65 protein-coding genes, 1 tRNA gene and 1 riboswitch are annotated in these 55,158 nt (G+C 37.8%); of the genes, 9 read left to right on the top strand and 57 right to left on the bottom strand.

Going from position 1 to position 55,158, the window contains the following annotated elements; all coding sequences use genetic code 11:
- From PQ479_RS12325 to PQ479_RS12295, 7 genes are all read right to left on the bottom strand, one after another.
- Positions 1-525, bottom strand: a 525-nt coding sequence (locus PQ479_RS12325) for a metal ABC transporter solute-binding protein, Zn/Mn family (RefSeq protein ID WP_273717013.1), incomplete at its 3' end; no start/stop codon positions are given.
- 247 nt (positions 526-772) lie between these two features.
- A complete protein-coding gene (locus PQ479_RS12320; protein WP_047987673.1) occupies positions 773-1,234 on the bottom strand; it encodes a hypothetical protein in 462 nt (153 codons plus the stop codon).
- A gap of 166 nt (positions 1,235-1,400) precedes the next feature.
- Positions 1,401-2,687, bottom strand: a complete 1,287-nt coding sequence (locus PQ479_RS12315) for a dihydrolipoamide acetyltransferase family protein (RefSeq protein WP_047987672.1) — start codon at positions 2,685-2,687, stop codon at positions 1,401-1,403.
- Positions 2,688-2,704: 17 nt separating this feature from the next.
- Complete coding sequence (locus PQ479_RS12310; protein ID WP_047987671.1) at positions 2,705-3,688, bottom strand: alpha-ketoacid dehydrogenase subunit beta; 984 nt, start codon at positions 3,686-3,688, stop codon at positions 2,705-2,707.
- Positions 3,689-3,703: 15 nt separating this feature from the next.
- Entirely contained in the window at positions 3,704-4,699 is a 996-nt protein-coding gene (locus tag PQ479_RS12305; protein WP_047987670.1) for a thiamine pyrophosphate-dependent dehydrogenase E1 component subunit alpha, read from the bottom strand.
- A 22-nt stretch (positions 4,700-4,721) separates the two neighbouring features.
- The gene (gene lpdA, locus PQ479_RS12300) at positions 4,722-6,146 is read right to left on the bottom strand and encodes a dihydrolipoyl dehydrogenase (protein ID WP_047987669.1); all 1,425 of its coding nucleotides are present in this window, start codon (positions 6,144-6,146) and stop codon (positions 4,722-4,724) included.
- A gap of 24 nt (positions 6,147-6,170) precedes the next feature.
- Positions 6,171-7,268, bottom strand: coding sequence for a Glu/Leu/Phe/Val family dehydrogenase (locus PQ479_RS12295; RefSeq protein WP_047987668.1), 1,098 nt, complete (start codon positions 7,266-7,268; stop codon positions 6,171-6,173).
- A gap of 356 nt (positions 7,269-7,624) precedes the next feature.
- On the opposite strand from PQ479_RS12295, the gene PQ479_RS12290 reads away from it, so the two are divergent.
- Complete coding sequence (locus PQ479_RS12290) at positions 7,625-7,873, top strand: DUF2627 domain-containing protein (protein WP_047987667.1); 249 nt, start codon at positions 7,625-7,627, stop codon at positions 7,871-7,873.
- Here the strand turns inward: PQ479_RS12290 and PQ479_RS12285 are convergent, their stop codons facing one another.
- The 7 genes from PQ479_RS12285 to ahrC all read right to left on the bottom strand — a co-directional run bounded on the left by PQ479_RS12285 (position 7,874) and on the right by ahrC (position 15,273).
- Entirely contained in the window at positions 7,874-8,677 is an 804-nt protein-coding gene (locus PQ479_RS12285) for a hypothetical protein (RefSeq protein WP_047987666.1), read from the bottom strand. It lies immediately after the preceding gene.
- A 4-nt stretch (positions 8,678-8,681) separates the two neighbouring features.
- The gene (locus tag PQ479_RS12280; RefSeq protein WP_047987665.1) at positions 8,682-9,338 is read right to left on the bottom strand and encodes a glycosyltransferase family 2 protein; all 657 of its coding nucleotides are present in this window, start codon (positions 9,336-9,338) and stop codon (positions 8,682-8,684) included.
- A 2-nt stretch (positions 9,339-9,340) separates the two neighbouring features.
- On the bottom strand, positions 9,341-10,495 hold the full coding sequence (gene steA, locus PQ479_RS12275; protein ID WP_053070319.1) for a putative cytokinetic ring protein SteA: 1,155 nt from the start codon (positions 10,493-10,495) through the stop codon (positions 9,341-9,343).
- A gap of 132 nt (positions 10,496-10,627) precedes the next feature.
- Positions 10,628-11,440, bottom strand: a complete 813-nt coding sequence (gene spo0A, locus PQ479_RS12270; protein WP_047987664.1) for a sporulation transcription factor Spo0A — start codon at positions 11,438-11,440, stop codon at positions 10,628-10,630.
- 252 nt (positions 11,441-11,692) lie between these two features.
- On the bottom strand, positions 11,693-12,997 hold the full coding sequence (spoIVB, locus tag PQ479_RS12265) for a SpoIVB peptidase (RefSeq protein WP_047987663.1): 1,305 nt from the start codon (positions 12,995-12,997) through the stop codon (positions 11,693-11,695).
- Positions 12,998-13,111: 114 nt separating this feature from the next.
- On the bottom strand, positions 13,112-14,812 hold the full coding sequence (recN, locus tag PQ479_RS12260) for a DNA repair protein RecN (protein ID WP_047987662.1): 1,701 nt from the start codon (positions 14,810-14,812) through the stop codon (positions 13,112-13,114).
- An 11-nt stretch (positions 14,813-14,823) separates the two neighbouring features.
- Positions 14,824-15,273 carry a transcriptional regulator AhrC/ArgR gene (gene ahrC / locus PQ479_RS12255; protein WP_047987661.1) on the bottom strand — a complete coding sequence of 150 codons (450 nt, stop codon included), beginning with the start codon at positions 15,271-15,273 and terminating at the stop codon, positions 14,824-14,826.
- A 550-nt stretch (positions 15,274-15,823) separates the two neighbouring features.
- Between ahrC and PQ479_RS12250 the strand changes: the two genes are divergently transcribed.
- Entirely contained in the window at positions 15,824-16,078 is a 255-nt protein-coding gene (locus tag PQ479_RS12250) for a hypothetical protein (RefSeq protein WP_273717012.1), read from the top strand.
- Between the two features lie 383 nt (positions 16,079-16,461).
- On the opposite strand, the gene PQ479_RS12245 is transcribed toward PQ479_RS12250, so the two are convergent.
- From PQ479_RS12245 to PQ479_RS12130, 24 genes are all read right to left on the bottom strand, one after another.
- Entirely contained in the window at positions 16,462-17,277 is an 816-nt protein-coding gene (locus tag PQ479_RS12245; RefSeq protein ID WP_047987660.1) for a TlyA family RNA methyltransferase, read from the bottom strand.
- 4 nt (positions 17,278-17,281) lie between these two features.
- A complete protein-coding gene (dxs, locus tag PQ479_RS12240) occupies positions 17,282-19,171 on the bottom strand; it encodes a 1-deoxy-D-xylulose-5-phosphate synthase (RefSeq protein ID WP_047987659.1) in 1,890 nt (629 codons plus the stop codon).
- Positions 19,172-19,513: 342 nt separating this feature from the next.
- On the bottom strand, positions 19,514-20,395 hold the full coding sequence (locus PQ479_RS12235) for a polyprenyl synthetase family protein (protein ID WP_047987658.1): 882 nt from the start codon (positions 20,393-20,395) through the stop codon (positions 19,514-19,516).
- A gap of 4 nt (positions 20,396-20,399) precedes the next feature.
- Entirely contained in the window at positions 20,400-20,636 is a 237-nt protein-coding gene (gene xseB / locus PQ479_RS12230; protein ID WP_047987657.1) for an exodeoxyribonuclease VII small subunit, read from the bottom strand.
- Positions 20,637-21,995 (bottom strand): exodeoxyribonuclease VII large subunit, encoded by a 1,359-nt coding sequence (gene xseA, locus PQ479_RS12225; RefSeq protein WP_047987656.1) that lies wholly within the window; start codon positions 21,993-21,995, stop codon positions 20,637-20,639. It lies immediately after the preceding gene.
- Entirely contained in the window at positions 21,989-22,846 is an 858-nt protein-coding gene (gene folD / locus PQ479_RS12220) for a bifunctional methylenetetrahydrofolate dehydrogenase/methenyltetrahydrofolate cyclohydrolase FolD (protein WP_047987655.1), read from the bottom strand. Before folD ends, xseA begins: the two co-directional genes overlap by 7 nt.
- A gap of 32 nt (positions 22,847-22,878) precedes the next feature.
- Positions 22,879-23,268: a transcription antitermination factor NusB gene (gene nusB, locus PQ479_RS12215; protein ID WP_047987654.1), complete on the bottom strand. Its 390-nt coding sequence runs from the start codon at positions 23,266-23,268 to the stop codon at positions 22,879-22,881.
- Positions 23,269-23,542: 274 nt separating this feature from the next.
- Positions 23,543-23,947, bottom strand: a complete 405-nt coding sequence (locus PQ479_RS12210; RefSeq protein ID WP_047987653.1) for an Asp23/Gls24 family envelope stress response protein — start codon at positions 23,945-23,947, stop codon at positions 23,543-23,545.
- A 17-nt stretch (positions 23,948-23,964) separates the two neighbouring features.
- Positions 23,965-25,332, bottom strand: a complete 1,368-nt coding sequence (gene accC / locus PQ479_RS12205) for an acetyl-CoA carboxylase biotin carboxylase subunit (protein WP_047987652.1) — start codon at positions 25,330-25,332, stop codon at positions 23,965-23,967.
- Between the two features lie 17 nt (positions 25,333-25,349).
- Positions 25,350-25,841: an acetyl-CoA carboxylase biotin carboxyl carrier protein gene (gene accB / locus PQ479_RS12200; RefSeq protein WP_047987651.1), complete on the bottom strand. Its 492-nt coding sequence runs from the start codon at positions 25,839-25,841 to the stop codon at positions 25,350-25,352.
- 221 nt (positions 25,842-26,062) lie between these two features.
- Entirely contained in the window at positions 26,063-26,440 is a 378-nt protein-coding gene (locus PQ479_RS12195; protein ID WP_047987650.1) for a hypothetical protein, read from the bottom strand.
- Positions 26,441-26,646: 206 nt separating this feature from the next.
- On the bottom strand, positions 26,647-27,348 hold the full coding sequence (locus PQ479_RS12190; protein ID WP_053070318.1) for a SpoIIIAH-like family protein: 702 nt from the start codon (positions 27,346-27,348) through the stop codon (positions 26,647-26,649).
- Positions 27,348-28,043 carry a stage III sporulation protein AG gene (gene spoIIIAG / locus PQ479_RS12185; protein ID WP_273717011.1) on the bottom strand — a complete coding sequence of 232 codons (696 nt, stop codon included), beginning with the start codon at positions 28,041-28,043 and terminating at the stop codon, positions 27,348-27,350. Before spoIIIAG ends, PQ479_RS12190 begins: the two co-directional genes overlap by 1 nt.
- Entirely contained in the window at positions 28,027-28,695 is a 669-nt protein-coding gene (gene spoIIIAF, locus PQ479_RS12180; protein WP_047987648.1) for a stage III sporulation protein AF, read from the bottom strand. Before spoIIIAF ends, spoIIIAG begins: the two co-directional genes overlap by 17 nt.
- 13 nt (positions 28,696-28,708) lie before the next feature.
- The gene (gene spoIIIAE, locus PQ479_RS12175) at positions 28,709-29,908 is read right to left on the bottom strand and encodes a stage III sporulation protein AE (RefSeq protein ID WP_273717010.1); all 1,200 of its coding nucleotides are present in this window, start codon (positions 29,906-29,908) and stop codon (positions 28,709-28,711) included.
- Between the two features lie 27 nt (positions 29,909-29,935).
- Positions 29,936-30,328 carry a stage III sporulation protein AD gene (gene spoIIIAD / locus PQ479_RS12170; RefSeq protein ID WP_047987647.1) on the bottom strand — a complete coding sequence of 131 codons (393 nt, stop codon included), beginning with the start codon at positions 30,326-30,328 and terminating at the stop codon, positions 29,936-29,938.
- Between the two features lie 11 nt (positions 30,329-30,339).
- Positions 30,340-30,543, bottom strand: a complete 204-nt coding sequence (gene spoIIIAC, locus PQ479_RS12165) for a stage III sporulation protein AC (RefSeq protein WP_083991179.1) — start codon at positions 30,541-30,543, stop codon at positions 30,340-30,342.
- A 39-nt stretch (positions 30,544-30,582) separates the two neighbouring features.
- Complete coding sequence (spoIIIAB, locus tag PQ479_RS12160; protein ID WP_047987646.1) at positions 30,583-31,098, bottom strand: stage III sporulation protein SpoIIIAB; 516 nt, start codon at positions 31,096-31,098, stop codon at positions 30,583-30,585.
- Complete coding sequence (gene spoIIIAA / locus PQ479_RS12155) at positions 31,092-32,024, bottom strand: stage III sporulation protein AA (RefSeq protein ID WP_047987645.1); 933 nt, start codon at positions 32,022-32,024, stop codon at positions 31,092-31,094. The genes spoIIIAB and spoIIIAA overlap by 7 nt, the downstream gene beginning before the upstream one ends.
- A gap of 11 nt (positions 32,025-32,035) precedes the next feature.
- On the bottom strand, positions 32,036-32,317 hold the full coding sequence (locus PQ479_RS12150) for a YqhV family protein (protein WP_047987644.1): 282 nt from the start codon (positions 32,315-32,317) through the stop codon (positions 32,036-32,038).
- Between the two features lie 200 nt (positions 32,318-32,517).
- On the bottom strand, positions 32,518-33,075 hold the full coding sequence (efp, locus tag PQ479_RS12145; RefSeq protein WP_047987643.1) for an elongation factor P: 558 nt from the start codon (positions 33,073-33,075) through the stop codon (positions 32,518-32,520).
- Between the two features lie 361 nt (positions 33,076-33,436).
- Positions 33,437-34,504: a M24 family metallopeptidase gene (locus tag PQ479_RS12140; protein WP_047987642.1), complete on the bottom strand. Its 1,068-nt coding sequence runs from the start codon at positions 34,502-34,504 to the stop codon at positions 33,437-33,439.
- Complete coding sequence (gene aroQ / locus PQ479_RS12135; protein ID WP_047987641.1) at positions 34,504-34,944, bottom strand: type II 3-dehydroquinate dehydratase; 441 nt, start codon at positions 34,942-34,944, stop codon at positions 34,504-34,506. Before aroQ ends, PQ479_RS12140 begins: the two co-directional genes overlap by 1 nt.
- A 207-nt stretch (positions 34,945-35,151) precedes the next feature.
- Positions 35,152-35,634 carry a YqhR family membrane protein gene (locus PQ479_RS12130; protein WP_047987640.1) on the bottom strand — a complete coding sequence of 161 codons (483 nt, stop codon included), beginning with the start codon at positions 35,632-35,634 and terminating at the stop codon, positions 35,152-35,154.
- Between the two features lie 244 nt (positions 35,635-35,878).
- On the opposite strand from PQ479_RS12130, the gene PQ479_RS12125 reads away from it, so the two are divergent.
- Entirely contained in the window at positions 35,879-36,292 is a 414-nt protein-coding gene (locus PQ479_RS12125) for an SA1362 family protein (RefSeq protein ID WP_047987639.1), read from the top strand.
- 46 nt (positions 36,293-36,338) lie between these two features.
- Here the strand turns inward: PQ479_RS12125 and PQ479_RS12120 are convergent, their stop codons facing one another.
- From PQ479_RS12120 to splB, 3 genes are all read right to left on the bottom strand, one after another.
- Positions 36,339-37,235, bottom strand: coding sequence for a patatin-like phospholipase family protein (locus PQ479_RS12120; RefSeq protein WP_047987638.1), 897 nt, complete (start codon positions 37,233-37,235; stop codon positions 36,339-36,341).
- Between the two features lie 255 nt (positions 37,236-37,490).
- The gene (gene mntR, locus PQ479_RS12115; protein ID WP_047987637.1) at positions 37,491-37,910 is read right to left on the bottom strand and encodes a transcriptional regulator MntR; all 420 of its coding nucleotides are present in this window, start codon (positions 37,908-37,910) and stop codon (positions 37,491-37,493) included.
- Positions 37,911-38,054: 144 nt separating this feature from the next.
- Positions 38,055-39,080 (bottom strand): spore photoproduct lyase, encoded by a 1,026-nt coding sequence (gene splB / locus PQ479_RS12110; RefSeq protein ID WP_047987636.1) that lies wholly within the window; start codon positions 39,078-39,080, stop codon positions 38,055-38,057.
- A gap of 190 nt (positions 39,081-39,270) precedes the next feature.
- Between splB and dat the strand changes: the two genes are divergently transcribed.
- On the top strand, positions 39,271-40,101 hold the full coding sequence (gene dat / locus PQ479_RS12105) for a D-amino-acid transaminase (protein ID WP_047987635.1): 831 nt from the start codon (positions 39,271-39,273) through the stop codon (positions 40,099-40,101).
- Positions 40,102-40,549: 448 nt separating this feature from the next.
- Here dat and PQ479_RS12100 read toward each other — a convergent pair whose 3' ends face one another.
- Complete coding sequence (locus tag PQ479_RS12100; RefSeq protein WP_047987996.1) at positions 40,550-41,329, bottom strand: lipoate--protein ligase family protein; 780 nt, start codon at positions 41,327-41,329, stop codon at positions 40,550-40,552.
- A gap of 197 nt (positions 41,330-41,526) precedes the next feature.
- Between PQ479_RS12100 and PQ479_RS12095 the strand changes: the two genes are divergently transcribed.
- Positions 41,527-41,919, top strand: coding sequence for a rhodanese-like domain-containing protein (locus tag PQ479_RS12095; RefSeq protein ID WP_047987995.1), 393 nt, complete (start codon positions 41,527-41,529; stop codon positions 41,917-41,919).
- Positions 41,920-41,982: 63 nt separating this feature from the next.
- Here the strand turns inward: PQ479_RS12095 and PQ479_RS12090 are convergent, their stop codons facing one another.
- The 4 genes from PQ479_RS12090 to gcvT form a co-directional block, all read right to left on the bottom strand.
- The gene (locus PQ479_RS12090) at positions 41,983-42,789 is read right to left on the bottom strand and encodes a nucleotidyltransferase domain-containing protein (protein WP_047987634.1); all 807 of its coding nucleotides are present in this window, start codon (positions 42,787-42,789) and stop codon (positions 41,983-41,985) included.
- A gap of 109 nt (positions 42,790-42,898) precedes the next feature.
- Positions 42,899-44,362 carry an aminomethyl-transferring glycine dehydrogenase subunit GcvPB gene (gene gcvPB / locus PQ479_RS12085; RefSeq protein WP_047987633.1) on the bottom strand — a complete coding sequence of 488 codons (1,464 nt, stop codon included), beginning with the start codon at positions 44,360-44,362 and terminating at the stop codon, positions 42,899-42,901.
- Complete coding sequence (gcvPA, locus tag PQ479_RS12080) at positions 44,359-45,702, bottom strand: aminomethyl-transferring glycine dehydrogenase subunit GcvPA (RefSeq protein ID WP_047987632.1); 1,344 nt, start codon at positions 45,700-45,702, stop codon at positions 44,359-44,361. The genes gcvPB and gcvPA overlap by 4 nt, the downstream gene beginning before the upstream one ends.
- A gap of 14 nt (positions 45,703-45,716) precedes the next feature.
- A complete protein-coding gene (gene gcvT / locus PQ479_RS12075) occupies positions 45,717-46,817 on the bottom strand; it encodes a glycine cleavage system aminomethyltransferase GcvT (RefSeq protein WP_047987631.1) in 1,101 nt (366 codons plus the stop codon).
- Positions 46,818-47,086: 269 nt separating this feature from the next.
- A riboswitch (glycine riboswitch) is annotated at positions 47,087-47,180 on the bottom strand.
- Between the two features lie 255 nt (positions 47,181-47,435).
- Between gcvT and PQ479_RS12070 the strand changes: the two genes are divergently transcribed.
- The gene (locus PQ479_RS12070) at positions 47,436-49,115 is read left to right on the top strand and encodes a DEAD/DEAH box helicase (RefSeq protein WP_047987630.1); all 1,680 of its coding nucleotides are present in this window, start codon (positions 47,436-47,438) and stop codon (positions 49,113-49,115) included.
- Complete coding sequence (locus PQ479_RS12065) at positions 49,093-49,893, top strand: YqhG family protein (protein ID WP_047987629.1); 801 nt, start codon at positions 49,093-49,095, stop codon at positions 49,891-49,893. The genes PQ479_RS12070 and PQ479_RS12065 overlap by 23 nt, the downstream gene beginning before the upstream one ends.
- A gap of 49 nt (positions 49,894-49,942) precedes the next feature.
- On the opposite strand, the gene PQ479_RS12060 is transcribed toward PQ479_RS12065, so the two are convergent.
- Together PQ479_RS12060 and PQ479_RS12055 are read right to left on the bottom strand one after the other, a co-directional pair.
- On the bottom strand, positions 49,943-50,113 hold the full coding sequence (locus PQ479_RS12060) for a DUF2759 domain-containing protein (RefSeq protein ID WP_069187708.1): 171 nt from the start codon (positions 50,111-50,113) through the stop codon (positions 49,943-49,945).
- 350 nt (positions 50,114-50,463) lie between these two features.
- Positions 50,464-50,604, bottom strand: coding sequence for a hypothetical protein (locus tag PQ479_RS12055; protein WP_273717008.1), 141 nt, complete (start codon positions 50,602-50,604; stop codon positions 50,464-50,466).
- 139 nt (positions 50,605-50,743) lie between these two features.
- On the opposite strand from PQ479_RS12055, the gene PQ479_RS12050 reads away from it, so the two are divergent.
- Positions 50,744-51,373 (top strand): MBL fold metallo-hydrolase, encoded by a 630-nt coding sequence (locus tag PQ479_RS12050; protein WP_047987628.1) that lies wholly within the window; start codon positions 50,744-50,746, stop codon positions 51,371-51,373.
- A gap of 53 nt (positions 51,374-51,426) precedes the next feature.
- Here the strand turns inward: PQ479_RS12050 and PQ479_RS12045 are convergent, their stop codons facing one another.
- From PQ479_RS12045 to comGC, 8 genes are all read right to left on the bottom strand, one after another.
- Positions 51,427-51,672, bottom strand: coding sequence for a DUF2626 domain-containing protein (locus PQ479_RS12045; RefSeq protein ID WP_047987627.1), 246 nt, complete (start codon positions 51,670-51,672; stop codon positions 51,427-51,429).
- 135 nt (positions 51,673-51,807) lie between these two features.
- Positions 51,808-51,990, bottom strand: coding sequence for a YqzE family protein (locus PQ479_RS12040; protein WP_047987626.1), 183 nt, complete (start codon positions 51,988-51,990; stop codon positions 51,808-51,810).
- 39 nt (positions 51,991-52,029) lie between these two features.
- Positions 52,030-52,539, bottom strand: a complete 510-nt coding sequence (locus PQ479_RS12035; protein ID WP_053070316.1) for a shikimate kinase — start codon at positions 52,537-52,539, stop codon at positions 52,030-52,032.
- A 1-nt stretch (position 52,540) separates the two neighbouring features.
- Complete coding sequence (gene comGG, locus PQ479_RS12030; RefSeq protein ID WP_047987624.1) at positions 52,541-52,912, bottom strand: competence type IV pilus minor pilin ComGG; 372 nt, start codon at positions 52,910-52,912, stop codon at positions 52,541-52,543.
- Positions 52,905-53,336 carry a competence type IV pilus minor pilin ComGF gene (locus PQ479_RS12025; protein ID WP_047987623.1) on the bottom strand — a complete coding sequence of 144 codons (432 nt, stop codon included), beginning with the start codon at positions 53,334-53,336 and terminating at the stop codon, positions 52,905-52,907. The genes comGG and PQ479_RS12025 overlap by 8 nt, the downstream gene beginning before the upstream one ends.
- On the bottom strand, positions 53,326-53,646 hold the full coding sequence (locus tag PQ479_RS12020) for a type II secretion system protein (protein ID WP_047987622.1): 321 nt from the start codon (positions 53,644-53,646) through the stop codon (positions 53,326-53,328). The genes PQ479_RS12025 and PQ479_RS12020 overlap by 11 nt, the downstream gene beginning before the upstream one ends.
- The gene (gene comGD / locus PQ479_RS12015) at positions 53,627-54,082 is read right to left on the bottom strand and encodes a competence type IV pilus minor pilin ComGD (protein WP_047987621.1); all 456 of its coding nucleotides are present in this window, start codon (positions 54,080-54,082) and stop codon (positions 53,627-53,629) included. Before comGD ends, PQ479_RS12020 begins: the two co-directional genes overlap by 20 nt.
- The gene (gene comGC, locus PQ479_RS12010) at positions 54,079-54,399 is read right to left on the bottom strand and encodes a competence type IV pilus major pilin ComGC (protein WP_047987620.1); all 321 of its coding nucleotides are present in this window, start codon (positions 54,397-54,399) and stop codon (positions 54,079-54,081) included. The genes comGD and comGC overlap by 4 nt, the downstream gene beginning before the upstream one ends.
- A 204-nt stretch (positions 54,400-54,603) precedes the next feature.
- On the opposite strand from comGC, the gene yidD reads away from it, so the two are divergent.
- Positions 54,604-54,843, top strand: a complete 240-nt coding sequence (gene yidD / locus PQ479_RS12005) for a membrane protein insertion efficiency factor YidD (RefSeq protein ID WP_083991178.1) — start codon at positions 54,604-54,606, stop codon at positions 54,841-54,843.
- A 59-nt stretch (positions 54,844-54,902) separates the two neighbouring features.
- On the opposite strand, the gene PQ479_RS12000 is transcribed toward yidD, so the two are convergent.
- Positions 54,903-54,973 (bottom strand) — tRNA-Gly (locus PQ479_RS12000).
- Between the last annotated feature and the right edge of the window lie 185 nt (positions 54,974-55,158).

Genomic DNA, 55,158 nt, shown 5'->3' with positions numbered 1-55,158 from the left:
CTCATGCTCGTGATGCTCATGTTCGTCTTCTTCATGGCCCCCATGATCATGATGCTCATGTTCGTCTTCTTCATGGCCCCCATGCTCGTGATGCTCATGTTCGTCTTCTTCATGGCCTTCATGCTCATGATGTTGATGTGAATGTGAACCTTCCATTAGTTCTATGTTTGCTGAAGCTTCCACAATGGCTACTTCTTCATTTTTTAATGTCTCAATTAATGAGTCTACAAAACCTTCTAAGCCTGAACCATTATAAAGAAATACATCACCTTCTGCTACATCAATCATATCTTTTGCAGAAGGATCATATGTATGAGCATCTGCACCTGCTGGAATCATATTATGAACCTCTACGAACTCACCACCAATTTTTTGGGCAAAATCTTGTAGTGGAAAAATAGTCGTATAGACAGTTAAAATATCATCCTCTTCAGCAATACTTTGCTGTCCTTCTTCTGCTGTTTGACAAGCATTTAATAATATTAAAATAAGTCCTATGAAAATAAATCCTTTTATATGTTTCATAACCATACACTCCATTATTCGTAATCATTACGTTTTATCACTTTTGAATTATATAGGAATCTTTACGATTTGTAAATATGTTTTTATCTTTTTGTTTCTGTAAACTAAATCCAAGTAATGATATTCCTATTTTATTCCATTATTCCTGTTCTCAAAATGTGCCCCAAGAATACATTCTCATCCCTTTTGACACAAATGATGCCAAAATCCACTGACTTCGCCAGTGGATTTTGTCTTCGTATTCTTTTTATTCGTTATCTGTTAGTTTTTCTTCCATTCGTTTATTCATGTTTTGATAATGCTCAAACAGTTTCGGTAGTAACTCTTTGATTTTTGCTTCATCTCGTATTTCTACAGCTTTTTCAAATTCTTCTTGTAAATCATTATGTTCCTTTTTCCAAGTTGAATCTTTCTTTAGTTGTTCATACTTTTTATCTTTCTTTTTCTCGTGCCACTGCTTCATTAGTACTTTTCTTTGCTTTCTTATTTCATTCCAAGTATCCACCTGTTCTGGTGCATACTTTTCTGCCAGTAATTCAAAATAATAATCCATATGAATGATAAAACTTTGATGTGAGTGATGCTTTTCTACTTGCTGTTCTTTCACATCTTCCGTTGCTTGAACAATTGAACTTGTGACTAGTAACATGATAATACTAGTAGTCATTATTGATAAGTACCACGAAAATTTTCTTTGACTCTTATCCATACTCTTACACTCCCTTTCTAAGCTTTATATATAGATTGACCCAAAAAAACCTTTTCATACAAAACTAACATGGCATAAAGCTAATCAAACATTTTGGTGATGGAGTTTAATAGCCACCACGAGCAAAAAAGCATGTGACCATCTAATGGTCACATGCTTTTCTTTATTAGTATACGGACAGGTTTGATTCATCCATGTTTTCTAGTTTTGATTTTATTGCAGCTAAGAATTTTCCACATACAAGCCCGTCTAAGACACGGTGATCAAGTGATAGACAAAGGTTTACCATATGACGAATAGCAATCATATCACCTTGTTTTGTCTCCATAACAACAGGTCGTTTAACGATCGATTCAACCGATAAAATCGCAGCTTGAGGATGATTAATAATAGGAGCTGACATAATCGAGCCAAATGCACCTGTATTATTAATCGTGAACGTACCACCTTGACTATCCTGTGAGGTTAACGTTCCACTTCTAACTTTGGAAGATAACTCAACAACCTCCTTTGCTAGACCTTTAATCGTTTTATCATCAGCATTTTTTATGACTGGTACGAATAAAGAATCCTCCGTTGCTACAGCCATGGATAAGTTAATATCTTTCTTTCTAATAATCTTATCCCCAGCCCACATGGAATTAAGCTGTGGAAATTCTTTTAGCGCTTCAACAGTCGCTTTCATAAAGAAAGGTAAATACGTAATGGAAAAACCTTCTTTTTCCTTAAAGTGATTTTTGATGCGATTGCGATATTCCACTAGATTTGTCACATCTACTTCTATGGTTAACCAGGCGTGAGGTGCCTCATGTTTGCTTTTCACCATATTGTTAGCAATTGCTTTACGCACAGGACTAACCGCAAGTACCTCTTCCCTATCTCCTGCTTGATACGAATTAACTTTAGACGTCGTTTTTTCAATAGTAGCAGGCTGCGATGTAGCTTCTCTCTTGACTGCTGGTTGCGGAGCCTTCGTTTGATGCTTCCCTGATTCTATGACAGCTTCAATATCTTTACGTGTTATACGGCCGCCTCTACCAGTACCATCAACTAAGGCAAGATCAATTTGATGTTCACCTGCTAGTCTAATAACCGCTGGCGAATAACGCTTTTTCTGGCTTTGGTCGCTCCCCTGAGCTGAAGTATTCGTTGATTCGTCTTGAGTATTCCGTTCTGTGCTACTTTCCTCTTGTTGGTCAGATGAAGCAGACTCTTCATCTGGAATAATCGAACAAATTACTGTTCCGACAGCTACAGTTTCATCTACTTGAACCATGATATCTTTAATCGTTCCAGTAAAAGTAGATGGGATTTCTGCATTGACCTTATCTGTGACGACTTCTGCCAAGGGTTCATACTTATTTACTCGGTCCCCAGGCGATACTAGCCAATTACTAATTGTCCCCTCTGTCACACTCTCGCCTAATTGAGGCATCTTAATCTCTGTGGCCATTTTTTTCTCCTTTCAGATTAAAACTCCGCAAGTTCTCTCATTGCCTTTTCAACCTTGTCCGGATTAATCATATAATATTTTTCCATAGTCGGAGCATAAGGCATCGCCGGAACATCCGGAGCTGCTAATCGTGCGATAGGAGCATCTAAATCAAATAAACAATGCTCAGCAACAATTGCCGCGACCTCACTCATAATACTGCCTTCTTTATTATCTTCCGTGACTAATAAGACTTTTCCTGTCTTACTTGCCGATTCAATGATCGTCTCTTGATCAAGAGGATAGACGGTACGTAAATCAACAACTTCCACATCAATGCCATCATGGGCCAATTTCTCAGCAGCCTGCAAAGCAAAGTGAACAGCTAAACCATATGTAATAACGGTTAGGTCACTACCTTTTCTTTTTACATCTGCCTTACCGAGTGGCAATGTATAATCATCATCAGGTACCTCACCTTTTATTAAACGATAAGCACGTTTATGTTCAAAGAATAAAACAGGATCATCATCACGAATCGCTGATTTTAATAATCCTTTCACATCATAAGGCGTAGAAGGCATCACAATCTTCAGCCCTGGTACATTGGCAAACATCGCTTCTACAGATTGTGAATGATATAAAGCTCCGTGAATTCCGCCGCCATACGGTGCTCTGATCGTAATAGGACAAGACCAATCATTATTAGAACGATAACGAATTTTGGCAGCCTCAGAAACAATTTGATTAACAGCTGGCATAATAAAATCTGCAAATTGAATTTCTGCTACTGGTCTCATCCCATACATAGCAGCACCAATTCCTACACCAACGATTGCTGATTCGGCTAATGGTGTATCCATAACTCTTGCCTCTCCGAATTGCTCATGCAATCCCATCGTCGCTCGGAATACGCCACCTCTTGCTCCTACATCCTCACCTAATACAAATACTTGGTCATTACGTTCCATCTCTTCTTTTAACGCTAATGTTACAGCTTCAATATATGAACGAATAGCCATTCGATTCCCTCCTCTCTATTTTTGAGCGTAGACATAATCTAATCCTGAAGCAGGGTCAGCATACGGTGCTTTCTCGGCATATTCGGTTGCTTCATTGACTAATTGGTCCAACTCTTGATGGATTTTTTGTAGGTTCTCTTCATCTAATACATTCACTTCTTTTAAATAAGCAGCAAATGTATGAATAGAATCCTTTTCTTTGGCTCCTTCTACTTCTTCCCCTGAGCGATAGGTACGATCATCATCATCACTAGAATGCGGCATTAAACGATAACCAATCGTTTCAATTAATGTTGGTCCCTCACCTTTTTCAGCACGCTCTCTTGCCTGCTTGACCACTTCATAGACAGCTAATGGGTCATTTCCATCTACAGTAAAACCAGGCATTCCATAACCACTAGCCCGATCCGATACATTTTCACACGCTAATTGTTTCTCCACAGGGATCGAAATCGCATATTTATTATTTTCGCAAATAAAGATTACGGGTAATTTGTGTACACCTGCAAAATTTAAGCCCTCATGAAAATCACCTTGATTGGAAGACCCTTCTCCAAAACTCGTTAAGCATACGAATGGATCGTTATTTAATTTACCTGCCAAGGCAACGCCAACAGCGTGGGGAACTTGAGTGGTAACAGGTGATGAACCCGTGACAATTCTTCTTTTCTTAGAACCAAAGTGACCAGGCATTTGTCTACCACCTGAACTTGGATCCTCCGCTTTAGCAAATGCAGATAATAATAAATCTCTTGTTGTTACACCAAATGTTAATACCATTCCCACATCTCGATAATAAGGAAGTAAGTAATCCTTATCACGATCTAAGGCAAATGCAGAACCTACCTGTGCTGCTTCATGACCTTGACAAGAAACAACGAACGGAATTTTACCTGCTCGATTTAATAACCACATTCTCTCATCAATTTTTCTTGCAAGGAGCATCGTTTTATACATCTCAATCACTTGCTCATCCGCTAAACCCAAGCGTTGATGACGATTTTCACTCATTATTTTTCCTCCTTTATCCGTTTTAAATATGAATGGCTTTTCCCTCAGTTGCTAAGGCCGCCTCTCCAAACACTTCAGACAATGTTGGATGTGGATGAATCATTTCTTGAATTTCAATATCAGCTGCATCTAAATATTTTGCTAGAGCAGCCTCTGATATTAAATCTGTCACATGAGGACCAATCATATGAACCCCTAATAAATCTCGATTATCTTTATTCGTAATAACCTTGATAAAACCTGAAGCCTCTCCGTGCACCAATGCTTTACCATTAGCCTGGAAAGGGAATTTACCGACATTAATTGAATAGCCTAATTCAATGGCTTTTTCCTCTGTTAATCCAACACTAGCAATTTCAGGACGACTATAGATACACGTCGCAACGGTTAATTCATTAAGCTGTTCAATCTCTTTCCCAACAATATGGTTCACAGCTAACATCCCTTCATGTGAAGCTACATGGGCAAGCTGTAAGCCACCAATTACATCTCCAATTGCATAAATATGACTTTCTTTCGTTTGGTAACGATCGTTAACTTGAATAAATCCATCAGCAACTTCAATCTCCGTGTTCACGAGTCCAATATCATCAACATTAGCACGACGACCGACAGACATGAGCATTTTTTCTGCGACCAATTCTGTTGATTGACCATTTAAAGAGCCTCTAGCATGTACTTGATTATCCTGAATGGTTACATCATTTGACTGCAATTGAAAATTGGTCATAATGCTAATTCCTTTTTTCTTCAAAAGCTTCGTAGCTTCTTTTCGGATGTCTTGATCTAATTGTGGCAAAATCGAATCACCATATTCAACAATGGTAACCTCCACACCAAAATCTGCGAGCAAGGATGCCCACTCAACACCAATGACTCCACCACCAACAATGATGATCGTCTTAGGTAACTCCTCTAACTCTAAGGCATGGTCGGAATTAATAATATAATCACCATCTACTTCTATACCAGCTAACGTTCGTGGAGATGATCCCGTTGCAATAATAATATTTTCCGGAAGTAGCATTTGATTTTCAGATTGGTCGTTCATTTCAACTGATATAGTTCCAGGTCGGGGTGAAAAAATAGAAGGACCTAATATTCTTCCTTTTCCTTCATAAACATCGATTTTACCTTTTTTTATTAGCGCTGTAATCCCTTGATGCAGCTGCTCAATAATTCGGTTCTTTCGTTCCTGAACCTTGTTAAAATCAAAGCCTATACCTTCAAGTTGTATACCAAACTCATTCGCTTCTTTTGCCTGTGCATAGACCTCAGCACTTCTTAGTAACGCTTTGCTCGGTATACAGCCTTTATGTAAACAAGTACCGCCAAGCTTCCCTTGCTCGACGATCGCCACTTTTTGTCCATACTGGGCAGCTTTAATGGCGGCAACATATCCACCCGTCCCTCCACCAAGTATTACTAAATCATATTCGTTAGCCATAAAAAGTCCTCCTGCCTTCCCACTTTAGCATCTCCTTGACAAAGTATGGTGCCCATCTTGTAAAAATTGACGTCTTGATTGTTTCATGCGTTCAATTCTTTGTTCAGCCATACGGTTTGCTGCTTTAAAAGTCGGGATATTTTCACGATTCGAGATGTCAAACACGGTTTCTAAGCTTTGATAAATCGTTTCTACCTTTTTTAAGGCACGCTCTCGATTATACCCTAAAAGTTCATCGGCGACATTAATGACACCACCAGCATTAATAACATAATCAGGTGCGTATACAATACCACGCTCATGTAAAATTGCCCCATGAATTTCATCTTTAAGCTGATTATTGGCAGACCCTGCAATGACCTTGGCTTTTAATTGTTTGATCGTCTCGTCATTAATAATCGCACCTAATGCACAAGGTGCAAAAATATCACAATCAACTTGATAAATATCATGAACATCGACAGCCACAGCACCAAAATCAGTCACTGCTCTTTTTACAGCATCGGCATTAATATCGGTTACAATTAACTCGGCACCTGCATCATGTAAATAACGGCATAAGTGATAAGAAACATTCCCAACCCCTTGTACAGCTACTTTCTTTCCTGTCAAATCATCTGAGCCAAATGCCGCCTTAGCACTCGCCTTCATTCCCACAAAAACACCATACGCTGTCACAGGTGATGGATTTCCTGATGATCCATAAGCTTGCGAAATACCTGTAACATAATTGGTTTCTTGATAAATTAAATCCATATCCTCAACGGTTGTTCCTACATCCTCTGCTGTTATATATCGACCATTTAAGCCTTGAATATAACGCCCGAATGCTCGGAACATTTCTTCGTTTTTATCTTTTCTTGGGTCACCTATAATAACGGTCTTACCCCCGCCTAAATTCAATCCTGCTGCAGCATTTTTATAAGTCATTCCTCTTGCTAAACGTAATGCATCTTGAAAGGCAGCCTCTTCATTTTCATACATCCACATTCTAGTTCCACCTAAAGCAGGCCCTAAGGTCGTATCATGAATGGCAATAATGGCTTTTAAACCTGAACTTTTATCATGGCATATCACAACTTGTTCGTAATCATATCGTTCTAATTCTTTGAATAACTGCATGGTGAACCTCCTTGAGCTAATGAGCTGTTATGAATTTAAAAGCATTGAGACATGATTGATTAATATTGAATAATGAGAATGCTTTACTACTATCATAATTGATTCATAAGAAGGAAGCACGTACGTCCTGTAACAGAGTAAATAATAAAAGATATTTGTTTTATTTGACTATATTTCAATATTAATCATCAATCAACTTAAAATTAAGACTAACTCCTAATTGTAGCTCTTAGTTTTCCTTCTTCTACTATTACTCAAATATCAAAAAGTTGCAACCATTAATAGTGTCAAATTTGATTATTTTTTGTTAGAATAAAGGATGTTATCAAACAAAACCAATGAAAGAGGCTTTTAAAATGGGGCGTTTTATCGCATTAGTCATTATGCTTATACCTGTCTTTATAGCTGGGTATGGAATCAAATTAATGAGAGATTCTTTTTTTCAAATAAGTAATATTTCTTTTATACCATTAGCTTTTGAATTTATTTTGGGACTTGTTTTATTTATCGCGGGAGTTGCCTTTATCGGCGGATTTATTTTTTACCGTGATAAGAAAAACGGAAAAATCTCCCCTAAATTCACCAAAAAAAAACCTGAATCGTGATCAGGTTTTTTTCGTTGTTACACCTAATTGATCGAACCAATTGAGGAAGGGCTTTCTAGCTATTACGGCTGTGAGCGAAATCCGTTCCACCATTCCACTCATCATGACTAAAAAGGCTAGAATCAGCCATTGTCCTAGTTCTGGTACAATTGTGATCGTCCACAACGCTAATATACTGCCAATGACTGTTGCACCGTTATCCCCAAGCATCGCAATCCGGTGACCTTCCATTACTAATAGTAAATAGAAAATCGTTACGATGTAAATAACAACGAGAAATGATGGTACAAACCCAGAGAAAAGTAAAATGATAAAGAAAAAAAGGCTGCTTTTCCATACCCTCAAAGGTCTTGTATCTAATGCATTCATCATATGGGGAAATAGTAATAAGAGACCCAAATATCGGAGTACTACATATACAGACTCTGGTTCAAATAAAAGAAGTATAAACAGTGACCCTACCAAAGTACCAATAATTTTGAAAATACCTGTTGTCGGTCTCCTCTTCTTAATCAAATAAGAAAGGTGTCCTTTAATTCCTTTTGGAGTTGTTTGTCCAAACTTATCATCTATAAAACCAATAAACCAAATGAGCACCAAATAAATTAACGCATAGTGACTTAATGCTAAGTAATCAATATAAAAATAATCCACCATCAACGCATAAGCGATAAGAATAAAGATACCTAAGCTATAAGGAACCTGATGGCCTTCATAATTGTTCACTGTCCAATTAACTGACATAAAGCCATACATACTTAATAGTGCGATGACTGGCAGGATAAAGATATAAAAGTACATCATTGGATTATACCTCTTTTCGAAACTTCACAATATCAAGCCATTGTTTATAACGATGCCAAAGTCCTTTGAGTGATTTCCCCATTTCCCGATGACTCATTTCCGTTTCAACTTCAAGAATGGAAGCACCGGCTTCTATGAACCGTAAATTCATCTCTGTCTCTATCCCAAACCGTTCTGCTTTGAGTGATTGAATGAGTGGAAGCCAATCACGATGAAAAACCCGCTGACCTGACAACGGCGATTCCATCCAGACCCCCGTTTTCGATTGAATTATTTCTTGTGCTTGTCTTTTGACCATACCAAACCCAGCTTTTCTACCAGGCGATACTTTTGAAATGATTAAATCCGCTTTCCTTAACAGAGCTGGTTTGATTAGTTCCACTGCTTCGTTAGCACTTGTAGTTAAATCCGCATCTAAACAAAGAATCCATTCACAATTAGCTTTTGCACAGCCAGCACGTAATGCAACACCTTTTCCTTGGTTTTTAGTAAATGAGATCAAAATATCCGCATATTTTTCTGCAATTTCCCCAGTCAAATCTGTACTCCCATCATTAACAACGATTAGTTCAATAGGATAAGGCAGCTTTTTGATCGTTTGTAATGTCTGTTCAATTCTAGATTGCTCATTATACGCTGGAATGATCACACTCATTTCCATGACTATAAACTCTCCTTTTTACGCTTGAACGAAAACCAGCTTTGCTCAGACCATATTTTTAGACGAATCGTGACAAGCACTTTTTCTAATTGCGTTAAAAATATATCCAAACGTATATGAATCTGCTCAGAAAAGCGATTTTTTCTTGGGTAAAGTCGATGAATACCTTTTAAGTCTGTAATTTTATCTCCTGCTTGGATACGACAGATAATACTAGAACCCATACCTTTCCTGCCCTTTTCTAAAAATTCTCGCATGCCGAGTCTACATCCAACTAGATATAAATGATTAGCGCCGGATTGGTGTGCCGAATAAATGGCCAAATCTTCACTTGTTCCAATAAAAGCTAGCTCATCCCAAACGAGATTCGGTATGTTCTTTAATCGTTCAGCCCCTGGAGAGCGACCGTCTAAAAATTGATGACAAATTAACTTTGCCCCACAAGTTAGTGAGTGATCAGAAACAGAATCCATGTCTCCTATAATCATATGAGGTTGAATACCGACTTTTAACAATCCATCTGCCGCACCGTCTACAGCAATAATATAATAACTTGCCGTTCTCATTTTTGATTTAATCGTCTGCAAATCCTCCAGGTACGTTTTATTACGGGCGACAATAAACACATCTTTATGACGCATTTCTTTAAAATAATCTGGATAGTTTTTATTTTCTAATAAGAATGGAATTTCATTTGATGCAAACCTCAAACTATTTTCAACAAAGGCAGAGAAAATTTGTGGGTAATTTTGATCCGCTTTTTTTTGCCTAATGGTTATAAGCTCGTTCGTGTAAGGCTGTAAATCACCACCATATTCCCACTCGTCCATTCTCTTAACAAATAATTGATGATTCGTCACTTTAATCGTAATGGGTCGATTAACTTGTTGATCCAAATATTCAGTGCGATTACTCAAGTCAAAAACCTCAATACCATGTTCCTGAAGACGCTGCACTTGATTATGCAAATAAACACCACTAAAAGAAGCGCTTAAATTAATGACTGCTCTCACTTTCTTTTCAATTAATCCCTCCACAGCAACAGGATCAAGATCTTGATGGTCAACAAGTACATAAGAAGACGGGTGCTGAATATTTTCGATTACTTTTTTTGTTTTACGATGATATATAGCAATTCCTTCTATACCTTGATTCATAAAAAGACACTCCTCATTATATTGGTCTTAGTATGAGCCAAAGTAGTTAAAGCTAACCGAAAAATAAAAAAAGGCTGTACGCTGAGAATTTTTTCTCTCGTACAACCTTGAAATTCATTATTTAGAAGGCTTTCAACTTACCTTATGTTCAATTCTTAACTTATCAGCAACCATGGCAATAAATTCCGAATTCGTTGGTTTGGCTTTAGTATGACTGACCGTGTAGCCAAAAAGACTAGAGATAGAATCAATATTACCACGACTCCATGCTACTTCAATTGCATGACGAATAGCTCGTTCCACTCGGCTAGCTGTTGTGTTAAATTTCTTTGCTATATCTGGGTATAACACTTTTGTAATAGAGCCTAATAGCTCAATATCATTATAAACCATCGTAATCGCTTCACGTAAATACATATAACCCTTAATGTGAGCTGGGACGCCAATTTCATGAATAATACTTGTAATGCTCGCATCTAAGTTATGTCTTTTATTTTCTGACTTTGATACTGTTTGATTTTTAATTAGGAGAGACGAAGCTGAGTTTGACTTTTGGATAAAACTTTTCTTGCCGCCTCCAATTTCACGAATATTAGAGACTAAAATCTCGATATCAAATGGCTTTAATACATAATAGGACGCACCTAAATCAACGGCCTTTTTAGTTACATCCTCCTGTCCAAAAGCGGTAAGCATGATAATATTTGGCTTATGAGATAAGTTCATTTGCGATAAACGTTCTAACACAGCAAGACCATCTAGATGTGGCATAATAATATCTAGAATTAAAACGTCCGGCTGTTTGTTTTCAATTAAATTCAAACAATCCTGACCGTTATAAGCAACTCCAATTACTTCCATATCATCCTGTGCTGAAATATATTCATTCAATAAATGAACAAGCTCTCGGTTATCATCTGAAATCCCCACTTTAATCTTTTCCACGAAATATTTCCTCCTCGTTTTATCCATGTTAATTTTGTCTTTAACGTTTTCGACAAGCTCGCTTCATTTCCTTTAAATTATTTAAAATTTATCAATTTTTATATGAATTCTTTGATTTACTCTTATTTTCTCCTGTTTTCGATACTATTCGATAACTTTTTTATTACAGCATTCATTTTTGTCGAATTATCTTTATTAACTTAACTTTAACATAGATTACTTTATAGTGGGATAGAAAAAAAGCCAAGCGAATTAACTCGCTTTGGCTCCAGTTAGTTTTTCCATGACACCCGCTTCTTCTAACATCCAGCTTATATGACAGCCGTAACCGCTTTTTGGATCATTGACAAATACGTGAGTTACCGCCCCAATAATTTTTCCATTTTGAATGATCGGACTACCACTCATACCCTGTACAATGCCTCCAGTCGCATTTAAGAGCTTAGGATCAGTAACTCGAATGACCATTCCTTTGGTCGCTGCTTCTTTTTGTGGGATAGAACTTACAACTTCAATATCAAATTCCTCAATCTCTTCCCCATTAACAACTGTTAATATCTTTGCTGGACCATCTTTGACTTCAAAAGGCATAGCAATTGGCATAGCCTCGTCATAATGGTTATTTCTTAAATCACTGTTTTTTAATGTCCCAAAAATGCCATAAGGACTATTCTTTTCAATCGAACCTAAAATGTCACGTACATTCTTAAAGCTTGCTAACTTTTCGCCAGGGTCACCGTTACTACCCTTTTCAATGGAATTAACTGAAGAGCGAATAATTTGACCATCGTGAACAATAATTGGTTTCTTTGTATCGACATCTGAAATAACATGTCCTAATGCCCCATACTTTTTAGTAACAGGGTCGTGGAAAGTGAGAGTGCCAATGCCTGCCGCTGAATCCCTTATATATAACCCTAATCGATAGGAATGTTCATTTTGGGCTTTAATTGGCGTTAATGTTTTATCATATAGTTGATTATTTCTTTTAATTTTGATTTCCAAAGGCTTATTGCCTTCTCCTGCTTTTTGGACAATATTAGCTACTTCCGTAATGTGTTGGATAGGCTCATCGTTAATTTTAACAATCATATCGCCAACTTTGATTCCTGCGTCTTCCCCTGGAGATTCCTCTCCAATTGATGTGGAGATAAGATGGTGACCAACGACAAGCACACCTTCCGTATTAAGCTTCACCCCTATTGATTGCCCGCCAGGAATAACTTCTACTTTAGGAAGCACATTAACCTTAACTTCTTTTATAGGAACTCCACCTACGACCATTGTCATTGCCTGTTCACCAACCTCCTGAGCGGTTATTGCCAAACTTTCGTGGTCTTGCTCAGACGTACTTTTGTAGGTTAGTTCATTACTTTTTTCTAAAAAACGTTCCATGTTTAATTTTGTTGTTTCGCTTACATTCGTCTCGATGCCTTCAAATACCGTCACACCTAGCGGAATGGCAAGCCAATCTTTAAAATAAGTTGATGTTCCTAAGCTAAGAAGGCCGATTATTACTAAAACCCCTATTGCTTTTCTAAAAAATTCGCCTCTCACACACTTCACTCTCCTAGCTCCTAGCCCACACCTCCATGATGGCTGTATTACTAATGTTGCCTTCTGAGAGAACATTTATAACTGGAACATGAGAAAAAAGCTAACCTAATTTGGTTAGCTTTTCATATCAACCCATTTATGTTTATTAGCAAGTTCAAGTAATTCTTCCGCGTGTTTTCTTGTTAAATCGGTCACTTCAACGCCCGAAATCATTCTGGCAATTTCATTCGTTTTTTCATTTTTATTCAGTGCTTTGACTTTTGTATGGACGCGCTCATTCCATTCATGCTTGGATATATATAAATGTGTATCTGCCATCGCTGCCACTTGAGGTAAATGTGTAATACATAATACTTGCGATCCAACCGAGACAGTATGAATCTTCTCAGCGATCGCTTGGGCAACTCGGCCACTAACACCGGTATCCACCTCATCAAATATTACGGACGTTAATCCTTGATTTGAAGAAAAAATGGTTTTGATGGCAAGCATAATTCTTGAAATTTCTCCACCCGAGGCAACTTTTGTTAATGGTTTTAATGGTTCACCTTGATTGGTTGAAATAAAAAATTCTACATCATCTTTGCCTTCCAAGTTAAAACGTTCATGTTCAACCTGACCTTGTTTTTCAGAAATTCTGATTTCAAATTTCGTTTTTTCCATATAAAGTTCTTTTAACTGCTGATGTATGGCATCAATGAGTTCTTTTGCTGCTCTCTCTCTTTGCTCTGTAATGGCGTGTGCTTCCACCTTTACATCAAGCCACAAGCTCTCTAATTTATTTTGCAACTTATCAATTTGCTCATCTTTATGAACCATAGAATGAAGTTCTTCTTCAATTTTTGCTGCGTATTCTAAAATCTCTTCAACGGATTGGCCATATTTTCTTTTTAGCTGCTGAAGTTCATTTAAGCGTGATTCAATCATCGTTAAACGTTCCGGATCGAAATCAATCGCCTCTAATTGATCGCGGAAGTGAAAAGTTGCTTCTTCTAACAAGTAGAAACTACTCGACATTTGTTCCAACAAGGACCCTAAATCTTTATCTATGGTAGCCGCGGTTTCTAAATTTGAGAGGGCATTAGAAATAAAATCTAAACCTTTTCCTTCCCCATATAAGTTTTGGTAACCATCCTGCAAATGACTATATAGTTTCTCACTGTTAGCTAATTTATAACGTTCTTCTGAAAGTGTAACATCTTCATTTGGTTGGAGTTGAGCCCCTTCAATTTCATTTAATTGATACTGATATAAATCAATTTTTTGTGCGATTTCTTGCTCATTTTGTGTAAATTGCTGCAGTCGCTTTTGTAGGCCTTTTGCTTCTCGGAAAATTCTCTGATATTCCTCTTTATCCGTTTTAGCATAACTATCAACCATATGAAGATGAAATTCAGGCTGCATTAATGTTTGATGCTCATGTTGACCGTAAATATCAACAAGAGTCTGCCCAATTTCACGTAATATTCCTAATGTAACTAATTTCCCGTTAACCCGACAAATACTTTTCCCTTGATTGGTGAGATCACGTCTAAGAATCATCATTTCTTCTTCTACTTCGATCCCTAGTTCCTGAGCTTTTGCAATCACTGGATGATTTTTAGTAACAATAAATAGACCTTCAATTTCAGCCCTAGATTCCCCGTAACGAACATATTCAACGGATCCTCTACCACCTAATAAGAGACCAATGGCATCAATAATGATCGATTTCCCTGCACCAGTTTCACCAGTAAGTACTGTTAAACCTTTCTCAAATGAAATCGATATTTGATCAATAATAGCAAAATTTTTGATCGTCAATTCTTCAAGCATCTAATCCCACCTTAAAGCATGTCCAAGAATTTTTGTGTGATCGTTGGCGTTTCTTGTTTATCTTTACAAATAATTAAAATCGTATCGTCTCCACATATCGTTCCCATAACCTCTGGCCAATCAAGGTTGTCAATTAAAATGGCAATTGAGTTGGCGTTACCTGGCAGAGTTTTCATGACGATCAGATTTTCTGTGAGATCGACATTTACGAAACTATCCATTAAGGCTCTTTTTAATTTTTGCAGTGGATTAAAGCGTTGGTCTGCAGGTAAGCTATATTTATACCTTCCGTCGATCATTGGTACTTTTACTAAATGTAATTCCTTGATATCTCTTGAAACGGTTGCTTGTGTAACGTTGTAGCCTTCTGATTTGAGTCGTTCAACTAGTTCATCCTGTGTTTCGATTTCATTATTGGTAATGAGATCTCTAATTTTGATATGGCGTTGTCCTTTATTCAAAATGAATCACCTATTCTGGGTTTTATTGTTGTTTTCATTATCCACAATTCCCGATCAATTGACAACCTTTTATGTATATTTATGTATAAAACGATCAAAATGAAAAAAAGATGACCACTGGTTTTCAAGAGTATTTTATATGAAAGTTTAATGAATGGGTGGTGTGAAGTAGCCAAGCGAGCTTGGCTACTTGTCCAAAAACACTTGGATTTTAGATACTAATCCTGATGAATTACTACTCTCTCTTTTTGTTGGTGGTGGTTGTTTGTGCGGTGCACTGAATCTTTTTGGGCAAGCCCTTTCGGGCAACTTCAAAAAATGGCGGGGTTACGGCATAATATGAGCATCCTCAAAACCGTTTATGAATGAAAAGCCACCAGTTAAAAAGGAAATTAAATAAATATTTTTGAATTCAAAATCTAGATCGTCTTGGATTAATTACCAGTTGTATAATGGCGGTAAATACAGGCTGTTTTTCGATGTCAAATGAGCACTCTTTTTCATTTACGCCGAATTGAAGGTTCTTTTTTCGGCTTCATTGCGGCGTATTTTGATTTGCTCCGCATCTTTTTCAACTCGCATCCCCGTGATTCAGCTTTTGCTCGGGCTTCCTACACCTTTTTCAACTCGCAACCCCGCGATTCAGCTTTTGCTCGGGCTTCCTACACCTTTTTCAGCTCGCAACCCCGTGATTCAGCTTTTGCTCGGGCTTCCTACACCTTTTTCAGCTCGCAACCCCGTGATTCAGCGTTTACTGAATTGCGGCGTTACGGCTAAATGTGAGCATATTCAAAACCATTATTGAATAAAAAGCCAGCAGTTAAAGAGTCGTTTCGGCTTTTCGTTAACTTAATATTCATTTTTTCATTTTTATTTTTTGAAAATTGTAAAAGTAACAATACTCCATTCACTTCGCAACCAACAAAAATCAAAGTAGTGGCGACTATTTAAACAATTGGCCCGTTTACAACTCCATCACCTCTAGGAATCCACACGCACAAAAAGGGAGCAGTACCCTGTTAAGGTCATAATCGCCAGATAGATGACCAGCTAACTTCAAGGCACGGACTATCACCCCTGAGTACACTTTCATACAAACTCAATAGTTAAATAAACAGCCACCAGCAATGTATAACTTTCATCGTTGTTGGTGGCTGTTTAAGTATTAAATTGAATAGGTTGAAGTAGTTATTTTTTAAATGTTTCGTGAGCATCTTGGACAATTTGACCAATTTGTTCAGTCATAGGTTGTTTTTCTATATCATCACGGGAACAAAGGTAAAGTAAAAATTCAATATTACCTTCCCCGCCTGTTATTGGTGAAAAGCTAATTCCTTTTATCTCAAAGCCTTCCGACTGTACAAATTCGCACATTTTATTAAGTACGTGCTCATGAACTTTAGGATCTCTGACAATTCCTTTTTTACCAACTTGTTCTTTACCCGCCTCAAATTGTGGCTTAACCAAAGCGATAACTTCACCATCTTGTTGCAGAAGTACCTTTAATACAGGAAAGATAAGTTTTAAAGAGATAAACGAGACGTCAATCGTCGCAAAATCCGGTAGCCCTTTTTGTAAGTCAGTTGGTGTTACATATCGGAAGTTGGTTCTTTCCATGACAACCACACGCTCATCCTGTCTTAGCTTCCATGCTAATTGGTTATAACCAACATCCAAAGCATACACCGTTTGAGCTCCATTTTGTAGCGAACAATCCGTAAAACCTCCTGTAGAAGCACCAATATCAAGAACCGTTTTATTGGTAAGGTCAAGATCGTATAACTGAATGGCCTTTTCTAACTTTAATCCACCACGGCTCACATAAGGTAATACCTTACCTTTAACCTGTAACTCTAGTGCAGCCTCTATTTTCATGCCCGGCTTATCTATTCTTTCCGTATCTACATAGACTAAGCCTGCCATAATTGCTCGTTTCGCCTTTTCTCTTGTTTCAAACAATCCTTGTTCAACAAGCAATACATCCACTCGTTCTTTCTTTGCCATTAAACTACGCCCTTTGCCTCTGTCTAGGTACCATTGTTAAAATATTCTCAGCAACTTGATTGGAGGTTAATCCAATCTCTTCTAAAAGTTGAGAAACACTTCCATGCTCAATAAAGTAATCTGGAATTCCCATACGTTTAATCGTCAGGTCTTGATAACCTGACCCATTAAAAAATTCAAGCACCGCACTTCCAAAACCACCTTGCAATGCTGCTTCTTCTAAAGTTAACATAGGAATATTTCTTTCAGCTAATTGCTCAAGTAACTTTTCATCTAATGGTTTAGCTGAATTCGCATTAATTAACGTTACTTGAACGCCTTGTTTCTCTAAATATTTAATCGCTTCTTCTGCAACAGGAAGCATCGTACCAAAAGATAAAATACAGGCATCCTTACCTTCTTGCAACACTTCCCACTTTCCAATCTCTACCTGCTTCAATTGTGAATCCATTTTAATACCATAACCATTACCACGCGGATAACGTACAGCAATAGGGCCATCATCGTATTGAATCGCCGTATAAATCATATGTTGTAATTCATTTTCATCCTTAGGCATTAATATCGTCATATTTGGCAAGTGACGTAAATAAGCAATATCAAATACACCTTGATGTGTTTCACCATCTGCTCCAACTAAGCCAGCTCGGTCAATAGCAAATAGTACGTTTAAATTTTGTCGACAAATATCATGGACTATTTGATCATAACCTCTTTGTAAAAACGTCGAGTAAACAGCAAATACAGGCTTTAACCCTTGTGTGGCCAAACCTCCAGCCATTGTCGTTGCATGCTGCTCAGCAATTCCAACATCAAACATTCGATCAGGGAATTCCTTTGCAAATAAGTCTAGCTTTGTTCCACCTGGCATAGCTGCAGTAATAGCTACGACACGCTCATCTTCTTGAGCGATCTTTTTTAATGTTTCGGCAAAAACTCCACTATAACTAGGGGGTCCAGGTTTTTTCACCACTTCTCCAGACTCCATTTTATATGGTCCGAGTCCATGCCAAGTTCCTAATGCATCATTTTCGGCTGGCTCATAACCTTTTCCTTTTTTAGTTATAACGTGAATTAATACAGGTCCTTTTGTTTTCTTTGCATATTTCATATTCTCGGTTAAATCATCTAAGTCATGTCCATCAACCGGTCCTAAGTATGTGAAACCCATTTCTTCAAAGAAAATTCCTGAAACTAATAGATACTTCAGACTATCCTTGACACGTTCTGCTGTAGCTGCTAATTTCCCACCAAAAGCTGGAATTTTCTTAATTAACATTTCCAACTCTTCTTTTGCCTTATGATATTTACCTGCCGTACGTAGTTTCCCTAAAACATTATGCAAGGCACCAACGTTAGGAGCAATCGACATTTCATTATCATTTAAAACGACAATGAGATCTTTTTGCTCATGACCGATATGATTAAGAGCTTCTAAAGCCATTCCACCTGTTAATGCTCCATCGCCAATAATAGCAACAACGCTATTATCCTCACCTTTAATATCTCTTGCCGTTGCCATTCCCATCGCAGCTGATAATGAAGTAGAACTATGGCCAGTTTCCCATACATCATGTTCACTCTCACTTCTTTTTGGAAAACCACAAAGACCCTGATACTGTCTTAACTTATCAAACTGATCAGCTCGTCCGGTTAGAATTTTGTGAACATAGGCTTGGTGGCCCACGTCCCAGATAAACTTATCTTTAGGACTATCAAATAATTGATGTAACACAAGCGTCAATTCTACAACACCTAAATTAGGACCTAAATGCCCTCCTGTAACTGATAACTTTTCAATTAAGAAGCGGCGAATGTCCTGTCCTAACTCTTCTAATTCCTTTTTACTGTATCCCTTAATTAATCGCGGATCCTTGATATCTTCTAACCTCATGTTAAAACACTCACTTTCGAGTCAGTTTGTCTTTATATTCTATTGATTCCATTTACCATTTACGTTCGTATCATCATGTAGTCTTCCCATTATTGTATCAGAAATTGTCCAGATGAAAAGTAAAACCCTTTAGCTTCTGCTATCTAATCATTTACTATACCCATACTCTAAATTCAACTAACTCTTTTTATGAATAAAACTTAAATTTCATTATAACACGGGCAAACCCTTTGCTCAATTAATTGCCAAGACGAAGTAAACGCTTCCAGAAATGATAAAAAAAGCTTTTCGACTGCGTTATCAACGTTCAATCGAGAAGCTTTACACATCTGCCTTATGCTATTAGTGGTTACGTTCCATAATATACGTGGTCAGTAATTCAAGGTATTCAGTATCCATCTTGACCTTTTCAAGCGATGAGAGTGCAAAACGATAATGTTCATCCAGTTTAGTGCGTGCTCCATCAACACCTAAAAGATGTGGATATGTGCTTTTATTATTCTCACTATCACTACCTACCGGTTTACCAATTAGTGCTTCGTCACCTTCTATATCTAATAAATCATCTTTAATCTGAAATAAAAGACCTAAATCATAAGCAAAATGTCGGAGGTGGAATATATCAACTTCTTTTGCACCGGCAATGATAGCACCAGCAACTATAGAATAAGAGAGTAAATCACCCGTTTTATGTTCATGAATAGAAGATAGTTCTTCTAAAGTCAATGCTCGGTCTTCACCTTCCATATCTAATACTTGACCGCCAATCATTCCAATTGGACCACTAGCTATACTTAATTCACGAATTAAACGAATGACTTGAGCTGGAGGTAAATCGACCATACTCATTCTTTCAAAGCTATGGGTTAATAAGGCGTCTCCAGCTAAAATTGCCGTTGCTTCACCAAAGACTTTATGGTTGGTAGGTTTACCTCTACGAAGGTCATCATCATCCATCGCCGGTAAGTCATCATGAATAAGTGAATAGGTATGGATCATTTCGATTGAACAGGCTACATCCAACCCTTTTTCAACAGGTTGATTGAACCCTTGTAAAGTAGCTAAAAGTAAGAGTGGACGAATTCGTTTTCCACCAGCTTTAAGTGAATAAATCATCGCATCCTTTAACGAAGCTGGAGCTTGTAAGGCCTTTATCGATTCTATCAAATGCTCTTCTACTAAATATTTGGTTTCATTTAAAAACAACTGAAGCTGTTCGTTCATTCTCTTATTCCTCCACTAAATGAACGGTTTCAATTTCACCATCAGGATGCAAAATACGATCCATTTTCTTTTCAACTTCTTCTAGTTTATCGTGACATTGTTTCGATAATTCCATTCCTTGTTGGAACATAGCAATGGCATCGTCTAAAGCTACGTCTCCTTGTTCTAGCTTTTCAACAATTTGCTCTAACTCACCCATCGCTTCCTCAAAACTGACTGTTTCGTTTTTTTGCTCACTCATTTACTTCTCCTCCTTGCTACTTTTTTCAACCTTCATAACCTGACAATAAATTTGGCCATCTGTTACTTTAAGATTAAGATTGTCTCCAACGTGCACTTGCTCAACTTTTTTAACGATATCATTCTCTTTACTGTAAACAACACTGTAACCCCTCTCCATAATCTGCAAAGGGTTTATTAACTTAAGCTGTGCTATTAAAGATAAAAAGCTGCTTTGTTTAATTTTGTATTGTTCATTCATTTTGTTCAGTAGGCGCTTTTCTAATAGCTCTACCTTTTCTTTTGTTTGATTAATTTTATCTGCTGGATGTTGACGTAATAAATCTTTATGTAAATGTTGAATCTTTTGTAAGCGTTGAGCCAAGATTGAATCAAAAACACGCTTTTTTCGTTCTAATAAATGATCAAGCTCTTGTTCTTTTTGCTCAACGAGTTTGACTGGATAACGAAATGCATAGGAACGCTGATAACGCTCTAATTGTTTCTTTTGTTTTTGGATGTTCTCTGAAACAATTCGTTTTAGTCTTAACTGATTCTGTTTAACCTGACGCATAATGTCTTGAATATCAGGCACCGCTAATTCAGCAGCTCCTGTTGGTGTAGGTGCTCGTAAGTCAGCCACGAAATCACTAATCGTATAATCCGTTTCATGTCCGACAGCCGAAATAATTGGAATCGTAGAAGCGGCTATCGCCCGGGCTACCCCTTCGTCATTAAAGGCCCATAGCTCTTCAATCGATCCGCCACCACGTCCTAATAAAATGATATCAAATTGGTTTATAATATTGGCTTGATTGATCGCATAATGAATGGAACTAGGTGCATGCTCACCTTGAACTAAGACTGGTAGCAAAGTAATATGGGCAATTGGATAACGCCTTTTTATGGTAGAGACCATATCTTTTACTGCTGCTCCAGTTGGGGAAGTGATAATCGCAATTTGTTTCGGGTAAGTTGGTAAAGGCTTTTTCCTTTCTTCTGCAAAAAGACCTTCCCTTTGTAATTGTTCCTTTAGCTTTTCATAAGCTAAATATAAATTACCTATACCATCAGGTTGCATTTCACGTACATACATTTGATACGATCCATAAGGTTCATAAACACTTATTTCGCCGTTTACGATCACTTTCATGCCATTTTCTGGTTCAAATCCTAGGTATCGATTGTTCCCAGCAAACATAACAGCCTGTAATCTTGAACCTTCATCTTTGATTGTAAAATACATATGACCCCGACTATGTCGCTTATAATTGGAAATTTCACCACGTATCCAACAATTTTGCATTCGTACGTCTGACTCAATAATTGCTTTAATTTGTTTGGTCACTTCTGTAACCGTTAAAATCGTCTGCTTTAACATGACCATAACTCCCGTCTACTTGCCGATTGCACCGTGTTTTCTAAGAGCATAGTAATCGTCATAGGACCGACCCCACCAGGTACAGGTGTGATGTAACTTGCTACTTCCTTGACTTCATGGAAATCAACATCACCTACTAATTGTTCTTGAACCCGATTAATACCTACATCAATGACAACCGCACCCTTTTTTACAGCAGTTGCCTTAATAAACCTAGCACGCCCCACTGCGACGATGAGAATATCGGCTTGACTTGTTATCATTTCTAGATTTTCCGTTTTAGAGTGGCAATATGTCACAGTAGCATGCTCGTTTAATAATAACTGACCTACTGGTTTACCAACAATATTACTTCTACCAACAACGACAACATGTTTGCCTTCAATGTGAACTTCTGACGCTCTCAACATTTCTAATATTCCATAAGGTGTACAAGGGATAAATCCTCTTTCACCAATGACCAATTTACCGATATTACTTGGATGAAAACCATCGACATCCTTATGTGGTGTTATTTTCTCCAAGATCGCGTATTCACTAATTTGAGTTGGTAAAGGCAGTTGGACAAGAATCCCATCGATTGATTGATCTTGATTTAATCGCTCGATTTCCGTTAAGAGCTGTTGTTCAGATGTGCTCTCTGGTAATTCAATTAATACAGAGTGAATCCCTGCAGTTTGACATGCTTTTTGTTTTGAGCGTACATACGTTTGGGAAGCTGAGTCCTCCCCAACAAGAATGACAGCAAGTCCTGGAATAATTCCCTTTTTCTTTAAAGAATCCACCTTTACTTTAATATCCGCTCGTTTACTTTTGGCAATTTCTTTTCCGTTAAGTATCTTTGCTGTCATGGCCACACTCCTTTTATATAAGCTTGTTAGCTTTAATTACTCGGCATCGCTTTGGATAAAATCCCATTGACAAACTTACCTGATTCCTCTCCTCCGAAGGCTTTTGCCAATTCAATCGCTTCATTAAACGTAACATTTTTAGGGATGTCTTCAATATAAAGCATCTCATAAATAGCCATTCTTACAATTGCTCGATCTACATTTCCCATCCTATCGATTGTCCAACCAACAAGGTGTTCAGAAATAATGTGATCAATTTTTGCTTTATGCTCAATCGTGCCGTCAATTAATTCCTTCAAAAATGGACTTGCTTCTTCATGATCATCGAGTACACTTTCCAGTGCTTCTAATGGTTGTGTATGTGCTACATCTACTTGGTAGAGAGCTTGTGCCGCTCTTAATCTTGCCACTCTTCGGTTCATGTTCTATTTTGCTCCTTTAAGCTTATTAATACGCTTCATCATAACATACTAAACGCTAATTTTACAGCTTATCCGCCGAAACTGCAATGAGCTCATTCTGTTATTCTCACCTATAGTCTATTGAGCACTTACGTACAGATAACGCTTCATTACACGCAAGAGGTTACTCGTATGATAAACAGCCATATCAAACGATGCTTTAGCACACTCTTAGCTCAACATTAAAAAGACAGCCAAGTATTTTACCTTGACTGCCTACTGAGCATGTAAGTTCTTATTTTTCTTCAATAGTAGCTGCTGTTTCAGGTTGCTCAAACTGTACACCAACAACATGGACATTAATCGCGGATAAATGGATCGCTGTCATTGTTTGTAATGCTTGTTGGATATTTTCCTGAATTAATTTAGCTACTTCTGGCACTGATACCCCATACATAATAACAACGGACACGTCTACTAAGATACCGTCGTCATTTAATTCGACTCGTACACCTTTGCCGTGATTTTTCTTGCCAAGTCTTTCAGCTACCCCTGATGCAAAGTTGCCACGCATATTGGCCACACCATCAACTTCTGCTGCCGCAATACCAGCAATGACCTCTATGACCTCAGGTGAAATCTCAACTTTACCTAATTCATTTTTTTGTTCGTCTAACTCTAAAATATGATTTTCGTTCATACTATACTTCCTCCAATCTACTCATTACCTTCATCTTGATTCATAACTGCATAAGTTTCAAGGAATTTAGTATTAAAATCTCCTGATACAAAAACCTCATGATCTAATAAGCGCAAATGAAATGGAATCGTTGTATCGATACCTTCGATTTCATATTCTAAAAGTGCTCGCTTCATTCTAGCAATCGCTTCTTCTCTTGTCGCACCATGTGTGATCACTTTAGCAACCATAGAATCGTAAAAAGGTGAAATCGTATAACCTGAGTATACCGCAGAATCGATTCGAACACCTAATCCACCAGGCACAATATAAGATGTAACCTTTCCTGGCGATGGCATAAAATTCTTTTTCGCATTTTCAGCATTTATACGACATTCTATTGACCAACCATTAAATTTTACATCTTCTTGTGAAAAAGATAAAGGCTTTCCATTAGCCACATTAATTTGTTCTTTAATTAAATCGATTCCTGTAACCATTTCGGTAACTGGGTGCTCAACTTGAATGCGTGTATTCATCTCCATAAAGTAAAAATCACCTGTACGATGATCGTAAATAAATTCTATCGTACCTGCCCCTGAATATTCAACCGCTTCAGCTGCTCGTACTGCCGCCGCTCCCATTTCCGTTCTTTTTTCTGGTGAGATAGCAGGTGACGGTGTTTCTTCAACCAGCTTTTGTAAACGACGTTGAATGGTGCAGTCACGCTCACCAAGATGAACCGTATTTCCATAATCATCGGCAATAATTTGAATTTCCACGTGGCGAAAATCTTCAATATATTTCTCAATATAGACACCAGGGTTACCAAAATTAGCCTGCGCCTCTTTTTGGGTAATATGAATTCCTTTTGTTAATTCCTCCGGTGTCCGTGCCACACGAATCCCTTTTCCTCCACCACCAGCTGTGGCTTTGATAATAACGGGGAATCCAATGCCCTCAGCAATTTCAAGGCCAGCGACAGCATCCTCTACAATACCATTTGAACCTGGAACAATTGGGACACGAGCTGCCTCCATGGTTTTTCTAGCTACATCTTTTGTTCCCATTTTGCTAATTGCTTGTGGGCTTGGTCCAACAAATTTAATGTTACAAGCTGCACAAATCTCCGCAAAATCAGGATTTTCCGACAAGAAGCCATACCCTGGATGAATGGCATCTGATTCCGTTAATGTTGCGACACTCATAATGTTAGTAAAGTTTAAATAACTTTGACTTGCAGGTGTTGGACCAATACAATAAGCTTCATCCGCCAATCTAACATGTAAAGCATCACGATCTGCCTCAGAAAATACAGCTACTGTTTCAATGTCTAACTCTTGGCAGGCACGGATAATTCGAACCGCGATTTCTCCACGATTTGCTACTAGTAATTTTTTTATCATGACTTACCCTCTCCTGTTTATCTTGGCTCAACAACAAATAATGGCTGACCGTATTCTACAAGTTCCCCGTTCTCAGCTAAAACCTCTACAATTTTACCTTTTATCTCAGCTTCAATTTCATTCATCAACTTCATCGCTTCTACGATACAAACGACAGAACTCTCGGATACATCGTCACCTTCACTCACATAGTCAGCTGAATCCGGAGATGGCGCTGAGTAAAAAGTTCCAACCATTGGTGATGTGATTGTATGCAAATTTCCTTTGCTTTCAGCTTTTTTAGCAGCTGGCTCCTTCTCAACTGAAGCATGCTCTTGTACTTGTGGTTGAGCCTTTCCTTCGATCGGTGCTGTTACCACCGGTACTGAAGCAGCAGGAATATGTGTATAGGATGCCTGTGTAGACTTTTTGAAATGAACTTTTGTTCCATCTTCTTCAAACAAAAATTCTTCTAAATCAGATTCATTAACAGCTTTAATTAATTCTTTGATTTCCTTAACGGATAGCATATATGTACGCTCCTTTAATCGCAATAATTAGTACCTCATAATAGAAGTACATATCATAGTATAACACAAGATCGATTTGACGAAATATTCTTTTCTATAAAACCCTTTCCAACTTTATAGTAATTATTCGCTTTTTAATAAAAAAAACCTCCATTATTTATGATAATGGAGGCTTATTTTTTATTGATAAGTTTCTACAAAAATTGCAGACCATTTTTTAATTAGTTTCTTGTCTCTTCTTGGATAGCTTCATTTGCATCATTTTCAGCTTTGATTAAAGCTTCTTTTTTATATTGACGGAAAACCGGGAATTCTGATAAGTTATCTGGAATCTTTCCATCTTCTAATAGAATGATCTTCACAATATCTTTATTACGAGCCATATGATATCTTTCATCATAGCTGTTTTCTAGTGTATATTTTTTTAAATTAGCATAATCTTCTTCTTGAATGGAAACCGTGTATGAATCACCATCATTACCTTCAAAATGTTGCTCGAATCCAATTTCAAATTCCACAATTTGAATATGATCATTTTTTAAATTCCTCGTTTGTTCAAGAACAGCCTTAGCTCCTTCTGTTAAATCCGTCCATTCCATTATTATCGCTCCTTATTATCATAAAGTAAAACTTCAATCAGCGGGGCTCACTGCCCATTCGTGCGGGATCAAGTTACATTGTCGTATTATACCATGTCCCAAAATGCAATGCACACTAATTCGTTAACCATAACATATTCTTAAATAAAAAGCCGCTAACATCTACAAGTAAATGTTAACGACTTTTAATCAAATTCATCACTTTATCAATTCACATAATTAACAGCCACTGTAACCTTTGTACCAAGCTTTTCTTGAGCAATATCCATAATTTGAACACTTTGCTCTGCCGTTAACTCCGAAACATTTACATTAATCTCTGCAGCACCTTCCGTTAATAAAACAAGGACATCCTCATATCCACCTTTAAGCATAATCTCACGTTCAAGCTCTTCTTCTTTTTGCACAAGAAGTTGCAATTCCTTCGTATTATCTAAAGCATTCGACACTTCAGATGGCGATGATTCAGGTGCACTGACCACCTTGCTATTAGCCTCTTCCTGCTTACCACGGCTTTCCATTAGTGAGGTTCTTGTCTGGGCAAACACATCAGTAGTAGCTGGGTTTTCCACAGAACCTTCCTCCTCTTCAAATACTTCTTGGATATTCACGACAGAATCTTGATTATCGGCCTCTTGATCTCCTTTAGTCTCTCCTTTTTCGTCATCTTTTGTTCCTTCTTCTTTATCAGCTTCTTCTTTATCAGCAACCTCTTCATCTTGACCATCTTCAGCTTTATCTTCTTCTTTCTTACCATCTTCAGTTTGATTCATTTGCTCATGCTCATCCTCAGTTCCAATTGCAGCAAGATCTGTTTGCTCGGCAGGAGGCAGTACATAATACACTGCCAACACAACAATTAAACTTAACATTGTTAATAACCATACTGTTTGTTTTTTTAAGACCATTATTCATCCTCCTCTATTTTTTTAGGCATAACAGAAACGCGATGGGCAGGTACATCTAAAACACGACTTACCGCTTCCACGACAAAACTTTTTACTTGTACATTTTCTACACCCCTAGCCACTACTAGTACCCCACTAACCTCAGGCTTTTCTGTCTTAACTAACAAGGGTTCCTCGGAATCTCCTGTTTGAATGGTAACCACCTGTTCATCTTCACTAATATCTTCTACCTGCCTTGTTCCCCCTTCTCTGTCTACCTCCTCTGTATGCTGTTGTTTACGATTTCGATTTTTTTCAAATATTTTCTTCTCTGTTTCCGAAAAAGTAATCATAACTGTCGTGTTACTTACACCTGTTATTTCATTTAGAATGTCTCTGAGTTGATTTTCATAGCGCATTTCATAGTCTTGCATTGTTTCTAAGTTTTCATTAGACCTACCAAATGTCTCTTCTACTTCATCGCTCTCGTCGTTTTCTCTTGGTGGGTCACTATATACTGGTTCACTTGGTGTCTCGTTTAAACTACGCTCTTCTTCTGGAAGTACCCAATTAGCTAAAAGCATCATCATTAAACCGACACAGCCAACGAGCAGCACATAATGCAGTGGAATCTTCTTTTTCGTTTCTTGATTTGATGTTGCAAACAATTTTTTAAACCATTGCTCATCTGATTTTGACTTATTCTTCAATGGCACTCGTCCCTCCTTTCCAAACGACTGAGAGAGTTTGTTCCGGAATTTCCCAGCTTTTAATAAGGTCTTCTTTGACTTCTTCTAATAATTGATCGGATGTATCTTCCTCTTCTTTTTTTATAGGAGGAAGACTCGTATCAATCTCTACCATATCAATAGAAACCTCTTTTATCTCTGGCTCTTCCTTTAACTCACTTTCCGAAACGGGCTGAATCTGTACCTGTATAGAAGCAATATCTTCTACAGAAGACTGAGAACCAGGCTGGTATCCTTCATTGAACTCTATGTGTAAATCAACAACGACGAGACCATATGTGGTTTTTAGGTGCCCATTCACTTCCTCTAGTAAAAGATCCGCCATCTGTTTAGAAATATATGCAGATTGTCCCAACTCTATTTCTCTTTTTTGCAAATTTATTAATTCTTCCATCGAATTTTCTTCCTTTGACTGATTAGCCGCGATTTGGTATAGCCATCTATCGAAATCTTCGGTAAATATAGTAAACACAGGTTGTAATAACACAATAAGAAGTAATAACCCAACAACCATCTTTACATATTTTTGTAGGGCATTTTTCGGAAGTAATAACTCTAAGATCGTAGCAAGAAGAATGAGTAAAATAATATTCGTTAGCCATGTGATAACAAAGGACATTCACACCCCTCCTTTACCTAATCATAAATGAGACATTACTCGCCGAAATCATAATGGTTATCGCCAAGAAAAACATTAAACAAACGATAGCTAAAGCAGCAAAAACATAAATGATCGCTCGACCAATTATCGATAAACAATCAATAATAGGTCCACCACCTAATGGTTGTAAAACAGCTGCAGTAAAGTTAAAAATAAAGGCTAGTCCTAATATCTTGATAGCAGGGAATGCACATAGGATTAACATAATGACAAGACCTGCTATACCAATCGTATTTTTCAAAAGTAAAGACGCACTTAACACTGTATCGGCAGCATCGGTAAACATTCTTCCAACAACAGGCACAAAGTTTCCCGCGATAAACTTTGCCGTCCTAACGGTTAGACCATCTGCCACAGCTGTCGATGCACCTTGTACGGAAATAACGCCAAGGAAAACGGTTAGAAAAACACCTAATGCTCCTACCGCAATGGTTCTTAATAAGCCAGCGAGCTTTGTTACTTTATAGTGGTCAGTCAATGTACTAACGATATGCAATACCGTAGATAAAAATAGTAAAGGAAAGACGAGATATTGAATGAGTAAGCCGCTCGTGTGCACAAGAAAAACAATTAACGGATGGAAAAGGGCGGCAGAGGTTATATTGCCAATGGTCGCCATTAGAGCAAGTAAAAGCGGCAACATCGCAACCATAAAGTTTGTCATATTACTAACCGCATATTCTGCATAATCAATGGCTAGCCTGAAACTATTTAAAGCTAAAATCATTAATACTAAATACGTAATTGCGTAAGCCACTTTACTTACTGTTTGATGTTCAAATGCATTTTGAATCGACTGTAAAATCAAACAAAAAACCGTAAGTAAAATCAAGCTTCCTAGCAACCTTCCACCCGCAATAATTTCATGAAATAAGAATTTTAATAATCCAATTGCCCATTCCTTAAAGGAGAAAGTCTTATCTCCTGTTAAAAAATCGAATAAAGATCCCTTTTGACTTTCTGGTAAATAGCCACCATATTCGGTTGAAATTTGTTCCCAGTATTGAATAATATCGTCCAAGTTTAACCTTTGTATTTGCTCATCAACAAAGCCTTGTTTCTCTTTCTCCTCAGCTTGTCCTTCATTGATCGTTTCAGCTGATATAGGCTGAGTAGAAACGATAAAGAACGGAAAAACTAGCAAAAACATATAGACATACCACTTTTTCACCTCATACCTCCTTTCTTTCATCCATGTTTAAGCGGTCGGCAAAATGGAGATAACCATTTCTATGACAGCAGTTAGGATTGGGATTGCCATGACCAATATCAGTACTTTACCTGCCAACTCAATTTTCGAAGCGATCGCAGCTTGTCCAGCATCTTTGGCTATTTGTGCACCAAATTCAGCGATATAAGCTATCCCGATAATTTTTAATATCGTTTGTAAATACACGACATTCATATCAGCTTGAGCGGCGATGTTATGAAGCATTTGCATCACCTTTACAACTTCATCAATTAAAAATAGGAAAATTAGTGCTCCAACAAATACGGTAAGTAAAAAGGCAAATTGCGGTTTTTGTTCCTTAACAATAAGGGCTAGAAAGGTAGCAATGAGTCCCAGCCCAACAATTTGAATAATATCCATTGCCACTCCTCCTAACCTTGGAAAAGAAATACGCCTTTAATTTTTTGAAACAAATCATCTACGATGGTTGCGACCATATATAAGACAACCACAAATCCAATTAAGGTTACCCAATGAGCCCAATCTTCTTTTCCCATTTGTTTCAAAACGGTATGAATCATCGCTACGACAATGCCAATGCCAGCTATTTGAAAAATGGTGTTTACATCATACACCGCGATCTCTCCTTTTCTACACGACCTTTACAACCACTTTTATATAAAGACGATGACGATTAATAATCCACTTAAAAAACCTAAGCTCTTCAACATCTTTTCGTATTTTAATTGTTTTTCTCGTGCTTCCCATTCTTCTCTTTTTAAATGAGTCAACACTAATTGAATTTGTTTTTTTTGTTGGTCGTGATCCTGCTGCCCGATCGTTGCTCCGAACTGAGTCATTATTTCTTTTTCACTTTCTAACATGGCAGTTTGAGACCAAGTTTCTTGCACACTTTCACTCCAGGCCTGTGCTGCTGACTCTTCTTTTTCTAATAGTCGATGAGCGAAGCGGTCAAATAAGCCCGCAATAGGTTTTGAAAGCTGGGCAGCAATGTTTGAGCTCGCTTGGGCAAGAGGTGTTAACCCATAGAGCATTTCAGCTTCTAATGATTGCATGGCCGTCATTAACTGCCTAATTTGTCTGGGCCTGTCACTCAATCGTTTTGCATACTCAAATCCGATAATGGTCGTAGTGATCAAGATTAAGACCGCCCCTAGGAGCTTCACCATACTTCTCTCCTCTCATATATGTGCTGATTTTCAATTTTTTTAATCACACCCGGTGTTTGTCCTTTTGAGAGAATGATAAATCGTTCAAATGCACCTTGTTCAATCAGCCCTTTTAAAGCAGGTCGTTTCTTTAATTCCTGAACGGAGTTACCATGTGCTGTCGTTATCACTTTCACTCCTGCAAACATCGCTTCCTCAATCGCAAATCGATCTTCTTCCCTGCCAATTTCATCAACGATAATAACATCAGGACTCATCGTCCTTATCAGCATCATCATACCTTCCACTTTTGGACAACCATCAAGCACATCAACACGATTACCTAGTTGATGTTGCGGAACGCCTTTGACACTTGCCGCTATTTCAGACCTCTCATCAACAATTCCTACCTTCATTGGATCTATCGCTCTTTTTCTATCCCCTTCACTAATTAACCTTGCTATATCACGTAGTAAGGTTGTTTTCCCAGCTTGTGGAGGGCCAATAATTAATGTATTTAACCAATTTTTTTGATAAATCTGAGTGATAATTTTATTCGCCACACCAATTGTCTGTCTGGCAATGCGAATATTGTACGAACTAATCTCTTTTAAAGTTTTAACTTGTCCCTTTTCTAATATCACCCTGCCACTCAGCCCTACACGGTGGCCACCTCGAATCGTAATATATCCTCTCTTTAACTCTTCTTCAAACGCATAAAAGGAATAATGACTAAGTTGATTCAGAACATATTGCCCATCCTCTCCTTTAATCACATACATCGCCTGATTGCGCTCGGGGTAAAAGGGTCTCCCCTCAGCAATTACTTCCAGTGGCCTACCAATTCTGATCCGTATTTCTTCTACCTTGACTGCGATATGGTTGGGAACCGCATGTAATATACTTTTAATACTCTCGGGTAAAACCGCTAAAATTTCTGCATGCATGAGAGCTCCTCCTACTTTCGAATTCCAATAAAGATTAAAATGACACCTGCACCGATAAAGAGAAATTTGGAAAGTGATAATTTATCAGACATCCCTACTAATCCTACAAGAATGGATGTTAAAAAAACCGTTGGCCCAATAATAGCCAATGCAGCATTTACTCCTATCGCTTTTTCTATGGAGTTGAGCTTGAGCATTAACATTGCTGCACTTATTTCAATCAAACCTGAAAAAATCCGTAACATCACCATGACAATTAAGGCTAACTCTATCGAAATAAACCAAGATTTCATCTATTCACCTCTAATTAGATCCATTCGGCTTTATAAAACTTTATGTAGAAAAGGACGAGTTAAGAACAAAAATGAGCAACAGATCCAACAATGGCCATTTGATACCTTTATTAAAAGACCACCCCACTCTCTTTCATAAAATTAGACAAAAAAAAGACCCAAGATCATATTTGACCTTGAATCTCATTTCTTCTATATCACTAAGCTCTTGATACATAACTAGAGCTACGCGTATCGATAATCAAAACATCACCTTGGTTAATGAAGAAAGGTACTTGAACAATTAAACCTGTCTCAAGTGTTGCTGGTTTCGTACCACCAGAGGCTGTATCACCTTTAATGCCCGGTTCTGTTTCTGTTACTTCTAATTCCACTGTGTTTGGTACCTCAACTCCTAAAGTCTCACCTTGGTAGCTCATAATTTGAACTTCCATGTTTTCCTTTAAAAATTGAAGCTCATGTTCAATTTGTCCCGTTTGCAGCTCTAATTGCTCATAGGATTGGTTATCCATGAAGGTATGTGTATCGCCACTTGCATATAAATACGCCATACGACGATTTTCAATATGAGCTTTGGCTACTTTTTCACCGGCACGGAATGTTCTTTCTTGGACTGAGCCCGTACGTAAGTTACGAAGCTTAGTACGAACAAATGCCGCACCTTTACCTGGCTTTACATGTTGGAATTCCATTACTTGCCAAATTCCATTATCCACTTCAATCGTTAATCCTGTTTTAAAATCATTTACTGAAATCATTATTGTTTCCTCCATCTTATCGCCTGCTATTGCAGAACAAAGTCACAATCAATACTATACCATAGATATGGTTAGCTACCTATATTTTTATATGAAAGTTAGTGCTGATACTCATGAACGGAGCTCTACTCATCGCTACCGAAAATCATGCTCTTCCACTATCTCCCGCGGGAGTCTCCGCATGACTCGTCCGCTGGGTTACTGCTGATTCTCAAGTATTAATACAATCTAATACTTTAATACTTTTCTTTAGAACGAAAAAGAACAATATCAAATTGAAGGATGTGCCAACAGTTAAAGAGCCAAACCACACTTTTAAACTTGTTTGTGATGGGTTGCTTTGTCATCCATTTTGATATGGTTATCCTAATGTGATTAATTCCTTTGGAGATGAAGTGAAGGATTCATTTCCTTCTTTTGTTATTAAAATATCATCTTCAATCCTCGTCCCACCTACGTTAGGGATATAAATGCCTGGTTCAACCGTGACAACCATACCTGGTTCTAAAACGGTATCAGATTTAAAGGATAGACCAGGTGCCTCATGAACTTCCATACCTAAGCCATGCCCAGTTGAGTGCCCAAAATATTCACCATAGCCCTGTTCTTTAATATAGTCACGAGTTAATGCATCTGCTTGAATACCTGTTATACCAGCCTTAATGCCTTCCATGCCACGTTTTTGAGCTTCAAAAACCGTATCATAAATTTTACGTAGCTCATCACTAATTTCGCCAACTGCCAAGGTACGAGTTATATCTGAACAATAGCCTTGATAATAAGCTCCATAATCTAACGTGACTAGTTCACCTTCATTAATTACTTTATCACTCGCCACACCGTGTGGTAAGGCAGATCGGTAACCAGAGGCAACGATAATATCAAATGAAGAACTAATCGCCCCTTGTTTTCTCATGAAAAACTCTAACTCATTAGAAACATCAATTTCTCTAACTCCAGGCTTAATGAACGTAATAATATGCTCAAATGCCGCATCAGCAATCTTTGCCGCTTCTTTCATCACAGAAATTTCTGCCTCATCCTTATAAAGTCGTAAACCTTCAACAATACCACCGACAGGTACTAGTTGTGCGGAAGTTACCGCCGCCTTATACGCTTCAAAAGTCGAATAGGTTACATGTGTTTTTTCAAACCCTACATACTTAACTCCAAGTCTTTCAATTTGCTTTGCAAGCTCCTCTGTAATTGGACCTGTATGTTGAATAATTTCAAAACCTTTTGCTTGTTCCTTAGCCTGCTCCACATAACGGAAATCCGTAATAAATAAAGCTTCTTTTTCACTTACTAACGCAATTCCAGCAGAACCAGAAAAACCAGTGACATAACGTCTATTGATACCACTTGCAATAATTAGGGCATCGACTTTGTTTTCAGATAATTTCGCACGTAAAGCTTCAATTCGACTCATTATGATTTGTCCCCTTCCGATAATAACGCTAATAAAGCGAGGTGATACCCTTGTAAACCTAAGCCTACAATTTGTCCCTTAGTTACGGGTGCTGTCACGGAATGATGCCTAAACGTTTCGCGAGCATGCACATTAGATATATGAACCTCAATAACAGGGTACGAAACCGAGGCAATTGCATCTCTTATCGCATAGCTGTAATGAGTAAATGCACCAGGATTTATCACCAATCCAGCGACATCATCTGCATATTCATGTATCCAATCAATTAACTGACCTTCATGGTTAGATTGCTTACAAATCACCTGAGCATTTAATTTTGCAGCTTCTTCATGAAGTGTATTCTCTAAGTCTACTAATGTTTGGTGACCATAAACACCAGGTTCTCGAAGGCCAAGTCGGTTTAAATTAGGACCGTTTAAGACTAGAATCGTTTTCAAAGATTCACCCCCTTTTTATATGTACAATCCTTTCTATTGTAACATAATTGTCGGAAATAAGCGTAAACTCATTCCAATATGACCAATGATTTTATCAACTGGAAAGAAACAAAAGGGGTTGAGAAACTTTGGACCGTAAGCTAAGTTCACTTAACCACGGACCAAAGTTCGCACGGAAATGAGCCAATCAACTTGTGAGTCAAATGATTATCCGCGCTTTTGCTCACCATATTCATATGAAATCGAATAGCCCACAAACAATCCATATAAAGCAAACAAGCAAATGGAAGTGACGATTGTATTAGAATCTAAATTTTGGACGGTTTTTAAGCCTGGAAATAATGGGTTTAATATATAAAAGACAAGCACCCACAATAATATACCAAAGCCCACCCCAGCCCACATCGACTTCACCTTCTGCAAGGTCACCTTATACAAATAAGCAAGTCCGATTGATAAAATCATAATAACGGCAATCCCAACAAGTTGTCCGATATATGTATCCTTCCAATCTCCTAACGTCCAAGGCAATAACATTAAGGCCGGACCGACTCGAATGAAATTAAAAAAGAAAGAAAAATACCAAACACTTGACCAAATAAGTCCTCCAAAAAAACCAATAAGAACGACTTTAGTATGAAAAGACATTTGCTGCTCTTTTTCATTTTGTTCTAAACGTTTTTCGACCATCTCATTCACCTCAAAAATTAGTATATCCAGAACTTTCATTTTCACATGCAAAAATAGTAAGAAAGATTGTATAATTAAATAACAGGCAAAAGGAAAACAATCCAACTTGTCGAATACATGTATGACGTACAAAAAAAGATAATCCTATCTAACCCGTTTATACCGCAACATGTTTGGGTAAGTTTGTAATATAACTAAGTACAGAAGTGTCATATTTAACATAAATATGGAGGTGAACCTGGAGATGCATCGTGCTTTTCAATTCCTTGTACCAGCAGTCGTTATTTTGGCAATCGTTGGCTTGAGTCACCAAATCGTTACGAACCCACTTGGATTATTAAGAACACTACTCTTTATCGCTCTATTTATCGTTGGTATCTTTGTTGTTTATCGTCTGTTTATGATGAAGCAATATGGAACACCCTTTTTGCCACAGCGCTCTGGACCATCTAGAAAACAATTACAAAAAGCAAAACGAACGAGTACCGTTAACAAAAGTGCTCCTTCTAAGTTTCCATTACGAAATGTTCAATCTCCAACTAGTCATTCAAAAGTAGCTCCTTTAAAAAAGAAAAAGCCCGTGCAACGGAATCGGTCTCATAACCTGACCGTTATTGAAGGCAAAAAAAATAAAAAAAAGAATCGTGCTTTATTTTAATACGAGAAAGCCCCAGTCTCTTAAGTAGAGCTGGGGCTTCTATATATTAAGACCATGTCTGCAAAAAGAGCGATGTTTTACTCCTTCCGAGTTGTACAAGCTCTTCCTTTTCATCTTCCGTAATCGAAAAATTTGTTGCTTTAATCGATTGATTAATTGGAATAAACACAATATCCTTTGCCTCATCTTTTTCAACATAACGTGTATCATGGGCGTTGGTCATCGTTTCAAATAATGCCTTGTACAAGCCTAATGCATTTTTTATTTCATTTGGAGGACGTTCATCCATGTTAGGAGAGAGCTTAAAGCCAATAACTGGCCTCTTCCTTTTCTTAGTGCGCTTATCAATAAAAACCCATATCGGAAAATTACTTAATAAAGCCCCATCGACAATATAGGAAAATTGTCCACGATTCCTTCGGTCATACAATTTAACCGGCTCAAAGAAAAAAGGAATGCTACAGCTCATCCTCACCGCTCTAGCCACTGAATAACGCTCTGGCAACAACCCAAACTGTGGTAAATCATCCGGCAGAACAATAATTCGACCACGTGTCAAATCGGATGCTACGATTTTTATCGATTGGTCGGGTAAATCAGCGAAGGTTGAGACCCCTTTAGCTAACAAGGCTTCGCGCAACCACTCTTCTAATCGGTCCCCCCTGTACAACCCTAATTTAAAGTATAAATGTAACCACTTGGCTACAGTAAAAGGGAGCCAAGACATGCGCTCATCTTTAAATTCTTCAATTTCTAAGCTATCTAATAGCGTAAACAATTCCTCACTCGTGTAGCCTGCTTTTATTAACGCTGCAACGATTGCCCCGGCACTAGTACCCGCGACACGTTCAAATTGAATCCCCTTTTCTTCCATCACTTGAAGAGCACCAACAAAAGCAAACGCCTTAACACCACCACCGGCAAAAACACCATCGATTTTCATCAATTGCCCTCCTTCATTCTAGACTATGAATAAATGAACGGGAATCTAAGCTTTCTATTTTGGTTTAACTTTTCAAGCTGAAATAAAACGGTATCTTCCGTTACTATTTTTATGCTCCTTTATTTTTTATTCGTGGTTATAAGAAAATATCCCCTATTACAAGCACTTCTTCATCAAAAAGATGTAGTTTTCTTTTAATAACAGGGACCTTTTCACCAAAAAAGAATCCACTCAACACCGAGTGAATTCTTTGCTCTATTCTTCATTTTTCTTTTGAACTTCTTTTAGGTCATAAAGGCGCTTCTCATCCTCTTGAAAATATTGGACTAAATCACCAATCCGGTCAATAGCATCCCAGCTCAGATGATGCTCAATTCCTTCCACATCTTGATAAATCGTATCTTCATTAACGCCAATCATTTTCATAAAATCTTCTAATAAGTCATGGCGATACACTAAACGTTTTCCAATCTTTTTCCCTTTGGCCGTCAGGATTAAGCCGCGATACCGCTCATATACGAGATAATCGCTCTTATCTAACTTTTGCACCATTTTTGTTACTGATGAAGGATGCACCTCCAACGCCTCCGCGATATCAGATACTCGGGCATATCCTTTCTCTTCAATCAATAAATAAATTCGTTCTAAATAATCTTCCATACTAGGTGTAGGCATAGGGTCCCCTCCAATATTCACAAGCAACGCACTTCAAGCTTCAAGCATTACTACCGTCCATTTTATGTCCATCTTCTTTATTCTACTATAAATCAACCGTTATGGACAACGAATAATCAAAAGTAATGCCACACCTATAGAATTTCACGTAAAATATTCAATCTTCGCTTCAGGAAAAAAGCGGTCAATATACGTTTGAATCGTCTCTTTTAAATGATTGGCTTGTTCGGTTTGATATACATATTTGCCACGACCATATTTCCCCCATTTGTATTTGCGTTCTTCTTCATTCATTTCAAGCTTGGACTTTGGATATCTTTTTTGAATAATATTTTTCGCTGTTTTTGTAAAGCGATGTTGGATTAATTCAAAGGTTAAATCTTTTCTCGCATAGTGAGGGAGTTCCGCTTCTAATCGTTCAAATAGTTCTAAGTAACCCTGCTCCCAATTGTCGTGAAGATATAAGGGGGCAATAATAAATCCAAGCGGATAGTCTGCATTTGCGACTTTACCCGCCGCTTCAATTCTTTCTAGAAAAGAAGAGGTTCCCGGTTCGAATTTTTTGATGACGTAATCTGAGTTCATGCTAAAACGAAACCTCGTATTTCCATTGTGTTTCGCATCGAGTAAATGGTCAACATGATGGAATTTCGTCACAAATCGAAGCCGCCCATGTTCTTTTTGACCGATAAATTCAATGGTTTTCTTTAGTGAATGCGTTAAATGATCGATTCCAACAATATCGGAAGTACAAGCAGCTTCAAAGCGAGTAATGTCTGGGGCTCGCTCTTGCATATACTTTTCGGCCGCATCATATATTTCATCCAAATTCACATAGGTTCTTATATAGGGTTTATTTCCCAACGTAGTTTGAAGATAACAATAGTGACAGTGGGCAAAACATCCAGTCGCAAGTGGTATCGCATATTCGGCCGATGGTTTAGACGTATCAAATTTTAACGTTTTACGTACACCAACAACAAAGGTCGATTTCGCATTTCGATACTGCTGCAATTCTGAATCACCTGGGATATTACGAACTTGGTTATGGGAGGTTGTCGTTCGAATTTCAATTCCCAACTTTTCAAATTTGCTTTTAAGTTCTCTTCCTAATGGATAATCTAAGGCTTGTGGTTCAATATAAACGAGCTGTGGCATAAATGGTTTCATATTTGACTCACTCCTATCTATTAGTTAGAATGCACCAAATTATTTTTTTCATGTTAAAATAGTCTGTGTCAAGTTTCCTATGAGGGTAGACTCTTTTCTGGAGATCTTACGTATAAATAAGCAATATCATTTGACATTTCATATAGGGAATGTTCTGATTATGTGGAAGATTGATTTGGAGGTAATGAAAATGGAATATGTAATTGATAATGGACACATCATTGTAGCAGACCAAGCAAAAATTGACAGAAATGATCGCGGTTATCACTTTGGCGATGGTATTTATGAAGTGATTCGTGTTTATAACGGAAAGCCGTTTACGATGGATATGCACGTAAAACGTTTTGAAGAAAGTGCCAAGAAATTAGATATGGTCTTAACGTTGTCTCTATCGAAATTAGAGGAATTGCTGATGGAGCTTGTAAAGAAAAATGCGCTTCAAGATGGCATTATCTATGTTCAAATGACACGAGGCATTAGTCCGCGTAACCATTTATATAGCCGAAACGAAAAAGCGGTGATTACGGGATACACACAAGAAATGCCTTCCAAGGTTGAACTTCAGCAAAATGGGATAGATGTCTGGGTAACTGATGATATTCGCTGGTTACGTTGTGATATTAAGACGATTAACCTATTAGGTAATGTATTAGCTAAGCGAGAAGCGGCAGATCATGATTGTCACGAAGCCATCCAACATCGTAATGGGATCGTGACAGAAGGTTCATCTTCGAATTTATTTCTTATCAAGGATCGTATACTCTATACTCATCCCGCAACGAATTTAATTTTGAATGGGATTACTCGACAAGTCGTCATTGGATTGGCCAAAGAGCTTGGTTATGAAGTCTTTGAAGAAGCTTTCCCTAAAGATGTAATTGAGCATGCGGATGAAGCTTTTATTACAAGTACTACTTCAGAAGTTACGCCGATTAAGTCGTTTCAAGGGCAAGTAGAAGTAACACTTGAAGTTGGCCCGATTACGAGACAGCTACAGGAAGCTTTTGAAAAAGAGAAGTAATGATAAAAAAGCCGCTTTTGCGGCTTTTTTATATGGAAGTTGATGCTGATACTCATATGAGGCACCCAACTATCGCTACCGAAAATCATGCTTCACGTCCTTCGGGGTGGCGCTGAACTGGCTTCTCCAGTGGATTTCAGCCCGTCACTACGTCCCGCGGGAGTCACCGCATGACTCACCCGCTGGGTTACAGTAATTCTTTAGTTCAAAAAAACAATCCAACACTATTCTTTTAAATGAAAAAGACAAAATCAAATTAAATGAAGTACCACCAGTTAAAGAATCAACACCACTTTTACTCTTTATGTTGTTACTTCCCAGATTTCTCTACAACACTCGGCACTACTTTCACCCTCTATGTTGTTACTTCCCGGCTTTTCCTACAACACTCGGCACTACTTTCACCCTCTATGTTGCGACGACACCTTACTCGACTTTTTCTCAAACTTTACTTTTTAAAGTTCCATTCATCTTTTTCATAACGGTTCTTGGCTATTTTCCATACATGTGCTTCTTCTTCTGCCGTTAGATGGTATTCTTCTAATTTAATATCTAAGCCTTTTTCAAACCCTTCTTTAAAAGCGCGCACCGCTTCTTCAATTGATAACGGTTCCTCGCGTAGAGCATTGATGGCGACGGCTTTATTCCGAAAATTTCTTTGCATTCTTTCTCTTAATCTATCACTCGAATATTTAAACAAATCAAAAAGCTTGTCTTCCTCGAAGTCTATAATAATTGAACCATGCTGTAAAATAATACCCTTTTGACGAGTTTGAGCACTTCCTGCTACTTTTCTGCCTTCGACCACTAGTTCGTACCATGAGGGCGCATCAAAACAAACCGCAGAACGGGGGTTTTTTAAAGCTGATTTCTCTTCATCTGATTTAGGAACTGCAAAATAAGCGTCTAATCCGACATTTTTAAACCCTTCTAATATCCCTTCAGAAATAACGCGATACGCTTCCGTAACAGAGGCAGGCATTTTAGGATGCTCTTCTGAAACAATCACACTATATGTAAGTTCTTGGTCATGCAATACCCCTCGACCACCTGTAGGTCGTCTGACAAAGCCATAGCCATATTTTTCGACAGCTTCCATATTAATCTCTTTTTCAACTTTTTGAAAATAACCAATAGATAGAGTTGCCGGATTCCAACCATAAAATCGGATTGTCGGAGGTATCTTTCCCTCACTATGCCATTCTAATAACGCTTCATCTAATGCCATGTTAAAACTAGGTGAACACTTTCCTGAATCAATAAATCGCCACGTTTCCTTCACATTACATCGCTTCTTTCTCCTCAAAGTCTATTCTAGTTTATCAAAGCCACCCTTCCTTTCCAAGCTAAAAGCTTATTGCTAAATTGTTCGTTCAAGCTTATAATTTAACTAGAAAGAATGATTTGCCTAAGGGAGTGTATCTTATTTTGAATTACCTTTTAGATTACTTTTGGATCGTTTTACTTGTCGTTTTAATTGGGTTTATTTTATTTCGCCGTTTTTACACACCAAAGTACTTAAAGACGTTATCTCAAGAAGATTTTAAACAAGGGTATCGTAAAGCCCAATTAATAGATGTTCGTGAGCCTCGTGAGTACAATGGCGGTCATATTTTAGGTGCGAGAAATATACCGTTATCACAGTTAAGTCAACGACTAAATGAACTGAGCCCTGACAGAGCTATTTACCTATACTGCCAATCAGGAGCTAGAAGTAGACAAGCTGCAAAGGTATTAAAGAAAAAGCATAAAGCGACTGATCTTTATCACCTTGATAAAGGTTTTAAAAAGTGGGATGGCAAGATTAAGAAGAAGTAATTACTATCACTTTAATACGGGACTGAACCAAAGCATAAGGCTTTTTGTTCAGTCCCTTTCTCTTCAACGAATGGTTACGTGTGCCTCATCTTCAAAATGTTCCCCTAACCATTGGACTTCATTAGTAAATAAGTGCTCTACTTTCTCCCACTCACTTGTTGGCTCCTCCACCCATCTCAATAATATTTGGACCACCTCTTTTTTATTTCCAAAAAAGCTTATAAATACTTCAGCCTGTTCCTGTAGTTTAGTTGTCCATATTTGGGCTCTTGCCATAACCATTGAATAGAAAGTACGTATGAGCTTACGAGAGAAGTTTTGAATCAGCAAAGGGCGTTCTTCCGAGTTGGCCTGCTCGAATCGTTTCATCGCTCTTTCGTAAACTTCGCCAATATCTCCATTAAAATGAATCGCAATGTCTGCCGTAAGCTTGTAGGGACCAAACTGCTTACGAATATCGATCCCATCTACACATACACAAAGCTCGCTGATAAAAGCTTGTTCATAATATGTACTCGGGTTGATTACATAGTCATAATGAACGACAGCAATACCTACGTCACGAACAAGAGATTTATAAATACTGGAGAGCTCTTTCCCAAGCTCTTTCACCTGAGCAATTTGTGTATAGTCCAATGGTTGATGAAATATCACTAAAACATCTAAATCTGACTTTAAAGCGACGGCATCGCCTCTAGCGACACTCCCATAAACATAAATGCTATGAAGTCCTGTTGGAAATAACAAATGAAGGTTCTTGATCGTATTGCGAATACATCCCTCATATTCAGTAGCTATTTTCTCAACCGAAACATCACTGACAATAAAACCATGTTCGTCTAAACCGTACCCTCTATTCAAATCACTCACTTCAAAACCCTCCCCTAAATTTGGTCAGATTTAAGATTCTGATGGTTGATATTCTCACTATACCAAAAAAGCTTAACATCGGTGTAACCAATGTTAAGCCTTTCTTCCATTAAACTTTTTGATAACGTAAAATTGGTTTACGAGCTGCCGTCGTCTCATCTAAACGGCCAATAACCGTGTGATGGGGTGCTTCTTGGACGATCTCTGGGTTTTCTTCTGTTTCTTTGGCGATCTGAATCATAGCGTCAATAAACTCATCTAACGTTTCCTTTGATTCTGTTTCTGTCGGCTCAATCATCATACACTCTTCCACATTAAGCGGGAAGTATATCGTTGGTGGATGATAACCGAAATCAAGTAAGCGTTTTGCAATATCGAGCGTACGTACACCTAATTTCTTTTGACGGCGACCAGATAAAACAAATTCATGCTTACAATGTTGAGTATATGGTAAATCAAAGTGCGGCTCAAGGCGACGCATCATGTAGTTCGCATTTAACACCGCAAATTCAGATACTTGTTTCAGTCCAACTGGTCCCATCGTACGGATATACGTATAAGCACGCACATTAATACCATAATTTCCGTAATAAGGTTTCACTCGGCCAATTGTTTCAGGACGATTATAATCTAAATCATAGCCACTTTCTGTTTTGACAATAATGGGTGTCGGTAAGAATGGTATTAAATCCTTTTTCACGCCAACTGGACCAGAACCTGGACCACCACCGCCGTGCGGACCTGTAAATGTTTTGTGTAAATTCAAGTGAACCACATCAAAGCCCATATCACCTGGACGAGAAATTCCTAAAATCGCATTGGAGTTCGCACCATCATAATAGAGCTTACCTCCGGCTGCATGGACAATCTCAGCCATTTCCACAATATAAGATTCAAAAAGACCCAATGTATTTGGATTCGTTAACATGAGAGCCGCTGTATCTTCTCCCACTACAGAACGTAAATGTTCTAAATCAACTAAACCATTCTCATCTGTATTAACTGTCACGGATTCAAGACCAGCAACAGTCGCTGAAGCAGGATTCGTACCATGTGCAGAATCAGGTACAATGACTTTTGTACGTTTGAAATCACCGTTTTTCTCATGGAAAGCACGAATAAGCATTAAACCCGTCCACTCACCATGGGCACCAGCGGCTGGTTGTAATGTAACCTCATCCATACCAGTAATTTCAGCTAAAGATGTCTGTAATTCATGTAATAGTTCTAAAGAGCCTTGAACTTGGTCAACTGGTTGATAAGGGTGAACATTCGCCAGGCCATCAATTCGAGCGACATCTTCATTAATTTTAGGGTTGTACTTCATCGTACAAGAACCTAATGGATAGAAACCACTATCGACACCGTGATTTCGTTTCGAAAGAGCAGTATAATGCCTCATAATTTGTAATTCAGAAACCTCTGGTAATTCAGCGTCCTCTTGGCGAACAAATTCAGCAGGCAAAAGTTCATCAAGGTTCATTTCATCGATGTCCAAATCTGGTAAGCTATGTCCAACTCGCTCTTGCTTACTTAGTTCAAAAATGAGTGCCTGATCCTTTTCTTGTCTCATTGTAACGCCCCCACTTCTTTAACAAATTGGTCAATTTCTTCTTTTGTACGAATTTCAGTCACAGCGACTAACATACTATTTTCTAATTCTGGGTAGTACTGACTTAAATCATAACCACCAATAAACCCTTTATCTAGTAATTGTTTGTTCACTTCGGCTACTGGTGACTTTAACTTAAGAATAAACTCATTAAAGACAGGCTGTTCAAAAGCAATATCAATTCCAGCTTCTTTAAATTTCTTTTTAGCATAAGCCGCTTTTTGCATATTTTGGTACGCCATTTCTTTGACACCTTGTTTCCCGATGGCTGTCATTGCTACTGAGGCAGCTAGGGCATTTAATGCTTGATTTGAACAAATATTTGATGTCGCTTTTTCACGACGTATATGTTGTTCACGAGCTTGTAGTGTTAACACAAAACCACGGCGACCTTGATCATCAGTTGTTTGACCAACTAAACGACCAGGTACTTTACGCATTAATTTTTTCGTCACGGCAAAATAACCACAATGCGGTCCACCAAACTGTGTTGCAATACCAAATGGCTGAGCATCACCTACTACAATATCAGCTCCAAAATGACCTGGTGGCTTAAGGATACCTAATGCTAATGGGTTACTTGAAACGACCATTAATGATTTCTTTTCATGAGCAATAGATTCAATATCGGCTAACGGTTCCATATGACCGAAAAAGTTCGGGTATTGAACGACCACACATGCCGTATCATCATTATAAGCCTCTTTTAATTGGGCTAAATCTGTCACCCCATCTTTCACGTCAATTTCAACTACTTTAAGGTTTTGCCCTTTGGCATTTGTCTGAATAACCGCTCTCGCTTCCGGATGAACAGCCTTTGATACTAAAATTGTTTTATTTTTCGTATGACCTGCACTCATCATAGCCGCTTCTGCTAAAGCTGTAGGTCCGTCATACATGGAAGAATTAGCAATATCCATTCCCGTTAATTCACAAATCATTGTCTGAAATTCAAAAATCGCTTGAAGCTCACCTTGCGAAATCTCTGGCTGATACGGTGTGTAAGCCGTATAAAATTCTGAACGAGAAATCACATGGTCGACAATAGAAGGGATATAATGCTCATAAACACCCGCACCTAGGAAAGAAGGTTTTTGTTTAATAGAAACGTTCTTTTGGGCTAAGCGATTAAAATAATGGACGAGCTCCGTTTCTTTAAGTGCTTCCTTAACTTGTAATTGTCCTTTAAAGCGAACAGCCTCTGGAATATCTGAGAACAGTTCATCAATAGATTCAACACCAATTGCAGCCAGCATTTCCTGCTTATCTGTTTCAGTCATTGGTAAATAACGATTATTCATTGGATTGCCTCCTTTTATTTACTTCTTCTATAGAAAGGGGTTTTAACCACTTTTGCTTTTAGACGTTTTTTTCTAACTTGAACCTCAATCTCTGTATCGAGCTTGGCATAATTAATATCAACAATCGCTAATCCTACATTTTTTTTCAAGGTTGGTGATTGAGTACCCGTTGTGACAAAGCCAATTACTTCTTCGCCAGCAAATACTTCGTAACCAGTACGCGGAATGCCCTTGTCTATCATTTCAATTCCTACAAGTTTACGAGTTAACCCGTTCTCTTTTTGCTCAAGCAACGCTTCTTTTCCAACAAAGTTTGCTTGCTTTTGGACTTTTACAGCAAATCCTATCCCCGCTTCTAAAGGTGAGATATCCTTCGTTAGTTCTTGACCATATAAAGCTAATCTAGCTTCAAAACGAAGTGTATCTCGAGCACCTAGACCACACGGAATAAGTCCTTTTTCTTCACCTTGCTCTAATAATAACTGCCAAATGGCAATTGCATAAGTATTATCACAATAGATTTCAAAGCCATCTTCACCTGTATATCCTGTTCGAGAGATAAGGGCTCTACCATTTGCAATCTGCACTTGCTCATAGAAATTGAACGGCTTCAATACCGAAAGATCCTCATTAATCACCTTCTGTAAAATCGACTCCGCCTCAGGTCCTTGTAAGGCGATCAGTGACATTTCGTCAGAAAGATTAGACAATTGAACTCCCTCAATGAGGTGCTTTTCCATCCATTCTAAGTCCTTGTTAATGTTAGAAGCATTAATGACTAGTAAATAAGTGGTCTCACTTTTACGGTAAACGAGCAAATCATCGACTGTGCCACCATCTTCATAACACATTGCCGTGTATTGAGCTTGTCCATCTTCAATAAGCGAAACATCATTCGTAACAATCGACTGAATATAAGCTAATGCTTGTGGACCTTCCACTAGCACTTCACCCATATGGGAAACATCAAATAAACCAGCATGTGTTCTTACCGCTTCGTGTTCTTCCTTAATTGACGAAAACTGTACAGGTAAATCCCAGCCACCGAAATCAACCGTTTTTGCACCATAATCACGATAAATTTCATAGAGAGGTGTTCTTAATAATTCCGACATACGTCTCCTCCTTTTAATTAGAGCTTTCCCCTTCAAAATACTGATTTTACGATAAAAAGTAAATGATACATCACAGAATCAATCGAAATTCATGCAACATGTCGTGTGGAGTATAGGCTTTTAAATAATTGAGCCAAAAAAAGGACAGAAGAATACACCTAACTGATGTATTCCCTGTCCTTGTACCAGAAAGTTTCATTTTCCGATACGTGCAACGGAAAATTGTCTTCGTAGGTGGCTTAATCTCCATTAAGCACTCTCCAGAGTTGCGTCAAATAAAAGTCTTTTTGCCTGAGAGATTCACTTTGTTTCAAAGCTTGCTCCTTCGGCGCTGCACTTTGCAGTCTCTCCCCTTATTTTCATCCGCCTCATATTCATTTAAAATATTCTATCATCTCGACGATGTAATTGCTTTCATGACGATACGTGGCATGAAATATATAAATTGGTACATACTAAGAGGAAACTAGATAGAATTTGAATAAAATCGAAACATTGAGACTTAAAATAGCATTTAATGTTCGTGTTTATGTAAAAAAAGTCATTCGATTGATACATATATCGTACCAATACCTCTAATTTTACGCAAGTTTTTTTATTTTGAAAGGAGTTATATTTATGCATATTGATATTCGCTTTGATTATGATTGGAAAGATCATTTTTTAAATAAAATTCACCAAGATGGGCCTTGGTGTAATATCGAACAATTCCGACTTGCTTTTGAAGCTGAACAACATCAAGCTATACCTAATTTCAAGGGTTTAATGGCTCCTCGTTATTTACCTGAATTGGAACCCTATCCCCATCAGGTTGAAGTTGCCCACACGGTCATTGAAAATATGAATGGTAAAGCGATTTTAGCTGATGAAGTTGGATTAGGTAAAACCATTGAGGCCGGGCTCATTTTAAAAGAATATATGATTCGAGGTTTGGTTAAAAAAGCTCTCATTCTTGTACCAGCCTCACTTGTTTCACAATGGGCTTTTGAGCTAAATACAAAATTTTATATTCCTGCCATGGCTCAAAAGAAAGCCTATGTTTGGGAGCAGTATGATGTGGTTGTTGCGTCCATTGATACAGCTAAGAGACAACCGCATCGCGATATTGTCATGAATCAAAACTACGATCTGATTATTATTGATGAAGCCCATAAGTTAAAGAATCCACATACCAAAAACTACGAATTTATCAAACACTTGAAGAAGAAATTTTGTTTGTTATTAACAGCTACCCCTGTACAAAATAAATTAGAGGAAATTTTTAATCTTGTTTCGTTATTGAAACCTGGACATTTAGGCGATATGACAAGCTTCGAAAAGGAGTTCCGTTCAAACAAACGCTCTCCTAAAAATGAAGAGCGTTTACGAGAGTTAGTCAATAAGGTTATGGTAAGAAATCGCCGAGAGGATACGGGCATTCAATGGACAAAACGTATTGTCAAGACGATCCCAATTGAGTTTAGCCAATCGGAAAGAGACTTCTACGAAGAATTAGTTCAGCTTAAAGGCACAGCCAATCATTTTTCTGTATTAACCTTACAAAGAGAGCTATGTTCGAGTCGAGAAGCTGCTTATATGACTCTTAGTAAAATGGCTAAGCCAACAGAAGATTATACACCTGCTCCCTTTGTTCTTGAGCTCCTTGAAAAAGTTTCGACTATCGACCATCATGCAAAAGCTGAAAAAGCCCTAGAGCTCATTCAATCTATTGACGATAAAGTGATTATATTCACAGAGTATCGGGCTACACAGCTATACTTACAATGGTTCCTGAAACAGCATGGAATTAGTTCGGTACCTTTTCGAGGCGGATTTAAAAGAGGTAAAAAAGATTGGATGCGTCAACTATTTCAAAATCACGCTCAAGTCTTAATTGCTACCGAGGCCGGTGGAGAAGGTATTAACCTACAGTTTTGTAGTCATATCATCAATTATGACCTTCCTTGGAATCCGATGCGGATTGAACAAAGGATTGGACGTATTCATCGCTTAGGTCAACAAAAAGATGTTCATATTTATAATTTCGCCGTCAATGACACCGTCGAGCAAAACATTCTTTCATTATTATATGAGAAAATACACTTATTTGAGAGTGTGATTGGTGAGCTAGACGATATATTAACGAAGATGGATTTACCTAAAATCGAAGACTATATTCAAGAGGCACTATCAAATTCTGACTCCCAACGCGAAATGGAAATTAAGTTTGAACACCTTGCTGAAATTATGAATCAAACGATAGAAGAACATACTTCAAATGAAGGAGATGGAATCGATGCAGCAGCAAAGTCTTCATAGATTTCTAACTGATTATTTCAATTCCAACGAGTGTACGATTGTTGAAGAGACTCCCGCTTATCTTTCTGTACAACTGACTCCAGAACTTGATAAATTAATTATGAACCGGCCATTTTATTGGCATTACCTAGAAAGAACTGGCGGGACTCCTAACCCTATGCAAGTGACTTTTATTACGGATACTAAACAATGCCCTGAAGAGATTAAAGGTGAGAAGATTCACTTTGGTTCTCCGAGATTACATCAGCTTTTTTCAACAGCGAAAACATTAGGTGGCTATATACGGATTTATGAAAATATGAAGGTAAATGGAAATCAATCACAACCTCTTCATCCTTGGTTATGTTTAAATATGAAAATTTCTTATTGCAGCGACCGCAAAAAAGAATTGATTTTGTCTTTAGGTATTAATTTAATCCATGGCCAAATCGTTCCACAATTTTTTGACAAATTGAAAAACCTCTCACTTTCGCCGAAACTACCTGACTACTGTTTTACCTTAACACCATTTATTCAAATTGAAAGTGGTATTAACCGTTTATTTAAGGTTGTTGAAACATATGCTGAAAATGAGGATGATCGTTGGGCTATGGAAGCAAAGCAAAGGTGGCAAGAGGATTTGAATTTGCTGGAGAGCTTTTATGAAGAATTAGCTGAAAAACCAGAAAGCTATGTATTAGAAAAGCAAGCCCTAGAAGAACTTTATTCTCCTTATATCGAGATTTCGATTATTAATGGCGGTATGTTTTATTTAGAAACTCAAGTATTTGAAGCTTAATCTTAATAAAAGAAAAAGAACCCATTATGAATGAGTTCTTTTCTTTTAATTAGCTACTTGGAAATAGCTCTGTATAAATGGTCATGACAGCAAACCAACCAAATACAGCTAATGTAATTCCTGCGAATCCAACTGCAAAAAAGTTTTTGCGACGAATTTCACGGAACATCCCAATTAAACAAAGAATTGCAACGAGTAGAAACAAAATTCCTAAAAACACGTTATGTTTCCTCCTTATGTAGCACCATTTTCTTAATCGTTTTATCGCTATAACCTACAACCGACCTTGATCATACCTTTTCACCTTTCCGATGAGTAGGCATTCCATACTTAACTATAAGCTGAATCATGATTTCTGTAAACCATTTCATTTATCGATTGGTCTTAGCATGCACAATACATGAATATTTTACTCTTTTTATTCGTATTTGTCGAGTACTCCATGTTGAATTAGAGGCAAGTCTTTCGATTTGTCAAAAATTATTCTTTTTTATGGAGGTTGCTGTGAAAATGAATCGGGCTTCGCCATGTGGGATTTGTATGTAAGTGTACTAAAGGTGATATGCGGAATCATACACTTAGGTCTCGTTTTTTCTCGGGGTTTCTTCTCCTTTTTTTGCTCGCAACCCCGTGATTCAGCTTTTGCTCGGGCTTCCTACCTCTTTTTCCGCCACCAACCCCGTGATTCACCGTTTTTTGCACGTTACTCATTTTCTTCGGCTCCAAACCGTGTGATTCCATCCACAATACTTTAAAACTTGTATAAAAGATGGTTTGATTTTTTTTGAACTTCTCGTGAAAAATATGTACACTAAGATGAGATAAGTTTTTATTAAATGGAGGTTCGATTATGCCTGTTTTACAAATCCCTTTAGGTCCGTTACAAACCAATGCTTACATCTTATATAACCAAGATAACGAAGCCGTTATTTTTGATCCAGGTCATGAAAGCAAAAAATTAACAGCTATTATTAAAGATAAAGGATTGAAGCCATTAGCTATTCTCCTTACACATGCACACTTCGATCACATTGGTGCTGTTGAAGATATCAGGCAAACGTTTCAAATTCCTGTATATGTCCATAACTTAGAGCAGGACTGGTTAGAGAACCCTGCAAAAAATGGTTCTACTCGGTTTGGCGAATCGATTGTTGCCAATGCAGCCGACCAGCTCATCCATGAGGACGATACTTTACAGATAGGACCCTTTTCATTCTCAACTTTGCACACACCCGGACACTCACCAGGGAGTGTTTCGTATTATTTCCAAGACGAACACGTAGTTTTTTCTGGCGATGTATTATTTCAACAATCGATTGGCAGAACCGATTTGCCTGGCGGAGAGCATCAAACACTCCTACATAGTATTCACACGAAACTACTTCACTTACCAGAAGAAACGGCCGTTGCATGTGGCCATGGTCCAGCAACGTCCATCGGTGCTGAAATGGACAGTAATCCCTTTTTATCAGGCTTCTAAAAAGCGAAAAGAACCGCCCTTTAAAGAGCGGTTCTCATTTTCGTATGTACAAATTAATGTCCACCGAAGCTTGGAACGAGTAAGAATGTTGAGTAATATGTGAAGCCAATAAAGAATATTGTACAGTATGCTCCAAAAATATAAATATAAACTCGTTCAGATAATTTCAAATAACTCAATGCTAATAATGCACCTGTTTGAGCAAAGAATAACAGAGCCATATTCGTCATACTTCCAACAAAAAATAGCACTGCGAAAATCCCTGTCCAGAAAGCAAGGACACGAAACATTCGATCCATAGCTGCCCCTCCTTTTCATACATATCTGATCAATTACAGAATTGAGTACGCTTATATTATATACGACCGTGTTCTTAATTGTAAATGCTTTAACGACGCTAAATCGTAAAATCCCGTGAAAGTTTCATGGAGTCATTAATTATTTCTTTTCCTTTGCACAAACATGGACAATCCAAGCGGAATAATACCAAAAGCTCTATTTGATAATGGTTTCTTTATTTCAACTACATGTTCTTCTTTTTCCTTCTTACTTTTCGGTTCATCTATTTTCATCACAAGTTGTTGTGTCACAAACTTCACATAATCATTCAATGACATTTCTGATCACCTCTTTCATGATCTAGGTTACCCGTATTTTTATTTTTTAAGCACCTTCTCTTTTAATTCCTGAACAACTTGTCTGACAGATTTTCCTGTCGTGTCGCAAACCATTGTCGCTGCGGCTAAATAATCATTTTTTCTCATTTCAAACAGAGCTCTTATATCTTCTTTACTTTTTTGATGTAGCAGAGGCCTCGATGTATCCCCTGCTACTCGCTCAAATATCGCATCCAAATCACAATCTAAGTAAATAACTTGACCTCTTTCTTGCATAATTTTTTTATTTTCATCTTTTAAAACGATACCTCCACCAGTCGTCACAAGGAGCAACTGTTTATCTTGAATTTCAAGAAGTGCCTCTGTTTCTTTTAGACGAAAGTAGGCCTCACCATGCTCTTTAAAAATTTCATTAATTGTTTTTTGTTCCTGCGATTCAATCCATTCATCTGTATCAATAACTCGGACTCCTAAAGCTTTTGACAACTGTTCCCCCACAGTCGTTTTCCCTGACCCCATAAACCCAGTTAAATAAATAACTTCATGCACGTCACTTGACCTCCCAATACTCCTTAGTAACTTTATTATCAATGTCATACCTAAAAATCGCTCTTTTATGATAGCCATTTGTTAAGGTAGCTAACATAGCTATTTCGAGCACATAATCATCAAATTTATTAGTTATACTAAGTGTAACGTTACCGTGTTCATATGAGAAGACCTTCGTATCAAAATCCTGTTCTGGATTGTCTTTAAATTCTTCAAAAGCTACTTGAAGTAAGGATTGCAACATTAATTGCTGTTTTTGAGCTGTTACGAGGCGTTGCTCATACTCCAAACTTGAAAGCTGAACCAGTATCGCCAAAAATAACAATGAACTCATAAATAAGACAATCGGTAAGGCCATACCCTTTTCATTCATGTAAGCGACCTACCGTGATAAATGAACGTTCAAATAACTGACCATCTTTTGTGATAACTTCGCAAAATAGTAAGCTTAATTCATGCGTGCAAGCAAATCTCTGAATTTCCCGCAACATACGAACTTGTCCTTGGTTATTCCTTTGGTACATAATAAAAGAATTATTTTGCCTTTGCATACGAATAACATCCCCATCCCATCGATAAATAAGGACTCCATTGTTAGAGCTCTGTAAATGCATAGCCCCCCTAACCTCCTGGGCAAGATGGTTAAAAAAGATCATCACCTCTTCATTTAAAAAAGTCGAGTGCTGAGATTCCCTTGTGACAGAAAAGAGGGGAGGCATAAGTAATATCAATAAACTCGTTAACGCAAGAGCCATCAAAAGTTCCATTAAGGTCAAGCCTTTTGAATTATTTAGCATATAGACAATACTCATAAGGACGTTTGTTCATACCGTCCCAAGCTAAGCAATACATCACAAAGCCCCTATGTTCATCGGTGAGTATGATTTCTTCAAGAAAAGTCGGTGGCGACGAAAATGGGGTTTGAACTAAATAAGAATGTATGCCCTTTTCAGCATATTGTATCGCTTCATATTGCTGTCTGATAGCCATCCTTTCAGCTTGTACCTTCAAGAAGAGTGGGAGTGTTGTCATAACGAGGAAAACCAAAATTGAAAAAGACAATAAAACCTCCATTAATGTAAAACCTTTATCGCTGATAATAATCAATCATCCCCTTCCCTAAATAAATCGTAAACCGATATGTTTGCGAAGCAACGATAAGATCAAAGCTTCCAGATAACCTCGGATGACCGAATTGATTAAACGATATATTATTATGTGATAATGGTGATGAGAAGGACAGCCTTTGACCATAATCAAAAGGCTTCTCATAAATAATCTCCGCTGAATGATGCCGTATGACTAAGGTTTGCTGATGAAGGTTGAATATAACATATACAGTTCTACCTGTTGTCATGGCCAAATGCTGGGCCATGATTAAGTCTTTTTTTAGACCTTCAGCTATTTCATCAGGGGATTTTTCACTTTGTAATGATGGAAAGGATAGGATGGGGAGAAGTAAAAGAATAGAAAGGATGAAAAGAACCATCAACATTTCAAAAAATGTTAAGCCTCTTTCATCAAAATGTTGGTTTAATGTCATTGATTCCTGACACTAATAATGCCCTCATTAATTTCAAGTTCAGCACCATTTGGACAATTCAGCGATTGTTCATCACCAACGATATAATCACCTAATTCATCAATTTGTTCTGGTAATTCGTAATCGTTATCTATTTGATACGTATATACCAAGGATTGAAGGACACGTATCGTTGTTTCACAACTTGCATCTTGAGCCACAGATTGGTTTTTTGTTAAGTTTGGGATTAAAATGAGTAATAACACGGAGATAATCATAAGCACAACAAGCATTTCAATTAATGTAAATCCTCGTTGATATTGCCATTTTCTTTTCATTTCCTTCACCTCAACTCACGAATTTGAAAGAGAGTTAGGAGTCCAGGCATGTGCATAATGGATTTAGTTATTAGGGGGAACCTAGAGGGTAATTGTAACGACACATTCACGGAAGATTTCTTTTGTGTACACCACCTTTCTTTTGAATCTTTGATATAATTACAACATCGCTGATACATTTTCCTGCTTTAGAAAGGATTTTATATGAAAAAGTCAATGATTATATTAATTAGAGGTTACCAAAAATTCATTTCACCACTTACTCCTCCCACTTGCCGTTTTTACCCGTCCTGCTCCCAATATGGATTAGAAGCGATTCAAAGATTTGGGGCATTAAAAGGAGGCTGGTTAACGCTCAAAAGATTAAGCAAATGTCACCCGTTTCACAAAGGAGGAATAGATTTTGTTCCAGAGAAAAAAGTATCATCAAAAAAAAGCACTTAGGATGAGTCAATACCCATTGACTATCTAAAGTGCTCTTTTTATTTTCTCATAAATAAAAAAGCGGGTGATGAGAATCGAACTCACGACATCAGCTTGGAAGGCTGAGGTTTTACCACTAAACTACACCCGCATGTTAATTGAAGCATATTCACTTGTTTATGTCTCTTCCTCTTCTAGCATTGCTTTGAAGCTGCTGCGTCGAGACAACTCGTTGACTTTTCATGGATGTTTCGCTCGTGGCTGAGGTTTTACCACTAAACTACACCCGCATGTTAATTGAAGCATATTCACTTGTTTATGTCTCTTCCTCTTCTA

This window comes from Alkalihalobacillus pseudalcaliphilus (genome assembly GCF_028610675.1).
Taxonomy (GTDB): Bacteria; Bacillota; Bacilli; order Bacillales; family Bacillaceae_D; genus Alkalihalobacillus; species Alkalihalobacillus pseudalcaliphilus.
Note: the sequence above shows the minus strand (reverse complement) of the source record. Positions and strands in the feature narration are given on the sequence as shown.

Bases quoted from the DNA above. Each gene is read 5' to 3' on its own strand.
- PQ479_RS12130 (WP_047987640.1), bottom strand. From the start codon at position 35,634: ATGGTCGAAAAACGTTTAGAACAAAATGAAAAAGAGCAGCAAATGTCT.
- PQ479_RS12280 (WP_047987665.1), bottom strand. From the start codon at position 9,338: ATGGAAATGAGTGTGATCATTCCAGCGTATAATGAGCAATCTAGAATT.
- spoIIIAF (WP_047987648.1), bottom strand. From the start codon at position 28,695: ATGTCCTTTGTTATCACATGGCTAACGAATATTATTTTACTCATTCTT.
- PQ479_RS12190 (WP_053070318.1), bottom strand. From the start codon at position 27,348: ATGGTCTTAAAAAAACAAACAGTATGGTTATTAACAATGTTAAGTTTA.
- dat (WP_047987635.1), top strand. From the start codon at position 39,271: ATGGAATATGTAATTGATAATGGACACATCATTGTAGCAGACCAAGCA.
- PQ479_RS12245 (WP_047987660.1), bottom strand. From the start codon at position 17,277: ATGGCAAAGAAAGAACGAGTGGATGTATTGCTTGTTGAACAAGGATTG.
- PQ479_RS12140 (WP_047987642.1), bottom strand. From the start codon at position 34,504: ATGAGTCGAATTGAAGCTTTACGTGCGAAATTATCTGAAAACAAAGTC.
- accB (WP_047987651.1), bottom strand. From the start codon at position 25,841: ATGCTATCCGTTAAGGAAATCAAAGAATTAATTAAAGCTGTTAATGAA.
- spoIIIAA (WP_047987645.1), bottom strand. From the start codon at position 32,024: ATGCATGCAGAAATTTTAGCGGTTTTACCCGAGAGTATTAAAAGTATA.
- lpdA (WP_047987669.1), bottom strand. From the start codon at position 6,146: ATGGCTAACGAATATGATTTAGTAATACTTGGTGGAGGGACGGGTGGA.
- PQ479_RS12195 (WP_047987650.1), bottom strand. From the start codon at position 26,440: ATGGAATGGACGGATTTAACAGAAGGAGCTAAGGCTGTTCTTGAACAA.
- recN (WP_047987662.1), bottom strand. From the start codon at position 14,812: ATGCTTGAAGAATTGACGATCAAAAATTTTGCTATTATTGATCAAATA.
- PQ479_RS12040 (WP_047987626.1), bottom strand. From the start codon at position 51,990: ATGTCATTGAATGATTATGTGAAGTTTGTGACACAACAACTTGTGATG.
- xseA (WP_047987656.1), bottom strand. From the start codon at position 21,995: ATGTTAAAGCAGACGATTTTAACGGTTACAGAAGTGACCAAACAAATT.
- PQ479_RS12150 (WP_047987644.1), bottom strand. From the start codon at position 32,317: ATGAAATCTTGGTTTATTTCGATAGAGTTAGCCTTAATTGTCATGGTG.
- spoIIIAB (WP_047987646.1), bottom strand. From the start codon at position 31,098: ATGGTGAAGCTCCTAGGGGCGGTCTTAATCTTGATCACTACGACCATT.
- PQ479_RS12065 (WP_047987629.1), top strand. From the start codon at position 49,093: ATGCAGCAGCAAAGTCTTCATAGATTTCTAACTGATTATTTCAATTCC.
- PQ479_RS12235 (WP_047987658.1), bottom strand. From the start codon at position 20,395: ATGAACGAACAGCTTCAGTTGTTTTTAAATGAAACCAAATATTTAGTA.
- mntR (WP_047987637.1), bottom strand. From the start codon at position 37,910: ATGCCTACACCTAGTATGGAAGATTATTTAGAACGAATTTATTTATTG.
- PQ479_RS12070 (WP_047987630.1), top strand. From the start codon at position 47,436: ATGCATATTGATATTCGCTTTGATTATGATTGGAAAGATCATTTTTTA.
- PQ479_RS12310 (WP_047987671.1), bottom strand. From the start codon at position 3,688: ATGGCTATTCGTTCATATATTGAAGCTGTAACATTAGCGTTAAAAGAA.
- PQ479_RS12100 (WP_047987996.1), bottom strand. From the start codon at position 41,329: ATGGCATTAGATGAAGCGTTATTAGAATGGCATAGTGAGGGAAAGATA.
- PQ479_RS12315 (WP_047987672.1), bottom strand. From the start codon at position 2,687: ATGGCCACAGAGATTAAGATGCCTCAATTAGGCGAGAGTGTGACAGAG.
- PQ479_RS12305 (WP_047987670.1), bottom strand. From the start codon at position 4,699: ATGAGTGAAAATCGTCATCAACGCTTGGGTTTAGCGGATGAGCAAGTG.
- gcvPB (WP_047987633.1), bottom strand. From the start codon at position 44,362: ATGAGACAAGAAAAGGATCAGGCACTCATTTTTGAACTAAGTAAGCAA.
- dxs (WP_047987659.1), bottom strand. From the start codon at position 19,171: ATGAGGTTAGAAGATATCAAGGATCCGCGATTAATTAAGGGATACAGT.
- PQ479_RS12320 (WP_047987673.1), bottom strand. From the start codon at position 1,234: ATGGATAAGAGTCAAAGAAAATTTTCGTGGTACTTATCAATAATGACT.
- PQ479_RS12125 (WP_047987639.1), top strand. From the start codon at position 35,879: ATGCATCGTGCTTTTCAATTCCTTGTACCAGCAGTCGTTATTTTGGCA.
- PQ479_RS12210 (WP_047987653.1), bottom strand. From the start codon at position 23,947: ATGAACGAAAATCATATTTTAGAGTTAGACGAACAAAAAAATGAATTA.
- PQ479_RS12290 (WP_047987667.1), top strand. From the start codon at position 7,625: ATGGGGCGTTTTATCGCATTAGTCATTATGCTTATACCTGTCTTTATA.
- PQ479_RS12050 (WP_047987628.1), top strand. From the start codon at position 50,744: ATGCCTGTTTTACAAATCCCTTTAGGTCCGTTACAAACCAATGCTTAC.
- PQ479_RS12120 (WP_047987638.1), bottom strand. From the start codon at position 37,235: ATGAAAATCGATGGTGTTTTTGCCGGTGGTGGTGTTAAGGCGTTTGCT.
- comGD (WP_047987621.1), bottom strand. From the start codon at position 54,082: ATGACATTAAACCAACATTTTGATGAAAGAGGCTTAACATTTTTTGAA.
- comGG (WP_047987624.1), bottom strand. From the start codon at position 52,912: ATGAATGAAAAGGGTATGGCCTTACCGATTGTCTTATTTATGAGTTCA.
- yidD (WP_083991178.1), top strand. From the start codon at position 54,604: ATGAAAAAGTCAATGATTATATTAATTAGAGGTTACCAAAAATTCATT.
- comGC (WP_047987620.1), bottom strand. From the start codon at position 54,399: ATGAAAAGAAAATGGCAATATCAACGAGGATTTACATTAATTGAAATG.
- spoIIIAD (WP_047987647.1), bottom strand. From the start codon at position 30,328: ATGGATATTATTCAAATTGTTGGGCTGGGACTCATTGCTACCTTTCTA.
- PQ479_RS12055 (WP_273717008.1), bottom strand. From the start codon at position 50,604: ATGAGTAACGTGCAAAAAACGGTGAATCACGGGGTTGGTGGCGGAAAA.
- gcvT (WP_047987631.1), bottom strand. From the start codon at position 46,817: ATGTCGGAATTATTAAGAACACCTCTCTATGAAATTTATCGTGATTAT.
- splB (WP_047987636.1), bottom strand. From the start codon at position 39,080: ATGAAACCATTTATGCCACAGCTCGTTTATATTGAACCACAAGCCTTA.
- efp (WP_047987643.1), bottom strand. From the start codon at position 33,075: ATGATTTCAGTAAATGATTTTAAAACAGGATTAACGATTGAAGTGGAT.
- PQ479_RS12025 (WP_047987623.1), bottom strand. From the start codon at position 53,336: ATGCTAAATAATTCAAAAGGCTTGACCTTAATGGAACTTTTGATGGCT.
- xseB (WP_047987657.1), bottom strand. From the start codon at position 20,636: ATGAGTGAGCAAAAAAACGAAACAGTCAGTTTTGAGGAAGCGATGGGT.
- folD (WP_047987655.1), bottom strand. From the start codon at position 22,846: ATGACAGCAAAGATACTTAACGGAAAAGAAATTGCCAAAAGTAAACGA.
- PQ479_RS12285 (WP_047987666.1), bottom strand. From the start codon at position 8,677: ATGATGTACTTTTATATCTTTATCCTGCCAGTCATCGCACTATTAAGT.
- steA (WP_053070319.1), bottom strand. From the start codon at position 10,495: ATGAATCAAGGTATAGAAGGAATTGCTATATATCATCGTAAAACAAAA.
- PQ479_RS12295 (WP_047987668.1), bottom strand. From the start codon at position 7,268: ATGCAGTTATTCAAAGAATTAGAACGATATGATTACGAACAAGTTGTG.
- accC (WP_047987652.1), bottom strand. From the start codon at position 25,332: ATGATAAAAAAATTACTAGTAGCAAATCGTGGAGAAATCGCGGTTCGA.
- PQ479_RS12045 (WP_047987627.1), bottom strand. From the start codon at position 51,672: ATGGATCGAATGTTTCGTGTCCTTGCTTTCTGGACAGGGATTTTCGCA.
- gcvPA (WP_047987632.1), bottom strand. From the start codon at position 45,702: ATGAATAATCGTTATTTACCAATGACTGAAACAGATAAGCAGGAAATG.
- nusB (WP_047987654.1), bottom strand. From the start codon at position 23,268: ATGAACCGAAGAGTGGCAAGATTAAGAGCGGCACAAGCTCTCTACCAA.